Raw genomic sequence first — 53,194 nt, 5'->3', positions numbered from 1 at the left:
TTGCAGTACAGCGCATCGAACCACGTCGGGTGACGCTGCAACGCCTCCGCCAGCCCCAACCCCGCCGCCACATCCTGTTTCAACCGCGCCAGCAACACCGCCATGCCACTGTCCGCCGTGCTGCGCGCCATCACCTCGAACGCCTGCAGCAACGGCACCCCCGCCATCAGCAATGTCGCCAGCTGCCGACTGAACCCCGGCGCATCCGCCTTGCCCGCCCGCCGCGGCCAACGCCAGCGCAATCCGCCCACCAGCCGCACCCGCGTCGGGCGAATGCCCTGCTGGCGCAGCCACGCCTGCACGAACGCCGGACTGCGCCCGCTGTGCTGACCGTGTCGATGAACGCCGGAGGCATCGACGCCTTCCCAGGCATAGAGGTGAGTGGAAGGTTGCATGCGAAGTCCCTCGCCGTAGTGCGACAAGCCCCGTAACAGCTTGCCGGGCCCGTCCCCGGGCGCGTTTCCATGACGCTCACTAGAGTAGTTCAGCGAAGATGACGCCCTGCCGAGCAGGGGTGACAAAAGGTGTCGGTTCAGGCCTACTGCGCGCCTGCCGGGCAGGGCGCAGCCAACGCCGACCGCGCCTCCATGTATTGCGAAGGAAGACCGTTCATGAAAGGGCAACGAGGTATCACCCTGATCGAACTGATGATCGTCGTGGCGATCATCGGCATCCTGGCGACCATCGCCATCCCCATGTACACCAACCACCAGGCCCGCGCCAAGGCCGCGGCGGCGCTGCTGGAGATCTCCGCGCTGAAGACGCCGATGGACGTGCGGTTGAACGAAGGCAAGGACGTGCCCGACGTCGCCAGCCTGGGCGGCCAGCCGAGCACCGCGCATTGCGCGATCAGCGCCAGCGGCAGGGCGGCGGACGGCACCGCCAGCATTGCCTGCACCCTGGCCGAAGCGCCGGCCAATGTACTGGGCAAGACCCTCACCCTGGCGCGTACCCAGGCGGGCTGGACCTGTGTCACCACGGTGGAGGAAGACCTCGCGCCGAATGGCTGCACGGTGCAATGAAAGTGAGGTGAAACAGGGGTTTGCGTAACCGACACGGCAGTGGTACGTTGCGCAACACGCCGGTGTAGCTCAGTCGGTAGAGCAGCGCACTCGTAACGCGAAGGTCGCAGGTTCGATTCCTGTCTCCGGCACCATCCAGCTGTTCCGATACGTCTTTCCTTGTACGCGGCCCCCCCTGAAAGCCCGCCAAGTGCGGGCTTTCTTGTTTCTACCTGTCTCATTCTGTCTCTAGGCATATACCAATTTTAGGTATACGTTAGGGTATACGCTGGTTCGACGAGAAAACGTATACCTATGGCACGCATCGTTACCCCCCTCTCAGACCCCAAATGTGAGGCTGCCAAGCCGCGGGACAAGGATTACACGCTGTTCGACGGCCAGGGCCTGTTCCTGCTGGTCAAGAAGAACGGCAGCAAGATCTGGCGCATGAAGTTCAAGCGGCCGGATGGCAGGGAGGGGCTGGCCACCTTCGGCAACTATCCCGCGCTGACCCTCAAAGCCGCCCGTGAGCGCCGGGCCGAAGCGCTGGAGTTGTTGGCGCATGGTAAAGACCCGATTGAGAGCGCCAGGCAGGGGAAGGTCGAGGCGGCGAATGCCAGGGCCAATACCTTCGGGGTGTTGGCTAAGGACTGGCACGAGGCCTGTTCGAAGAAGTGGTCCCCAGGCCATGCCGCGACGGTGTGGCGGCGGATCGAAACCTACCTGCTCCCGGCCCTGGGCCAGCGCCCGGTGGCCGGCCTGAAGACCCGCGACCTGCTGGCGCCGCTCAAGGTAGTGGAGAAACGCGAAGTCCTGGATACTGCCGGCCGGCTACGGCAGTACATGACCGGCATCATGCGCATGGCTGTCCAGCAAGGACACATCGACACCAACCCAGCGGTGGACCTCCAGGGCGCAACCGCCACACGCAAGACTGTCCACCGGCCTGCGCTGGCGCTGGATCGGCTGCCTGAGCTGCTGCAAAGAATCGACAGCGACACCGGTCGACCGCTGACCAGGTTGGCAACACAGCTCACCCTGCTGGTTTTCATCCGGTCCAGCGAGCTGCGGTTTGCACGCTGGCCAGAGATCGACACCGACCGATCCATGTGGGAGATCCCGGGCGAGCGCCAGCAGATCGAAGGCGTGAAGAACTCGCACCGCGGCTCCAAGATGAGCACACCCCACCTGGTGCCTCTCAGTCGCCAGGCTCTGACCACGCTCGAGCAGGTGCGCCAGCTCACGGGGCGCTTCGACCTGGTGTTCGCGGGTGACAGCAACCACTGGAAGCCCATGAGTGAGAACACGGTGAACAAGGCGCTTCGGCGCATGGGCTACGACACCAAAACTGAGGTGTGCGGCCACGGGTTCAGGGCTATGGCTTGTTCCGCCCTCGTCGAGTCGGGACTGTGGAGCAAAGACGCGGTAGAGCGTCAGATGAGCCACCAAGAACGCAACAGCGTGCGAGCGGCGTACATCCACAAGGCCGAGTACATCGAGGAGCGCCGGCTGATGGTTCAGTGGTGGGCCGATTATCTGGACGCGAACCGCGATAAGCACGTTACTCCATACGACTATGCGCATAGCGCTGACCAGAATACCAAAGTAGTGCCGATCAAGTGGGTCTGATGCGGGCCTTCCATTGCATACATAGGCAGATATAGACTAAATGCTATTACTGTCCGGATAGCCAGTACTCTAGCTGGCAACAGTTTTCGGCTGGCCTAGCTCGACGGGGCGAAAACAGGTTCCCCACCTGCCTGGCTGGCCTATCTACTCAGTGGGGGCGCTTGGGGGAGGCGTGAGGATGGAAAAGGTTTATCGGCTGCTTGATTGGCTCACATTTGAAAACGCTTTGGATTGGCTGAGAACACTAACCGACACGCCATTAAGTGGCGGCGACCTGTGGCGATTAGTCTTGTCTGGGCAGTGTGACGTCTACATTCAAGCACTTGGGTTAAATGGCCACTACATGAATGATGATGGTCACGAAGTTGAAGTGATTGGCCGTGGGTTTCAGTTGGTTGTTGGTAGCGAAACCATAAGGAAAGGGAACAAGAAGAACGGCATCCCGGAGAAGCGTCGTCTTAGCCTTGAAGGCGCCCGCTATGAGCCAGACCCTCGTGATATTGAGATGGCGATTCAGGCAGGATACGACTATTGGGAGGCTGTCACGGAGAGTGATGAAGGCTATCCATTATATTTCAAGCCTGCTGATATTGAAGCCTTGGCTGCCAAGATAAATGGCACAGCAGAGTACGCCGCTGAAGTCGAAGCCTTGCGCGAAGAGCTAGAGCAAGAGCGGGCAATGCGTCAGGCTGCTGAGTCGGAGCTCCGAGAGCGACGAGCCAAGGATGGCCAAGCCGGACTAGATTTCATACGCCAAACACTCTCCCACACGCCGGCAGAGTTCGCTGTTATGAAGAAGCGGGCCGAGGATGCAGAGCGAATGGTTGTCGTACTTGATCACCAGTTGACCGAGCAAGATGAAGTGAAACGTCGCAATAATGCGGTGTTCAATGGGATGGCGCGGCAATTGGAAGAGCTTCACAAGCACCAACGAGTTGCGCCTGTATCTAGCCGGAATGTGGATGTATCAGGATTGAACTTCCCGTATTCTACTAAGCAACTGGAAGCCGCACGCAACGCAGCTAACAAGTACTGGGTGGACTATGACCCCGAGCGCCCACCGCTGCAAAAGCAGGTTGCCAGCTTCATCGCAGAGCAAGGCGTCCCTGCTCGCCAAGCCCAGGAGTTAGCTATTGCTATCAAGCCAGATGCTGCAGCAAAGGCATGACATGACCATCTGACATACCGGCATGTCGGTATGTCAGATCTTCCTGACACTCCTCTGCTGCCTCCAACCTGTCTCCCGTCATCTACGGAAACAATGGGAGATAGCCGTGGACAACATCCACCCAATCCAAGCCACCAGCGTCAGCCTTTCGCAGTTTGACCCGGCAGCCACCATCATCCGCATGCCTGAGTTGGAGAGGCTCACAGGCTACAAGCGTCCCACCATCTACAAGCGCCTCAAAGACGACCCAACCTTCCCCAAGCCGGTGCCGCTGAGCGATAGCACGTCGCGCGGCGCACCTGTCGGCTTCGTGCTGGCCGAGGTGCAGGCATGGGTGAGCCAGCGCATCGCAATGCGTGGGAAGACGGCCTAAATGGAGAACATAACAACCGAACAACGGACTTGCCTGAGTGAGTTCCGCATCACCGTCATTGCTGTATTCAAGCCTAGCGATGAACGACCGATACTTCTTGTTGCAAGCACTCGTGAGGAACGGTATGTTTGGCCCGTTGCTGCAAATTCAGCGGCCGGGTTTGGCGACCCGAGACACAATAGGCGCATAGGCGCCCCCATTACGATTTCAGGCGCTTTTTTTGTGCCCGCACGTTCGTATTATGGCGGTTGTGCGTGGGAGACCTTCGGGTCTGCCGGGTTCCTATTGTCCCGGTTCGCCAACCTGCGTACAGCTGCCACCCTAAATCGTTTGGCGACGATCTGTGGCAGCTCCTCAACAATAGGAGTTCTACCCATGCACGCCCTCAATCCGTCCAAAATCCGCGCATACGTCCACTGGCGCCTGGCACTGGCCGCCCTTCGCGCAAATTCCTCGCTGTCCGTACGACTTGCCCGCTACAACAACCATATGGCTATATCTCGTGCCCTGAGCTGTCCAATCCCCACTCGGCCTACACTGAAAATGCGAGCTCAGTGCCACGATGCAATTCTCACTGCTGCTTTCCGTATTAACTCAGAGCCCTCAGTAGATATTGCCAAACACACATTCATCGCACGCCGCTCGCAACAAAAACTGTTGGAGGTGTGAAATGAACGCAGCTACTCATGTTGCCCAATGTCAAGTGAAATATGGCCCTATTGTCCCTATGCCTCTTGCCTCGGTCAACAGGTACCTAGGGACTGATTGGATTAGATCAGGGGACGATAAAGCCAAATGCTTTTTCATTGCCGGTAATAATATTGATAGTAGTGAATTTCTTCCTCTTGGCCCTTGGCGGAGTGAGGGGGAAGCATTGAGCTTGACTAGTCGCCTGAGGGAGTTTTATCCATCCGTGCACTATGATGTGCAGATCAAGCTATTAAGCATTGGCGGCTTTGACGAATTAGATCGTAAGCGCCGAGTTGCTCTCGGAAAATTTCGTGTTCTAATCAATACGGCTTATGCCAAAAAAAATGGACTATTCCCTGTTATAGATGGATGGACGAACGCTTATTACGTTGTGTCCTCAGATCTACCAAGGGAGGATGGCTGCCACGAATCTGACAGGGCAACCCCAATTGGGGTGGTTGGGCCATTTGCGGACGCGGCTGAGGCCGAAAGAGCCATGGGATCTCTGTTTTTGGCTTTCCCTAATGAAAGATTTGAAATCTGTCACGTGCAATTTGCCAGCGGGATTTGCTTGCCAAAGCATTTGCCAGTAGAGCAAAAAATAGCCCGTGAAAAGATTTCCAGGCTTCCCCAAAAGTGGGAGCACGCGGGTGGCTTTGTGATCTATTACGTCCTAGATAGCAGCACCCAATGTATTATCCCGTTCGGCAAGATTGGGCCTTTCCCTACACCCTCTGAAGCGAAATCAGCAATGGAGAGGATCGAGAGTAAGTTTCCCGAAAAGACTGTCTTGATGCACCGATGTGCGTTTGCTGATGACCTTACCAGCGATGCCGAACTCGATGAAGAGCACGCCCGGGCATTTGTAAAGCTTGCTGCGCTAGGAGTCTGACCATGATGTTGAAAAACGCTGCAATCGCGGCGATGGGATCGGCTTGCCCGAAGAAAGTCCCCGCGCCACAAAAGTCGACATCGCCGAAACGTGGTGCGGGAGGTGCTGCATGAACCTGATCACGACTTTCAACACCATGGACACCATCGAACTGCTGGCGCTGGTCAATGAGGCCCGTGCCGAGTTCGGTGAAGGATCGGTCCGTCACAACGACTTCGTTGCGCGCTGCAAGGATGAGCTTGATGGGGAGTACTACGAAACTTTCGTAGTGCAAAATTTGAACAACACTCAGTCCGAAGGGCTTCGCCTCACGCCGGACCAATGCAAGCTGGTAGCGATGCGTGAGTCGAAGGGCGTGCGCCGTCGCGTGCTTGCCCGGCTGAATGAACTGGAAGGGCAGCAGACGCGCCCGATGACCCAAGCCGAGATCACCGCCGCCAACGCGAACCACCTGGTGGCGGTCGAGCGCCAACAGAGAAAGCAGCAGGAAGCGCTGGAGCGGATCGAGCGCCGCGTCGATGACCTCAGCCTGACCATGGTCTGGGACCACTGCCCGCAGAACTGCCTATCGCTGTCCGGCGTGAAGGCCGCGATGCTGACTCGCTACGGCCTGTCTGGGGCTGTTGTGGACTACGTGCTCAAGGAGTGGCCGCATCAGCCGAACCCCGCCGGCATGGTTCGCAACGGCCATGAGGACGCGAAGGGCAGCCAGTACCTGGTCTGGTCGAAGACGTTGGTCACCGCGGCATTCAAGCGCTTTGTCGATGAGTGCGAAATGATCAACGCCACCCAAGCCTCCCACCCCTACTTCAACGGCCGGTTCCGCCTGGCGGGGAAGGTGCACCCATGAAACGGAACCTGAGCAAGGCGCAGGTGATGCAACTGGTGGCCGACAGAGCGGCAGATTTCTATCGGGCGCAGTCGCTGGCGCGGCGCTTGAAGATGCGGCTTAACCGCGAGTACGGCGCGTTCTTCCAGGCCCGGGGTGAGCCCGACCCCAAGAGCCGTCGTATCGACCCCTCGAACCCGATGTACGACGCAGTGATTGCCTACACGGCGGACACCTACGAGCTTTACCAGAAGGCGCTGCGGGCCAAGCACAACGCCAAGCGAGCAATGGAATCAGTCATCAGGGCGATGATCGGCCCCGCCGTCGATCTCGAACCACCGCTTGCTCCTTCGCCATTGCCACCTATGCCGCTGAGGCGCACCACCGCCACCGGGGAGACCCTGCAATGACCATGATCCCGAACCCCGCCCAGGTACACCATCCACGCGCTGGCGCAACGATCATCAGCGGCCCATGGCCAAGCTATGCCGGTTTCCGCGATCTGCCAGAGCGCGACCACTGGGTGCTTTACGGCAGCGCGAAGGCCTATCGCGAGGCTCTGGAACTCCAGGGCCTGGTGATGAGCGAGAGCTACGACGAGTTCATCAAGCGGGTGACCGCCGAGCTGGAGATTTGAACCCATGAGCATCATTCGCGCGCCTCGGCCCGAGGCGAATTTCTACATGCTCAACAAGGCAATCAGCGACGACCCCCGGCTTAGCTGGGCTGCCCGTGGGCTGCTGATCTACCTGCTGGGCAAACCTGACCACTGGAAGGTATCTCCCGCGCACCTGCGAGGCGAGACAGCGGGCTCAGCGAAGCCAACCGGCCGCGACGGCATCTACGGCCTGCTGGACGAGTTGATCAGCGCCGGATACGTGCGCCGTGAGCAGCCACGAAGCGAGTCGGGCGTGCTCGGCGAAGTCACCTACCTGGTGTCTGAAACACCGCTTCCGGATTCACCGTATCCGGATGAGCCGCTTCCGGCTGGACCGCATCCGGCAAATCCGACACTAGTAAGTATTGAAGGTAAGCAAGTACTGAAAAAACCAGTAAGGACTGAAAAACCCTCGTGCAACTCGGGGGAGTCGGCTGTTGAGTTCGAACGGTTCTGGAAGCTGTATCCGCGAAAGGTCGGGAAGGACAAAGCCGAGAAGGCCTGGGCGAAGCTCAAGGTGGATACAGCCCTGTTCAGCCGCATGGGCATCGCCCTGGCTGCCTGGTGCAAGTCTCTCGACTGGACCAAGGATGGCGGTCAGTTCATTCCCCATGCTGCCACCTGGTTGAACGGAAAGCGCTGGAACGACGAGCCGCCTAAGGCCGCCGCCCGCCCAGGCTCATTCAACGACCTCCCGCAACACACCCCCGACATGTACCAGGAGAGCCACGATGGCCGTGCAAATTTCTGATCTGTTCTACCGCACCCCGGCCAAGCGCATTTTCGCAGGTGTGTGCCCAGTCCACGGCGAAGTTGATATGAGCGAAGTTGAGCAGCTCGACGGCTCGATGCTGTCGCGTGGCTGCAAGCGCTGCGCTTGGGAGGCCCTGCACATGGCCCCGCGCGACTCCGAGGCTTATGCCCTCGCCAATGCCCAGCGCAAAGCCGAGAACGCCATGGCCGCGATGATCGCCGCTGGAATCACCCCGCGCTTCGCCGATGCGACCTTCGACAGCTATGTCGCTGAGAGTGAGCAGCAGCGCAAGGCTCTGGCCAAGTGCCGCGCCTATGCCGAGCAGTTCCCGGAGCACTTCCGGGCCGGCCGCTCGCTGCTGTTGACCGGGAACGTCGGCTGCGGCAAGACGCACCTGGCCAGCGCCATCGTGCGCACGGTCGTCGCCGATCGTGCTACCGCCCTAATCGTCCCGGCTGCCGAGATCGTGGCCATCGCCAAGGCCTCGATGGTGCCGGGATCTGGATACACCGACCGGGACGTGGTCGTCCACCTGGGCGAACTCAATCTCCTGGTCATCGATGAAGTGGGGTGCCAGAAGGGCAGTGACTACGAAATGGGGTTGCTGCACAGCATCATCGATCGCCGGTACCAGGCCGTGTTGCCCACGGTGCTGATCAGTAACCTCGAGTTGTTCAGCAAGGACAGGACCCCGGGCGTTGACTCTTTCATCGGCGACCGCGCCCTCGACCGCCTGCGGCAGAACGGCGGCATGGCGGTCGGCTTCACCTGGTCCTCGATGAGGGCGGCGGCATGAGGGAGCTATTCAGCGACGAAGCCGAGCATGGTGTGCTCGGTGCGGTCCTGCAGGCCGGCCTGCAGCAGGACGCAGGCCTGGTCGAGGACATCCTCGGCCAGATGAGTTCCAGCGACTTCTACCGGGACGATAACGCCGCCTTGTTCGAGGTCATGCTCGAGTGCCGTGACCGCAATATGCCCATCGACCCTGTGACCGTTGGAACGATACAGCGCAACTTGCCCAGCTCCGGCTCGGTCATGGCCTATGCCGCCGAGCTGGCCAGTAACGTGCCCTCGGTGGCCAACTGGAAGGCCTACGCCAGGCACGTCAAGGAATGGGGTGTGATCCGCCACATCCTCGGCATTGCGGGCCAGGCCGAAGAGATGGTCCAGGCTGGCGCGCCGACTACCGAGGTTATCGCTGCCGCCCAGCAAGCCATGGCTGATTTGCGCGACCTCGACGGCGAGACCAAGGGCTTCAAGCGGCTTGACCAATGGATGGGCGATGCCGCTGAACTGGTGGACGAGAAGCACCGCGGTGTCGCGCCGAAGTGGCCGGCTTCCGGGCTCGACAAGCTGGACGAACTGGTCAAGGGCATCCGCCCGAAGAAGGTCACGGTGATCGCCGGCCTGCCCGGTAGTGGCAAGACCACTCTGGCGCTGCAGATCGCCCAGCACAACGCCGTCAAGGAGCGGAAGCCGTGGTTAGTGTTCTCCATCGAAATGCCGGGCGAGGAACTGGGGCTGCGCGCTATCGCGTCGCTGGGCGGGGTGGCGCTGCACAAGTTGGATAACCCGGGAAATGGGAATATGAGCGAGGACGATTGGGCGAGGATGGGCGCTGCTGTTGCCCAGGCCCTGGACGCCCCACTGTTCGTTTGCGATGACCCAGTGCAAACCCCGGCGAGCATCCGAGCCACAGCGCGGCAGTGCCAGCGCGAGCACGGCCTGGCCGGGATCGTGGTCGACTACCTGACGTTGGTGCGCGGCGACCGTGCAGGCCGCAGCCGTAGTGAAGAGGTGGGCAAGATCAGCAAAGCCCTACTGCAGCTGGCCAAGGAAATGGCCATCCCGGTCATCGAGCTGGCACAGCTGAACCGCGAATCAACCAAGCGGGTTGGGAAGAAGCCCCAGTCCAGTGACCTGCGCGACTCTGGCGAGATCGAGGCCGACGCCAGCTGCATCTTGATGGTGCACCGCGACATGGACAGCGAGGAAGGCCAGAACGGTTTGACCGAAATCCTCATGACCAAGTGCCGACACGCCCGCGTGGGCAGCTGCATCGTCCAGCAGGAGGGGCAGTACGGCCGGTTCGCCAACTTCGCTGGATCGCTGCCCAGCGACGACGAGATCGAGGCGGGGCGGTGCAGCTATGCCCAGCGCTACAAGGGGAGTTAGAGACAATGAACAACGTAACTGCGGCACTGCCGCGCAAGAGCCTGACCGCCGTAGAGCGCAAGTTCCTTTCAGTCGGTAACCGCATGCTGTTGGACCTGCCCAATGGTCGCCTGGCCTCGGCAGCCCTGATGGATATCGTGACTGATTGGCACGGCGCCCGAGCCAATAAGGGCTTCGAAGAGTTCGCGAAGGACTGGATCACCGAAGGCAACGCCAAGAACAAGCACGCCGACAAGCTCCTGCGTGAGCTGTTCGGCCTGGACACTGACCCAACGCCCCGGAGGGCTGCATGAAGAAACGGACCTACGTGGACAAGCCGCTGGGTGATACCGAATGGCTGCTCGAGCAATGGGGCAGTTGGCGAATGGATGGCATGGGCGTGCCGCGGTACGTGTCGCCGTCGATCACAGCCGCTGCTAGCGGCGGTGGATGCCGATACTCCATGACCGACGACGAAGCCCTGGCGATCGACTCGGCAGTGGCCAAGCTGACGAAGCGCAACCAGCAGATGGGCGACTTCATCTGGCTGTACTTCGGCTCGAAGTGGACCATGGTTCGACTTGGAGAGTCTGCCGGGATCTCTGAGCGCACGGCCAGGGAGATCGTCAAGGGTGGGGTCGGCTTCATCGACGGTTATCTGCATGGACTTAGCGAAGCGGCGTAAAAAGTTCTTTCATGCCGGATAAACACCTGTTTTCATAGCAGCGTGTCCAGCTTGCAACGTCACGCGACACAGAGAAACCCCGATTAGTGCGTCGGGGTTTTTTCTTAATGGGAGCGGGGATATTCTCGAGACTCAACCAACCCCATTTGGTGAACAATGAAAAGGAATCAAAGGGTTGCGAGACTGGTGCTTGCGGCGATTGAGCAGGGTGCAGGCTTGGACGGGATTGAACTTTTCTCGCTTTCGCACGCGCGCACCTTATCGGGCGTAAGCCTGGATGACTGGGATTACGCATTCAAGCTTTTGTTGAACGGTGGATATGTGACCCTGGAAGACCCGGTGGTGCATCTGACCTGGAAAGGTCATGATCTGCTGGATATGCTGGTTTTGAGCCAGGGCTGAACGTATCAGCGCCAACCTAAGCCTCGGCATCTGCCGGGGCTTTTGTTTATGTGCTGGAAAGGAATCGAGCATGGAAATTACCGCATCAGGTCTTGCCGCTGAGTTCAAGTGTCAGGTCGATAGCAAGCTGCCCGTTGAGCCAATCTCAACCGGAGGCTTCCACCACATCACGATCAAGGTCTCTGCGCCGCCTGGTGTGAGCACCGGTACTTACTTCGACGCCATTGAGATACTGCTGCAACATCTGGCAGATGAGCGCCCCGAGTGGAAGATAGAGCTCGAAGGGGACCCGAGTGATTTGGTGATCGAGTTCACCAGGTAGCGGAAAGACACAGAAAAAACCAGCCATTGTTATGGGACTTTGCAATTCTCGGTGCCCTCAATCATTCTTTCGGCTCCATGGAACGAGGCCTCATGAATGAACCGGGAAATTTCAGATGAAATTAACACTCTCTTTAATGTCGTCAGAAGACGGCTAGATACTGAAACACCTGACTCTGTCTCCCCAAGCCTGCCCCTGTACTCGAACAAGCTACAGGACGAAGAGATTGAAGCCATACGAAGCGGTTTGGAGGCCAAACTTGCCTCGGCTGTTAGCGGCTTTGTACCTCATGTGGCTCTCGGGCGGGCTCAGGACGAAAACGAAGCTGGTAGCCTGATTGTTAGCTTCACGGCTCAGGAAGCCGGCTAGACGCCGAACGCACTTACTAACTCTTTTCAAAGGCTCGCCATTCCGGCGGGCCTTTTTCGTTTCTGGAGCACACTGATGAGCGAAGAGTCGAAGCGCTTCAAGCAATACGTCATCGACGCCGTCGTTGGCGGTAACCTTGATCGTCTTGGTCCCAGCCTGGCCAGCCTCTCGAAGGTTGACCCGGGCGAATACCTGGCCCTGACCTGCCAGCTGATCGGCGCTGATGTGCCGAAGCAGGTGAGTTCACTGTGCTATGTCTCGCTGCCGGAGTTCTTCCACGCTGACGGCATTGTGTATGGCGTTGCGTTCGCTGATGCGCCAATGCCTGCGATGTTCACCCGTAATGCGCACCCGTCCGGCGCCGGCCTGGCTCTGTCTGACGTGCAGCGCGTTGTCGCCGAGACCCGCCGCGAATACGAGGCAGCCGTCCTGAAGAAAGTCGCGGAGTTGAAGGGGCGCCTGTTCGAACTCGACTTCTTACTCAGCGGCCATTCTGTCGTCGACCGATCCATCGCCAGCCTGGCCCGCACTGACTTGACCAAGGGCCACGCCCTGCTGGTCGCCGCGGTAACCACCAACAAGTAACCCTGCTCCCGCCCCGGGAGGAATCGAGTATGTCCAACATGCCAGACAAACCAGACACCTGGGCGATTGCTCTTGCGTGGTTGAGCCAGCATTCGCCCCTCCTGTACGCGGCTGGTCTTTCCTGCGCGATGGCAGTCCTCCGGATCACCTACGGCGGTGGCACGCGCCGCCAGATGCTGGTGGAAGGCGCCATCTGCGGCGGCCTGACGCTGACGATGATCAGCGGCTTTGAGTTCTTCGGCTTGCCACAAAGCATGGCCGCCTTCGTCGGTGGGTGGGTTGGCCTGCTTGGCGTGGACAAGGTCCGCTCTATTGCTGACCGCGTCACCGACTTCAAGCTGCCGACCCGCAAGACGGACTGATCCGCGCCACAAATTCTAGATGCGCTGTTTCGTGGCGCGAGGTATCGCAATGATCACCCTGACCGACAACAAAGGCTGGAAGCACTACCTGGCTCCTGCTGCCATTGCCCGCGTGCAAGAGGCCGGCACCAGTTCGCAGTGGCACGGCGTCTGCGCCATCGTTCACACGTTCGACGGCCAGGTGCTGGAGGTGCGTGAGCGTGCCGCCGATATCGCGCAGCAATGCAGCATGCGGCGGGTTGAGCAATGAAGTCCGAACTGACAGATCGGGAGGCCAAGGTTGCTCAGCTGCTCGCAGACGCTTGGGACGAGTACCTCAAGCTCCCGATCGAGCACCCGCTTGAGCAGCATGAGTTCTGCATGGCCATTCACCAGGTTCAGGACATGGTGCTGGCTCGGTGTGGCCGCCGCGCACTCAACCGACCCAGGAACCGGTAAAGATGGCCAGGCTTAAGACGCTCGGCTCTCGCATCAAGGAGAGCGCAGGCTCACGGGTCAAGGTGGTGACGCCCGGCAGCTGGCGTAGCGGCATGACCAGCTCCCAGCGCGGCTACGACTACCGGTGGCAGAAGGCGCGAGAGCAGTACCTACGTGACAACCCGCTGTGCGTCTACTGCGCCAAGCAAGGCCGAACCACTGCAGCGTTCATCGTTGACCACATCGTTCCGCATCGGGGCGACAAGGACCTGTTCTGGGACCAAGCCAACTGGCAGGCGCTGTGCAAGCCTTGCCACGACTCGGTGAAGCAGGCCGAGGAGGCTGCTGGTCTGGCGGGGTGACGTCGCCGGATCTACGAAACCGACCGGAAAGGGGTAGAGGCACGTCAATGGCGTGCAGCAAACCCCGGGGGTGGTCAAAATATAGCCATTCTCATGTAGCTAGACCGCCTCCGACCCCACGTACAGATTTTTTTCCCCCACAGGATTTTTGTTAAATGGCTTTAACATCCCGCAAGCGCGCATTCATCGCAGCGCTGAGGGAAGGTGCGTCCAATCGAGACGCAGCTGTGGCGGCTGGCTATTCCGAGAAGACAGCGTCTGCGGCGGGCTCTCGGCTGGTGAAGGACAAGGACGTGGCGGCCGAGCTGCTGAAGCTCCGCGCCCTGGGCCTGATGCCTCCAGGTGTTAAAGGCGATGTTAAAGCAGATGTTAAAACTACGCCTGCTTCGAAGCCCGCCAAAGAGGCAGCTCAAGACCCAGACCCTTCGCCCTCGACTGACGATCCAGCCGAGCCGGAGCCCGCCGGGTTCGACCTGATGCAGGCGCTTCTCCATCGCGACCCGAAGGACTTCCTACTGTCGGTGATGAACGACCTGGAGTCTGAGCCGAAGCTGCGCGTCGACGCAGCCAAGGCGCTGATGCCCTTCGTTCATCCTCGCAAAGGGGAGAGCGGCAAGAAGGACCAGGCTCAAGCCAAAGCTGAGCAGGCAGCCTCCGGCAAGTTCGGCGCCCGCCGCGGCCCACTGCGATCGGTGAAATAATGGAGTGGTCAACCGCATGCCCTGATTGGGAGCAGCGCATCGTTGCGCGCCAAAGCCTGATCCCGTTCGAGCCGCTGTTCCCGGCTGAAGCCGAGGAAGCGCTCGACGTGTTCGGCGCCCTGCGAATGGTCGACGCCACCGGTAGCCCGCTGATGTGTGAGACGGTCCGCGACTGGGTCAACCAGTTCGTCGCCGCCATCTTCGGCGCCTATGACCCGGACGAGGGCCGGCGTCTGGTCAGCGAATTCATGCTGCTGATCAGCAAGAAGAACGGCAAGTCGACCATCGCTGCGGGAATCATGCTCACCGCCCTGGTCCTCAACTGGCGACCATCCGGCGAGTTCATCATCCTGGCACCGACGAAGGAGATCGCCGACAACTCCTACATCCCGATCCGCGACATGGTGCGGGCGGACGAGGAGCTGGACGCCCTGCTCAAGGTTCAGGATCACTTGCGCACGGTCACCCACCGACAGACCAACGCCACGCTCAAGGTGGTGGCGGCCGACAGCGAGACGGTGTCGGGCAAGAAGGCGATCGGCGTTTTCGTTGACGAGCTGTGGGTGTTCGGCAAGCGCGCCAACGCCGAGGCGATGTTGCGGGAAGCCACTGGCGGCCTGGCCTCTCGTCCCGAGGGCTTCATCATCTGGGCAACTACCCAGTCCGATGCGCCCCCGGCCGGTGTCTTCCGGCAGAAACTGATGTACGCCCGCAAGGTCCGGGACGGCGAGATCATCGACAAGTCGTTCCTGCCGGTGCTGTACGAGTTCCCGAAAGCGATGCTCGATGCCGGCGCCCACCGGGACTTCGCCAACGCCTACATCACAAACCCTAACCTGGGGCTGTCGGTGGATGAGCCGTTCATCGAGCGGGGCTATGCCCAAGCCCAGATGGACGGCGAGGAGTCTTTCCGTGGCTTCCTGGCCAAGCACCTCAACGTCGAGATCGGCCTGGCCCTGCTGTCGGACCGCTGGGCCGGCGCTGACTACTGGGAGCGGCAGGCCTCCGACGACTGCCGAACCTTGAACGACCTGCTCGAGCGCTGCGAGGTGATCGACATCGGTATCGACGGCGGCGGCCTGGATGACTTGCTTGGCTTCGCCGCTGTCGGGCGCGAGCGCGATACCCGGCGCTGGCTGACCTGGACACATGCCTGGGCGCACCCGTCCGTGTTGGAGCGCCGCAAGGCCGAGGCGCCGCGCATCCGCGACTTTGCCAACGACGGTCACCTGACCCTGGTGGAGCGCATCGGTGATGACGTCGACCAGATCGCCGAGCTGGTTGCCCAGGTGGAGGAGGCCGGCCTGCTTGATCAGGTGGGCCTCGACCCGGTCGGCATCGGCGCCATCCTCGATGCCCTGGAGGCCCGCGGCATTCCTCGCGAGAAGATCGGCGGCGTGAAGCAGGGCTACACACTGGGCGGCGCGATCAAGACCGCCGAGCGGAAGCTGGCCGAAGGCGGCCTGTGGCATGGAGGTCAGCCCATGATGGCCTGGTGCTGTGGCAACGCCCGTGTCGAGCCTCGCGGCAACGCAATCCTCATCACCAAGCAGGCCAGCGGCTCGGCAAAGATCGACCCGCTGATGGCGCTATTCAACGCCGTGACGCTCCTGGCTCTCAACCCGGAAGCCCAGGGCGGAATGGCTGACTACCTGGATAACGGGTTCTTCGGACTTATAGGCTGACCATGGCATTCAAATGGTACAACCCCATGACCTGGGGCTTCTTCGGCTACACCGACCCGGCCACGGGCGACTATGTCGAGGCTGACCTTGAGGTCGGAGGCAAGCGCACCAAGGCCGGTGTGCGGGTCACCGTCAAGACGGCCTTATCGATCAGCATGGTCTGGTCCTGCGTCAAGATCCTTTCCGAGTCCCTGAGCGGTTTGCCTCTCAAGCTGTACGAGGACAAGCAGGGCCGGCGGGCGCTGGTCGCCGGCAAAGACCCGATGCTCAAGTTGCTGCGCAAGCCCAACCCGTACATGACCAAGCTGAACTTCCTGAAGTTCGTGGTCGTGAACATGGCCCTGCGGGGCAATGCGTTCGCCTTGATCGAGCGCAACGTGCATGGCACCCCGATCGGCCTGGTGCCGCTGGATGGCCGGTCCGTGAAGATCGACACCGAGGAGGAGCTGACCTATCTGGTCACTCCAAAGGAGGGGGAGCCGTTCCCGGTGTCGCCGGAGTACATGCTGCACTTCAAGTTGTTCAGCCTGGACGGCATCGTCGGCCTGTCCCCCATCGAGTACCAGGCCGAGACCATGGGGCTCGCCAAGGCTGGGCAGCAGTGGTCGGCGCGGTTCATGCGCAAGGGCGGCTTTACCGGTGGCTACGTCATCTACGAGCAGTTCCTGACCGAGGCCCAGCAGGCCCGGATCTTGGCGAAGTTCCCGGATGTGCGGAAGGGCGATGCCGACGACATCGGCAAGATGGCCATCCTCCAGGGCAACCCCAAGATCGTCCCGGCTGGCATCAGCCAGAAGGATGCCCAGTTCATCGAGTCGCAGCAATTCCAGGAGGAGGCCCTGGCCGGCATCTACGGTGTGCCGCTGTGGCTGGCCAACCGCGCTGGCAAGACCTCGATCATGGGTTCAAACCTAGAGCAGCAGCTCACCGGCTTCATCACCTTCGGCCTCAAGCCCTACATCGATTCCGTCGAGGACGAGCTCAACGACAAGCTGTTTGGCTCCGGCCAGCGCTTTGTTGAGTTCGTTGTCGAGGGCCTGCTGCGTGCTGACAGCGCCGGCCGGGCCTCGTACTTCCAGGCCGCCTTGGGCGGTTCTGGCGGCTCGGGGTGGCTGTCGATTGACGAGGTCCGCGAAAAGGAAAACTACCCGCCGCTGGGCGGCGACTACGCCCGGGTCACCCGGTGGGAGATACAGAAAAATGGCGAACCTTGAATGCCCGTTCGAGCTCAAGGCCGTGGACGAAGCCGGCAATTTCGAAGGCTACGCCGCAGTGTTCAACAACGTTGACCTGGGCGACGACGTGATCCTGCCCGGCGCGTTCACCCGCGTGAAGGCAACCCGTGGCGGCAAGCTGAAGCTGGCTTTGTATCACGACCTGACCCGTTTGGTTGGCGCCGCCGATTACCGGCAGGACGACCACGGCCTGTACTTGAAAGGCCAGGTCAACCTCAACGTCAGCTATGCCCGAGACGCTTATGAGCTGATGAAGGCGGACATCCTCGACAGCATGTCGATTGGCTTCAACACCATTCAGGCGGACCCCGGTGAGCGTGACGGCCGGCGCGTGCGCCTCATCAAGGAGGCCGAACTCTGGGAGGCCTCCTTCGTACCGTTCGGCATGAACCCCGAGGCCCAGGTCCTCAGCGTCAAGTCGGACATCAGACTTTTCGAGAAGGCCCTGCGCGAACGCATGGGCCTCTCGCAGAAGGAAGCGGCGGCAGTCGCTTCGCTCGGCTACACCGCGCTCCGCCGTGACGGCGGCAGCGAGGCCACGGCGATCGTGGATGAGCTGAAAGAACTTCCCAACTTGTTCACCCAATATTTCGGAGTATCGCCATGAGCGAAGTGAAAGAACTGAAGGATTCCATCGAGCTGCAGCTGAAGAGCGGCTTCAGCGAGCTGCAGAAGAAGTACGACGCAGCCATGGACGAAATGCAGAAGGGCAACCAGGTGACCGGTGACCTGCGTAAGCAGATCGAAGACACCAAGGGCGAGCTGCAAAAGGTCATCGACCAGGTCGTTGATCTGGAACAGAAAGGCGTGAAGCTGCGCGGCCAGCCAGGCGAGGGCAAGAGCTTCATCGACCTGATCAAGGGTGACGACGGCTACAAGTCCCTGCACCAGAAAGGCAGCACCGAACTGGAAGTGACCAAGTCCGACATGGCTAGCATGAAGGAAATGAAAGTCACCAGCGCTGGTATCGTCGTGCCCAACTACGACCCGGTTATCCAGCCAGGTATTCGCCAGGAGCTGCGCATCCGTGACCTGCTGACTGCTGTGCCGGTATCTGGCCAGAACTACACCTACTTCCGCGAAAACCTGCACACCCGCGGCGCAGCGCCAGTGGCTGAAGGCGGCCTCAAGCCCACCAGCAATGTGACCTTCACCACCGAGACCGATCGGGTGAAGAAAATCGCGGTATGGATGCCGGTGACTGACGAAGCGCTGGACGACGTCCCGCAACTGCTCGCCTACCTGCAGCAGCTTCTGCGTTACGACCTCAAGCTCGAGGAGGAAGCGCAAATCCTCAAGGGCGACGGCACCGGCGAGAACCTGAATGGTCTGATGACCCAGGCGACCAGCTACGACACCGGCCTGAGCAAAGCAGGCGACACCGCCATCGACCTGGTGCGCCGTTCGATCTACCAGGTGCGGAAGCAGTCGAAGATGTCCGCCGACGGTGTGGTGATGACCGAACTGGACTGGATGAACATCGAGCTGCAGAAGGACGGCGAGAACCGCTACCTGTTCGCCAACCTTCAGGGCCTGGTCACTCCGATCCTCTGGGGTCGGCCGGTGATCACCTCCGACAGCATGGACGAGGGCGATGGCACCAACGGTGGCGAGTTCCTGACCGCCAACTTCGCTCGTTCCACCACGCTGTTCGACCGCATGTCGTTCCTGTTCAAGATGGGCCTGATCAACGATCAGTTCATCAAGAACGAACGTGCGCTGCTGGTCGAGGAGCGCCTGGGCCTTGGCGTGCGCCGCAAGGAAGCCCTGGTGAAAGGTCGCTTCCCGACCGCCTAACCCCACCGAAGGCCGGCATATCGCCGGCCTCTTCTTTTCTGGAGGCAGCATGAAAATCAAGATTCTGTGGGGCTTTGTCGGCAATGGTGCGCTGCTCGGCGCTGAAACCAACAAGATCAAGGCGGGCGAGACCTTCGAGGAAGCCAGCGACGAATACGCGCACACCTTGATCGGCAAAGGCTTGGCGGAGGAGGTTGATGCCGACGGCAATGCCAAAGTCACCAAGCCGAAGCAGTCCAAGCCGGCAGCCCCGAAAGAGACCAAGTAGATGTTGGACTTGGCCAACGTCAAGCTGCACCTGCGGGTCGATGGTGACGAAGAAGACACCTTGATCAGCGGTTACATCGAGGCGGCCAAGGCCCACGTTGAGCAGCACTGTGACCGTAAGCTGGTCGAGGTCGACCCGGTCGAGCCCGACGAGATGGGCCTGACCCGCGATGTCGAGCAGGCGGTCCTGCTGCTGGTCGGGCACTGGTACGCCAACCGCGAGGCTGTGGCTGTGGGCACCATCGCCACTGCCATGCCCCTCGCAGTCGAAAGGCTGCTCTGGTACAGGAAGCGCTTCTGATGAAAGCCGGACCATTGCGGCACCGCTGCCGCCTGAGCAAGTACGAGCGGGTGCAGAACGACACGGGCGGTTACGACCAGGTTTGGGTGACGGTCGGCGAGGTCTGGGCGGAGATCACCCTGCCCACCGGTCGAGTCAAGCCAGTGGCCGAGCAACTGGAGGCGGTCGTCAGCGCGGAGATCCGCGTTCGCCCCCGGGCCGACATCGCCGCCGGCTGGCGGGTGACCGACAAACGCACCGGCGTGACCTACAAGGTCGAAGCGCCGCTACCCAATAACGAACGGGACCTGCTGCGCCTGCTGTGCTCCAGCGTCCCCAACCCATGAGGTGAACCATGAAGATTCGCGCACTGGGCAAGCTATCTGGCGCCACCGGTAATCGCGAGAAGGGCGAAGAGTTCGAGGTCGACAGCAAGCGCGGCGCCGACCTGGTTGCCCGAGGCTACGCCGAGGAGGTCGCCAAGGTCGCCGCAACACCCGGGAAGCCTGAGAAGGCCAAGGAGTAGACCGTGGCCAGGCGCTCGAGTATCCGGGGCGACATTCGGCTGCGCCGGACGCTCCGCAACATTCACAAGACCATGGACAACGAGCTGAAGCCGGCGATGGAGATTGCGGCCAACCGCATCCTTGAATCTCAGCGTCAGCTGATTCCGAAGGACACAGGCGCAGCTGCTGCAGCGCTGAAGGTCTACGTCTCGCCCAGCGGCCTGGACGCGCAGATCGGGATCCGTGGCAAGCGCGACAACCGGAGGTTCTTCTACCTGCGCTTCATCGAGTACGGCACGAAGGGCTACACCGGTGACAAGCGTGCGGGTAACCGGAATCGCCAAACGAAGAACAAGAGCGACGGGCAGAACTTTTTCGGCAAGCACCCGGACATACCGGCCCGCCCGGCGCATCCGTGGTTGCGGCCCGCCATGGACGTCAACAGGGAGTATGTGCTGGCAGATATCGAGGCAGCCGTGCAGCGAACCCTGCGCAAGGCGAGCCAGGGGGTAGGCAATGGCTGATCCATCCGTGGCGCTCCAGGCGGAGCTGTTCGCTCGGCTTCGGGCTGAGGTCAGCTGCCCAGTCCATGACGGCACCGACATCAACACCCCGAAACCCTATGTGTCGATCGATCGCGAGATCTCCACCAACATCCGGCCCATCGCCGGGCGCAAGCGCGAGGAGCGCCTGCTGTACCTGTCCGTCTGGTCCGACGCCGTCGGTCAGGCTGAGGTGAAGAAAATCAACGGCGAGGTGATCGCCGCCCTGGATGAACGCCGCTTGCCGCTGGCGGAGGGTCGCGCCGTGTCCGTTCGGGTGCTGCAGGCTGACGCCCAGCGCGACGTCGACGGCATCACCTATCAGGGCTCGATCACCGTCCGCGTGATCACTACCCACTGATCAACCCCACCGGCCGCGCCGCGGCTCAATCCAATGTGCCTTTGGAGGAACCCCCATGGCCGAAGACAACCTCAACACAGCCGCCGGCTGCCGCCTGGCCATTGGCGGCAAGACCGGTGCCGACACCGAAACCGAATACAAGGCCGACACCTACGTCGATGTGGGCGAGATCGAAGACCTGGGCGAGTTCGGCGACACCTTCAACCCGGTGAACTTCACCTCCCTGGCCGACGGCCGCGTGCGCAAGTACAAGGGTACCGCCGACGCCGGCAACATGACCCTGACCGTGGGCCTGGACAACGGCGACCTTGGCCAGAAGGCGGTCGCCGCCGCGCACAAGGACCGCACCAAGGGCAACTACAACATCAAGGTCACGCTCAACGACGGCGACCCCGGCGCGACCCCGGCGATTCTGCCGACCACGTTCTACTTCGCGGTCAAGGTCATGAACAACACCGTGGCTGCCGGCTCCGCCGACAACGTCGTGCGCCGCAACATCACGCTCGGTATCAACACCGAGATCCTCGAAATCGTGGCCGGCCCGGCTACCCCGTGATCGATGGGGCTTCGGCCCCGTCTCCCGCTGAGAGAACCTCATGAGCGAAGCCTTGTATGGCACCACGACCCTGGTGGTCGGTGCGCGAACCTACACCCTGCAGCCCACCCTGGAGGCGGCGCTGCGCATCGAGACCCGTTTCGGCGGCCTGCGCGGCGCCCTCGAAGCCATGCGTTTGATGAGCATCGGTTCCACCGCCGACATCATCATCGCCGGCGCCGGGCTCAAGCCTGACCAGCACACCGAAGTCGCGACCGGTGTATTTCAGACCGGCGTGGCGAAGGTATCCGCTGACCTGATCGAGTACCTGACCGTCCTGCTCAACCCTGTTCCGCCGAGCGTGGCCGCCCGGGGAAAGCCCGAGGCGGACAGCACAGCGCAGTGAAGAACGGCAGCTACGTCGACTACCTGTTCGGCGTGGCAACCGGCTGGCTTGGCTGGCCGCCTGAAACCGCGTGGCGCACGCCGGTACCGCAGATCATGCTCGCGCTTGATGCTCGCCTCGATTGGACAGGGCGCGGCCAGGCCCAGGGTAACCCCTCAGGTCAGCCCGCCGCGCCGCGCCGTTCCGTGAGCGTTGCCGACAAGCTGAAAGCCTTCTTCCGGGGGCGCCAGGAATAGTAGCTCGCCGCCTCCGGGCGGCTTTTTGTGCTTGGAGATATACATGGCCGATCAACAGGTCCAGGGGATGTTGGTTCAGATCGAGGCGACAACCGCCCAGCTGCGCCGCGAACTGGCCAGCGCCGACCAGGTGGTGGCCCGCAGCAGCCAGGCGATCGACCGCAACCTGGCCACTGTGGACTCGGCCTTCGACAAGGCGGGCGCGGCGGCTCAGGGTGCAGGTACGCTGATCCGCGGCGCTCTGGCTGCGGTTGCCGGCGCCGGCCTGATCGGCGGCATCATCAAGCAGGTCGATGCCTACGGTCAGATGGCCGACCGGATGAAAGCGGCTGCGGGAAGCGCCGCCGAGTATCAGGTGGTGCAGGAGCACCTGCTGCGAACTGCGCAGGAGACCTACCGGCCCCTGGCCGAAGCGCAGGAGCTCTACATCCGTACCGCTGACGTGATGAGCAGCTTGGGTTTCAACACTCAGCAAACGCTCGATATCACCGACAGCTTCAGCTTCCTACTGGTGACCAACGCCGCAGCGGCCGACAAGGCTGGCTCGGCGCTGGATGCCTACTCCAAGGCGCTCCAGACCGGCAAGATAGAGGCGGACGGGTGGGTTTCGATTCAGACTGCGATGCCAACCATCGTTGAAGCCATCGCGGCGGGTACCGGCAAAAGCGCCGATGCCATTCGCAAGCTCGGCGTTGAAGGCAAGCTGTCGCTGGACGACCTCAACAACGGCCTGCTGCGCACCGTCGAGGTCAACCGCAAAGCGGCGGCCGACATGTCGACCAGCGTTCAAGACGCCCTGGTCAACATCAGCAACGCCATCAGCACCTTCCTTGGCGGCATGGAGGAGCGCACCGGCATTGTGGGCGGTCTGTCGAAAGTCCTCCTCGCCCTGGCGGATAATGTCAACCTGGTCGCGGTCGCCATGGGGGGCGTCGGTGTTGCCGCGCTGACCAACTACGTCGCAAAAGCTGGCCTTGCACTGCAGGCCGCGCTGGCGGACCGCACTGCGCGTATCGCTCAGGCGCAAGCGGTGCTGCAGGCTGCCATTGCCGACCAGCGCAAAGCGCAGACTGCAACGATCTTGGCGGCCCGCGAGGCTGCAGCGGCGCGCAGCACCGCCGTTCAAACCGAGATGTCGATTCAACTGGCCCAGGCCAGAGCGCGGGAGGCGGCGGCCACTGCGGCCGTGGCAACAGCACAGACCGGTTTGCGCGCTGCGTCAGCTGGTGTGCTCGCGATGATGGGCGGCCCCATGGGGCTCGCGCTCTTGGCCGGCACTGCGGCGGCCAGCTTCCTGCTGCTGAGCGACAACGCCGACAAGGCCAGTGTCAGCATCGCGGACCTGCAGAAACCGGTTGCGCAGCTGCGGGAAGAGTTCGCCAAGCTCAGCCGGGACCAGCGCGAAGCCTCGCTGGTGAAGTGGCAGCAAGAGCATATCAACGCGACCGACCAGGTGAAGGACGCCTACGGCGACCTGGCCCAGTCGATCCGGCAGGCCGTCGTTACGGCACCGGCCCGTGATTCTGGCGGCCAGTACGGCCAGCAGTTGCGTGCCTATCAGGACGTGGTCGAGCGGCTGAAGGAAGCCAGGGCGGCGGGGTCCGACCTGTCGCCGGTGCTTCGCGAGGTCGGCGAGCGCCTGAACCTGCCGCCCAGCACCGTTCAGCAGTGGATCACCCAGGCCGGCGCGGTCAGCGATGCCGACCAGCGCTCGGCCCTGATCGCTGAAACCCTGCGGGTGCTGACCGGCGTCACGAACGAGAACACCGCGTCTACGCAAGCGAACAACGCGGCGAAGGCCGGGATGACCACGGCGGGCCAGACCTACCTCGAAACGCTGCAGAAGCAGCTGGCCGGCCTGCAGGACAATGGCGACGCTATCAAGATCGCCAACCGCCACATCGCAGAGAACGCCGACCTCACCGAGACCGATCGGCAGGCGATTCTGTCCGCCGCGAGCGCGATCGAGTCGCAGAAGAAAGCCAACAAGGATGCCACCAGCGGCAGCCAGGATCGCACCAAGGCGCTGAAGGACGAGATCAAGGCGCTGGACGCGATCATCGACCGAGCGCTGCCGGAGAAGAAGCGCCTCGAGGATCTGGCGGAGGGGGTGAAGGGGCTGCGCAAAGCCCAGGCCGCCGGCAAGATCACTGCTGCCGAAATGGAACTCGGCATCAAGAACCTCAACCAGGCCTACGCCGACCCGATCATCCAGAAGCGCGCCGAGGAGGAACGCAAGCTGGCCGAGCAGCGCCGCAACAGCGCCGAGGCTTACCGCAAGGCGATGGAGGTGGTGCTGCAGACCCGGCAAGACGCAATCAATGCGGACGTCGCGGGCGTGGGCATGGGCGACGATCAGCGCGAGCAGGCCGACCGCCTGAACGCCGTGCGGCAGAAGTACGCCGATGCCCGCCGCCAGCTGGAGGAACAGCAGGAAGACGTGTCGCGCCGACTGAGCCAATCGGCCTACGAGCAGCGCCTGGCCGACCTGGCTGACTACCAGGCCCGCGAGCTGCAGATGGAGGTCGATGGCCACGACGCCAAACTGCAGGCTCAGCGCGATTACCGCAACGGCGCGCGGCGCGCCTGGGCCAACATCCAGGCGGACGCAGCCGATATCGCGGGCGCGACTGATCGCACCTTGTCTGCCGGCTTCGACTCGGCCAGCCAGGCCCTGTCCAACTTCGCAATGACCGGCAAGATGCGGTTCAAGGACTTCGCTGCCAGCGTCATCAGCGACATGGCGAGGATCGCCAGCCAGCAAGCCGCGAGCTCTCTGCTCAGCGGCCTGGTCGGCATGGGGATATCCGCCGTGGGCAACTACTTCGGTGGTGGCGGCAATGGCCTGCCTGCGGGTTCAGCAGGCGCGGTATCGTCGAACCTGGGTGCGTCCCAGGCCGGCTACGGCAGCGCTTACTTTCCGCAGGCGCTGGGGGGCGCATGGCTGGGCGGGGTGCAGATGTTCGCCAAGGGCGGCGCTTTCACCAACAGCGTGCTCAGCCAGCCGACCGCGTTCGGCATGGCCAACGGCGGTCTGGGTGTCGCCGGCGAAGCAGGTCCCGAGGCGATCATGCCCCTGGCCCGTGGCGCTGACGGCTCGCTGGGCGTTCAGGTGGTGGGCGGCAACCAAGGTGGCGGCACCGTGGTACAGGTCAACGCACCGATGCAATTCACCATGCAGGACCGAAGCTCGGAGGGCATGCAGCTGGATACCAATGCACTCGGCCAGGCCATGCAGCAGCAGATGCAGAGTGTGGCCGAGCGCGTGGTTGCGGCTTCCTGGCGCCCCGGCGGCGTCAGTCATGCCAGCAGCCCAGGGAGGCGTTAATGGCGATCGAAACATTCACCTGGCCGCCCGATGACGAGGCGACCTCGGACAACACGCTCAAGGTCAGGAAGTCGCAGTTCGGGGACGGCTACGTTCAGACTGCCGGCGACGGGCTGAACGGGGAAAGCGACAGCTGGTCGCTGACCTTCGGCGGTGTCGCCGATGAAACGCAACCCATCCTGGCCTTCATTCGACGGCACAAGGGCTTCAAGTCGTTTCTGTGGACCACGCCGAATGGCGAGCTTGGGCTGTATCGCTGCGAGACGTTCGGCACCCAGCGCCGGCCTGGTGGAATCCTCGCAGTCACCGCAACTTTTGAGAGGGCCTATCACCCATGAGCCTGATATCGCAGATCCAGAAGCTGGAGGCCGGCTCCGAGATCATGCTGTTCGAGCTGGACGGCTCCGACTTCGGCGCCGACATGCTGCGCTTCCACGGGCATGCCATCCCGCACACGGCTGCGGAGCTGGCAGCGGCCGGCGCTGATGTCGACCAGCTGCCAGCAAAGTCCATCTGGTGGCAGGGCAACGAGTACGGCGCCTGGCCCATGCAACTGGAGGGCATCGAGGCGAACTCGGACGGAACCGAGGTGCGCCCGACGCTGAGCGTGGGCAACGTCAACGGCAGGATAACCGCGCTGTGCCTGGCCTTCGACAACCTGCTGGAGTTCAAACTCACGGTGCGCCACACCCTGGCGCAGTACCTGGATGCCGCGAATTTCCCGGACGGAAACCCCGAAGCCGACCCGACTGAGGAAAGCCTCGAAGTCTGGTACGTCGACCAGAAAATCGCCGAGAGCGGGTCGGTCGTGTCCTGGGAGTTGGCCAGTCCCGGAGATGTCGGTGGTGAGACCATTGGCCGGCAGATGACCCAGCTGTGCCATTGGGCCATGACCAACGGCTACCGCGGGCCAAACTGCGGGTACACCGGGCCTTACTTCGACTTCGACGGAAACCCCACGGATGATCCGGCCAATGACCAGTGCAACGGCTGCCTTGATACCGGCTGCGCTGTGCGCCACGGGCAGGGCAACCAGCTGCCATTCGGTGGCTATCCAGCCGTCTCCCTGATCGCCAGGAGCTGATCATGCTGAAACACATCCTCGCCGCCGTGCAGCAGCACGCCGCGGCGGAGTACCCGCGCGAGTGCTGCGGGCTGATCCTGGCTGTGGGCCGAAAGCAGGTCTACTTCCCGTGCGCCAACGTGGCCACTGAGCCGACCGAAGAGTTTCGCATCGCGCCGGAGCAGTACGCCGAAGCTGAAGACCAAGGCCAGGTTATCGGCATCGTGCATTCGCACCCGGACGCCACCAGCAGGCCGTCGCCGCGCGACCTGGCCATGTGCGAGGCCACGGGTCTGCCATGGCACATCCTGTCGTGGCCGGAAGGTGACCTGAGGACGATCACGCCCACCGGCGAGACACCGTTGCTTGGCCGGCCATTTGTTCACGGCGCGTGGGACTGCTGGCAGGTGTGTGCCGATTGGTACCAGCGCGAGTGGGGGCTGGACTTCCCGGCCTACACCCGCGAGGACGGGTGGTGGGAGCGGGCCGCCGGGCCGAGCCTGTACGAGCAGGCCTACGAGGCGGCCGGGTTCTACCAGGTCAGCCAGCCGCAGCGCGGCGACATGATCGTCATGGCAGTGGGGCGTACCGCACATCCGAACCATGCCGGCATCTACCTGGGGGCAGACCCGCAATTGCCGGGCGAGCAGGTACAGGTGTTTGGACAAGGGCCTTTTTTGTTGCACCACCTGTACGGTAGGCCATCAGAAATCATCGTTTTTGGCGGACCTTGGCATAATCGTTTGCGCCTCATTCTTAGGCAAAATGTGACAAAAACTAGTGTTGGATATATACCATAAGCATCGTATTAAGCAAGCGAAGCTAAAAAATCGGCTTGCTACTTTCGTAGCAAGCCGAGTGAGAACTATTTTTCTTCTTTTTTTGGTGGGGGAGGAGGGGTAGGTACTGCTATCGGTATTGCCCTGCGTGATCTTGTGTTGTCATTATAGTGTTCATTGGTGTAAATAAGGTCTCCAATTCTTACTTTATCTTGCAGCTTTTTCAAATCTTCGTCTTTCATTTTATTCCTCCAGGAATTCAATCCATTTCACATCTGTTGCATTTATCAGTATCGACTCTATTCCAGCATATGGGGTTGGGGTTTTGCCTGCCATCCAATGGGGGTTGTCAACGAGAAAAACCCCGGCTGTGCAGTCGTTTGGGAAGGATCTAATGTATCCAAGGAGTCTGCGGCCGTCGATGAATTCAAACACTACTACATGGTCCGGCCTTGAGCTAAAAATATGAGTTGTGTCATCAATCGATGCCTTTTTTGTAATTCCTATTTTACGGGCGATCTTATAAATTAGATCTCGATTGCAAAGGCATGCTAGGGAAAGTCCAATGGCTATCGGTAGAGCGATAGAGAAACCCAGTTCAGTACTTTTTGTCCAGACACCAACGCTATATAACTCACCAATTTCATAGAGCGTGCTCTCTAGCTGTTCGACTAGAAATTTAATAATTGGTGTGCAGATTAATGCTTGTAGTACTCGCTCAAACTGAGGAGGTTTTGGTACTGAAGCGAACCAATAAAATACAATAGTTGTTAAAAACCCAGGTAGAAACAGTTGCAGGGTGGGTAGCAATTCTTTTGTGACTTCTTCCATGATCCTCTAATCCGACTATTCGCCTAAGCATTGGCGGTTTGATTTCAAAATGCTACTGCCTTGCACTTAGGTATTCTACTGATCGTTTATCCACGCTGGATGCCCGGCCAGTCCTACTGGTACAGTCTACCCATTTTAAAGGAGGGACCACATGCGAATTCTGATCGGGGCGGTGGCGGTGATGTTGCTGGCGGGGTGTGCAAATGTGGCTGACATTCGGTCCAGTCCGCCTGTTTTGTCTCTCACATCGAAAAAGTCAGCGGAGCAAACAGCCGAATGCATTCGTGATGGCTGGCAATCGACATCGCTCATCGGCGGTAGTGTTGGCGGCGTGCTTCAGAAGTCCGGTGGTTCGTTCAGCGTCATCGCTCCCAACGCAGAGTCCCCCTGGCACGTTGCAGATGTAATACCTACAGGGGGCTCGAAGTCGAAAGTGGTGTACAGGTTTCATCGGAACTGGCAGGAACCCAGCGATAGGGTTCTCGATGTTGTGAAATCCTGTGCTGGCTGACAGAGCCTCTTTTCACAAAACCTCCTTCGGGAGGTTTTTTATACCCGGAGAAATTCATGGCTATGGCCGTTGTTCACTATGAGCCAATGACAAACATCAAGCTCTCTTGCTCTCTGGCACAAAAGTTTGGGCGGCTTCATCGGAGATCGCTGGACGGCGGAAGCGCCTTCGAAGTTTTTAGAGCGCTCAATGCAACCATTCCAGGATTTGAGGCGGAAATTAGGCGTCTCGCTCAGCTCGGTATGCGTTTCGCGATCTTCCGAAATGGCCGGAATGTTGGCCAGGATGAGTTCGAGCGCGGCGGGGTGAGAGAGCTCAGAATCGTTCCGGTTGTGGATGGCAGCAAGCGTGGCGGTACTCTCCAGACGGTGCTTGGCGCCGTCCTCATAGCTCTTGCCTACTTTAACCCATTCGGCTTCTTCTCAGGTCCAGCGGTCAGTGCCCTTTACGCAGCTGGAGCTGCAAACGTCGCCGGCGGTGTAATCCAGATGCTCAGCCCGCAGGCCAAAGGCCTGTCACAGAGCGCGGCCTCAGAGAACCTGCCGTCCTATGCATTCGGCAGCGCAAAGAACACAACCGCCAGCGGCAACCCTGTGCCGATCTGCATCGGTGAGCGTCGGTGGGGCGGGGCGATCATTTCTGCATCCGTATACGCAGAGGATAAGGCGTAAGAGCAAAAAACCTCACATACACAGGAAGGATTGGCCTTCCTGCGTCTGATGGGGGCTATATGAACACATGGATTCGTTTGGTCTTACGCCTTGCTCCGCTTATTTGTCGAGCTGTGTACTACTCAATCAAGCTGTATTTGAGCCTGCATGGCTCTTAAGCAAACCGCCCTAAGGCGGTTTTTTCTTGCCCGGAGGAAAGCATGGGCGCAGCACGTAAACCCGTTGTCAGTGGCGCCAAGGGCGGCGAGAAGAAGCCGAAGGCTCCGTACGAAGCCCCCGACAGCCTGCGATCCACCAACATCGCCAAGCTCCTGCTTGCCGTGGGCGAAGGCGAGTTCGACGGTACGCCGACGGCCCGTGACATCTACCTCGACAACACGCCGATCCAGGATGCCAGCGGCAACGTGAACTTCCCAGGCGTGAAGTGGGAGTGGCGTCGCGGCACCGTGGAGCAGGACTACATCCAGGGTATCCCGGCGGTCGAAAGCGAAACCTCGGTCAACGTCGAGCTACGAAGCGACCAGACCTGGACTCGCGCTTTGAGCAACACCAAGTTGTCAGCGGTGCGTCTGCGTTTCAGCTGGCCAAGCCTCTTGAGCCAGGACAAAACCACTGGCGACACCAACGGCTACACCATCGAGTATGCGATCGACATCGCAACCGACGGCGGCTCCTTCGTCGAAGCGCACCGGAACGCAGTTAGCGGCAAGACCAGTAGCGGCTATCAGCGGTCCGTGCGCGTCGATCTACCTGCAGCGAACTCGGGCTGGGTGATCCGCGCGCGGCGCATCACGCCGAACGCCAACGCCGGCAACATCGCTGACACGATGACGGTTGCTGCCTACACCGAAATCATCGACCAGAAGCTGCGCTATCCCAACACCGCGCTGCTCTACATCGAGTTCGACGCCGAGCAGTTCCAGAACATCCCGTCTGTAACCGTGAAGTGCAAGGCCCGCCGCTGGCCGGTACCGACAAACTACGACCCGATCACCCGCACATACAGCGGCACCTGGGACGGAACCTTCAAGCAGGCTTGGACAAACAACCCGGCCTTCGTCACCTACGGCCTGTGCGTCGAGGATCGCTTCGGGCTGGGCAAGCGGATCAAGTCCTGGATGGTCGACAAGTGGGAGATGTACCGCATCGCGCAGTACTGCGACCAGCTGGTTCCGGACGGGGTAGGTGGTCAGGAGCCGCGCTTCCTGTGCGACATGAACCTGCAGGGCAAGTCCGAGGCCTGGACGCTGCTGCGCGACCTGTCGGCGATCTACAGGGGCATGGTCTATTGGGCGCAGGGCGCGCTGTTCATGCAAGCCGATATGCCGCGCGCGCAGGACTTCGACTACGTGTTCACCCGCGCCAACGTGATCGACGGCGAGTTCACCTACGGCGGGGCCGAGCGCAGCACGCACTACAGCCGCGCCCTGGTCTGCTACGACAACCCAGGCAACAACTACGACACCGACGTGATCCCGGTCACCGACCTCGCGCTTCAGCGCCGGTACCAGGACCGGCCGATCGAGATATCGGCCATCGGCTGCACGCGCGCATCGGAGGCCCAGCGCCGCGGGAAATGGGCGCTGTTGAGCAACAACCAAGACCGCACCGTCACGTTCAAGACCGGCATGGAGGGCCGCATTCCGCTGCCTGGCCACGTCATTCCGGTGGCGGATGAGCTGCTTTCGGGGCGGCCCAACGGTGGCCGGATCGCTGCGGCGGCTGGCAAGGTCGTGACCCTGGACCGTGACACGCAGATCAAAGCCGGCGACCGCCTGATCATCAACTTGCCCAACGGCAGCGCCCAAGGCCGCACCGTTCAGTCGGTTGCCGGCCGCGCGGTGACGGTGACCACGGCCTACAGCGTTCAGCCGGAGCCTGAATTGCAGTGGGCGATCGACGCCGATGACCTGGCTGTTCAGCTGTTCCGCGTGCTCAAGACTTCCCGCACCGCCGAAGGCGAGTACGAGATCACCGCGCTGGAGTTCAACCCGAGCAAGTTCGCAGCGATCGACACCGGCGCGAAGCTGGAAGAACGCCCGATCAGTGTCATCCCGGTGACGACCGTTCCGCCGCCGGCGAGCGTGACCCTCACCTCGGACTACGCGATAAGCCAGGGTCTGGCCGTCAGCACGATGACCATTTCCTGGCCCGCCGTAGAGGGGGCCGTGGCCTACGACGTGGAATGGCGCAAGGACAGCGGCAACTGGATTCGCCTGCAGCGCACCGGCACCGCGTCGGTCGACGTTGTCGGCATCTACGCTGGTGCCTACCTGGCCCGCGTCCGCGCGGTCAGTGCATTCGACATCACCTCGACCTGGCGTACTTCGGTCCTCACTGAGCTCAAGGGCAAGGAAGGCGCGCCGCCGGCGGTGACGTTCCTGACGGCGACCAGCGAGCTATTCGCCATCCGGTTGAAATGGGGCCTGCCACCCGGAGCCGAGGACACCCAGCGCACGGAGATCTGGCACAACACGGTGAATAACCTGGCTACCGCCACCAAGCTTGCGGACCTGGCGTATCCACAAGCTGAGTACCTGATGTCCGGTCTCGCTGCTGGGGCCAGGTTCTTCTTCTGGGCACGCCTGGTGGACCGCACTGGAAACATTGGACCCTTCTTCCCGGTGCCGCCAACGGCCGTGCAGGGGATCGCCCAGACTGACCCCGGCCCGATCCTTGACATGATCTCCGGCGAGATCGACGAATCGATGCTCGGCGAGGACCTGAAGAACAAGATCGATGGCCTGCAGGACCAAATCAATGCGCTGGACTCCATCAAGGTCTACGACAAGAACACTGCCTACACGACCGGCCAAATGGTGGTGGTCAATGACCGAATCTACCAGGCCAAAGGACCTGTTCCGGCGGATCCTTCCGGCGCGAACTCGCCACCCAATACCGCGCTCTGGATTGATGTTGGGCAGTCTGTCGAGACGGCCAACGGCCTGGCTCAGCAGGTTTCGACGAATACCGCGAAAATTGGTGAGGTAGACGGGCAGGTCAAGGTAGTTGCGGAAAGTGTTCAGACCCTGCGGGCTTCGTACCGCGACGAGAACGCAGACGGCGATCTCGCCGGCGCGCTGAAGCTCTGGGACTCCACGGCAGCTATCGCGACGGAAACGAAGGTCAGTGCGAGCCGCGATGAAGTCATTGCTCGGAAGACCGAAACGCTCGAGGTGGACCTCGGAAGCACGAATGCTGCAGTGCAAACAGTAGCTCAGGCACAGGCCACGGCCGACGGTAAAGCGTCAGCAATGTGGTCGGTGAAGCTTCAGGTAAATGCCCAGGGGCAGTACGTAGCGGCTGGCATCGGCCTTGGAATCGAGAATGGCCCGGCGGGCCTGCAGAGTTCGTTCCTGGTCAGTACAGACAGGTTCGCCGTGGTCAACGGGATCAACGGGACGCTGTCATCACCGTTCGTCGTCCAGGGCGGTCAGGTGTTCATCAACCAAGCATTCATCAATACCGCATTCATCCAACAAATTGTCCTGGGAATGACGCTCCGATCCCAGGCAGTCGATTCACAAGGCAGACCGCTGATCGAGCTGAACCTCGTGAACGGAACATTCACGTTACGCGGCCAGGATGGCAGCGGCTCGACGCTGATCAACAACGGCGGCATCTACGTTTACGACGTGAACAACATCGAGCGTGCAGCTCTGGGGAGGATGACCTGATGGCAGTGCAGTACGGGCTCCGGACGCGCGATGCGTCCGGGGCTGTCACGCTCGACACCACGATCACGCCGATCCGCTCGATCAAGATGATGCAGGTCACAGGTAGCGGTGAGTTCGATCAGTACATTTCAATCCCTGAGATCCAGGCTCAATCGTTTGTCGTGGTTGACTCGTTGGTGAACTCATCGGAGTACACCTTCAGCCCTCAAGCCTGGTACACGACTGGTCAGTTGCACCTCCGACAGCCGTTCGACAGGACATGGCAGGTGATGATTCTGTCGCAGGGCGGCGAGCCGTTTGCCGCCCCAGGTAGCTACGGGATTCGAGCATTCAACAACGATGTGCGCACACAAATTGACGCCATCAACCGGGTGTTGACTGTGCGCTACAACGGCAACTTCAACATCGGCTTTCAGGGGCCTGGTAGCGGTACACAAATCCCGTGGGGAGGTGCAGATTTTGCGGCGCCGGTCACGACCTATGAGCGGCCACTGATCTTCCTGAACGCCGAAAACTACATGATGGTTGGCAACTTCTACGTGATCGGCAGCCCTGGCAACTGGACAGGGTTCCGCATCAGGGCTTGGAACAACAACCAGGCGCACGGTGATGTGGCGCTCTATCCAATGCAGATCAAGTGGTTTTGCGCGAGCTATATGACGCCGATCACGCCTGCAGGTGAGTACGGGGCATCTGTTCGAGACGCATCAGGTAACCGAACGTTCGTGACGACGGCCAATCTGTCGCTGCTCAACAGTCAGCCTGCCTCTAACCAGTTCATCCAGGCAGGCAGTCCGATTACTGGTGGCGGTGGCTATTACGCCCCAAGCCAGCAGATGCCCTGGACAGGGAGCTACCAGGATTACGTCCTTGCCAATGCGTTGTTCTCTGTCACGAACATCGGCGCAACGACGCAACCGGTCCGCGCCAACTTCGGTGGTTTTCTGCCGAGCAACCGCTCGATCCTGCAGATGTATTGCGACAACGGGTCAGGGATCAACCCGCTCACGGCTAATGGTCGAACGTTATTCGCCTCACGCCCAATGAAGCCTTTCTGAGGAACAAGCATGCCATGGTATAGATCCGGCCAGGTGGCCATCACTGCCGGCCAAACGACTGTGACCGGCACAAACACAAACTTCGCGCTCAACGCCCGAGTAGGTGATGCATTCCAAGGGCCGGATGGCCGCTGGTATGAAGTCGCGAACATCGCCAGCGCAACGGTCCTCAGCATCCTCCCGGCCTATCAAGGGGCGACTGTTACGACTGGGTCTTATGGCCTGGCGCCGATGCAGGGGTATGTCAAGGATGCCGCCGACAGTCTTCGCCAGCTGGTGAATCAGTGGGGGACAACACTTGCGAGCCTGGGATCAGTCTCGACTGAGAACGTTGTTCCGGTCGCAAAAGGCGGGACCGGCGGAACTACGCAAGTGGACGCGCGGGCCGGACTGGGGCTGACATTAACAACGAGCAGTACTGACTCTACGGCAGGTCGCGTTACGAAAGTTGGTGATTACGGCTGGGGAAGCGCACAAGTTGGACCCGACGAGCGCTCGGTCGACGTTAAGACATCGCGTGCGTTCCGCATGTTTCAGGACTCTACGGGTCCAACCACCGGGACGCTTGTTGCATTGAATTTGCAGCGAGACACTTATCGAGCTGCCCAGATTGCTCTTGCAGATGCAACGAACTCGCTCTACTGGATGACGCGAAATGCATCAGGAGTAGATCAGCTTTGGAGGCGCGGACTATCGAATGCGGATTTGTCGGGAACCGTTACCCAAGTGAGCGGGGCTCCTACGGGAGCGATTATCGAGCGCGGCACAAACGGCAATGGTAGCTATACGAAGTTCGCCGACGGCACGATGATTTGCTGGCGCAGAGATGAGCATCAAGCAAACATGAACGTTGCAGCCGGTCCACTTTTCACCGGGTCCTCGATCCCGACTCTGCCAATGCCTGCCGCTTTTGTAAGCACCCCATCTGTGACTGTATATGTCGAGGGCGGAGCGGTGCCGATCATGGTCGCCGGCCAGGCTCTATCAACCAACAGTCTATTTGCTCAGTGTGTACCGTTCACAGTGAACCAGCAGGGGCTTGTATCTATGCAGGTTATGCGAATCGCTACCGGGAGGTGGTTCTGATGATCATTAAGCTTTCACCGGTACGTTCGGACACTGAACTGTCGGTGTTTCGCCTGGGCGATATGCTGACGATCAATAGCGTGGCGCTGGACTTCGCCAGGCTGCCTGACGGCGCATCGCTCCCAGCAGACGCGGTGGGCAGTCCGTTCATGCACGACCTGATCGAGCGTCGCGATGGAAAGTTGATTGTTACGCTGCGACTGCCGCACGCTGCTGATGCTCCAGAGTCGGCCAGGTTCCCGGCTGATATCGTTGATCCTGCCGAAGGTGCTGTGCAGCTTCCCGGGCAGGAGGCGCAAGGCGCAGAGCCGGCAGCTACAGGCGTGATCGACTGGAGCCAGGTCATCACCGCCGAACAGAAGGCCGCGAACCTGATCGAGCAGCGGCGTGCCGAGGCAGCTGCCGAGATAGCGCGCCACCGTGCGCAGGCTGATCAGGCAATTGCCCCGCTGCAGGATGCCGTTGATCTGGATGAAGCCACTGAGGCCGAGGCGCTGCGGTTGAAAGACTGGAAGCGCTACCGCGTTGCGCTGAACCGCTTGCCGGACCAGCCCGGCTACCCCGCGGCGATCGACTGGCCCGCGCCGCCGGCCTGACCTGCACCGAAACCACCGACCGCCCATGAGGCGGTATTTTTTTGCCTGGAGAAAACCCAATGCGTACATCGCAACGCGGCTTGAGCCTCATCAAGTCGTTCGAGGGCCTGCGCTTGTAGGCTTATCAGGATGCCGTCGGCGTCTGGACTATTGGCTACGGAACCACTCGGGGCGTGAAGGCCGGAATGTCGATCAGCAATGAGCAAGCAGAGCGCATGCTGCTGAACGACGTTCAGCGCTTCGAGCCGGAGATCGAGCGCCTGGTCACGGCTCCGCTGAACCAGAACCAATGGGATGCACTGATCAGCTTCGCCTACAACCTCGGCGCGGCGAACCTCGAATCGTCCACGCTGCGCCGGCTGCTCAACGCTGGCGACTATGCCGGCGCCGCCGAGCAGTTCCCGCGCTGGAACAATGCGGGCGGGAAGGTGTTGCCTGGGCTGGTGCGCCGTCGTGCTGCTGAGCGCGATCTGTTCCTGGAGGCCGTGTGAGTTCCTGGGCGCTGCGCCTCGCCGGCGCCTGCCTGCTGGTGCTGCTCGGCATGGCCGTGGGCACTTGGGCCACCACCAACCACTTTCGCCCGGTTCTCGACGCGGTCCAGAGCCAGGCTGCCGTGTGCTCCGCCGCGCGCGAGAACCTCGCAGGGCTGGCAGCGGAGCAGGGCAAGGCCCTGGGCGACCTGACCCTGGCCGAGAACGAGCGCCAGGCCAGGGCGGAGCAGGCCAGCAGCAACGCGCAGGCTGCTGCGAAAGCCAGGTATGCATCGGCGAACCGCCTGCAGCAGGAGCGAACCGGCGGCGACCAGTGCGCCGCTACCACATCGATCATCGACAATGAGCTGGGCCTATGAGGATGCTGCTGTTCGTGCTGGCGCTGGCTTTGGCCGGTTGCAGTGGTCGTATTGAGCCGCAGGTGCAGTACGTGCGCGTCGAGGTTCCGGTGCAGGTGCCGTGCCGGGCGCCGGAGGTAGCGGTACCTGTCTGGGCGACCGATAGCCTACGCAAGTCAGACGATTTGGAGACAAAGGTGCGAGCGTTGCTTGCTGAGCGCTTGCAGCGGATCGGCTATGAGGGGCTGCTGGAGGCGGCGGTTTCGGCGTGCCAGTAGCGCAGTTAGGTGTCAGTCCGCTGGTCACAGCCACTCATCATAGGCTTCGGGCGGCCTACAATGAATGATCCATGTTATCTGGAGGAATCTCCGGTGAGGCAAGGTAGCGATGAAGTGATAGCCGCGGGTGAGCCGATCATCCGTGCCGCCCTCGAGGCATTACGCGCCTATCACGACGCAAAGGATGGTGGCGCTCCGGCTGAAGAGCTGGAGCGTCTCCGGCGAGCGGCGGATGCGGCCTGTGACTCTGTATCGATTTTTCGGCGTACCATGGACCACCGCTAGATATGGCATGAGGGATGCCCATGAAGAGAACCATCGAAGGAATGATTGAGGCGGGTGAACCACTCATCCGTGAAGCGCTGGAGGCTTTGCGTGCCTACCATAAGGCTCAGGCGGCAGGTTCTCCGGCAGAGGAGGTCGAGCGGTTACGCCTGATCGCCGAGTCATCGTATCAGGCCGTGACCGACTACCAGCTCTATGCCCTAGGGCACCAGCCCCTCACCCGTCACTGATGAGGCGCCTCGCTCCCAGTCGAAACTACCAATGTCGATCGACTCGACGAGCGCCAGCGTGTGGATAACAGCACGCCGTGTAGATATCGACACATTGGACTGGCTCTCGAGGCAGTACAAAGCCGGACAAGCACGTTCGCTGTCGTCCGCGAGAACCGAGCAGGCCTAGCAGCGGAGCGGGAGCACACCCATGGTGTCCTGACCCTGGCGGCGAAGGTGCGCCAGGACGGGTTGGGCCAGCAGGTCTGACGAGAACGCGCAGGAGCAGCGAAAATCTGCAGGTGGCGCAGACCCTGGAGGTGGCCGAACTGCTCGCCGTGAACTACCTGGGTGCTGGGCCGTTATCAGATAGTCAGGCGCCCAGCTCACCCACCTGGGCACAACCACATCGAGGGCCGCACCATGTCCGTTATCGACTGCGACTACCTACCCGGCCCGGAGCCGATCACCTTCCCGCCTGAGCTGGCGCTACTGATCGTCAGGAAGGCCGCCGCCATGGCCGAGATATTCGAGAGCAAGGCGCTTGAGCAGATGACCATGGACGCCAGCAGAGCGCTTCGTGATGGGATGGAGCTGCGCAGGATCATCAGGCAGATGGGGTTGTAGATACCGGAAAACCTTCCGGTATCCGTAAGAATTGTAAGATAAGGCTTACATGCCTTCGGGCATATGGCTTACATAGAAGGTTTTCGGGTATGCTACACTGTATAAATGTACAGGTATTGACTGATGTAGATTCTTGACATAGTGCTTGAAATCTTCATAATTCCGCACCATTTTGATAGGCAACAGACTATCAGCCAGCCAAAGGAGGAGTGGTCATGCTAAACAGCGAAGCCGTTGCCAACTACTTCATCCAGAAGTCGTTTGATTCGGGTGTTCCGCTGACACCGATGAAGCTGATCAAGCTCGTTTATATCGCCCATGGCTGGCACCGCGGGTATTTTTCACAGAACCTGATCAACGATGCGGTGCAAGCTTGGCGCTACGGCCCAGTGATCCCTGACCTCTATCAGAAGGTCAAGAAGTACGGTCGAAACAACATTTATGCACCGATTGAGTGCTATGGAGTGGCTGGCGATGCCCAGAACCCCGTCCCCAACCCTCAAACGTTGCCGCTTTTGGACCGGGTCTGGAATTCTTATGCCAACTACGATGGAATTGCCCTCTCGGCGATGACCCATCAGCAGGGTACCCCTTGGGACCGCACCTGGCAGGCCTCAGGCGGTGATCAGTATCACGGCGCCATCATTCCGAACGATTGGATTGAGGAGCACTACAAGCACAAGATTGCGGTAGCTTCTCAGCATGCAGCAGGATGATCCATTTGCCGCCATCGGATCGGCGGCACCCCTCGAAACTACCCCTCAAGATCTGAAGAAGGCGGAGAAAGAGAAGAGCGTCCTTGAAGACCCTAAAGAAAAGGTCCAAAAGGAGGTCCACTCCCTTGCCATTGTTGCTCTCAGATTCGGCGCAGTCCTTTTTGCTCTGTTGATAATGGTTAGGTTCTGGCATTTGGCCGGACCTAGCTCCATTTTCGGCGTCGATGTGCGCTGGCTGACAGATACCGAGCTCCAGTCGATGGATAAGATGCTTTTCAGTAGCGCCTTCGGTGGCCTAGTGCTGGGCTACTTGAAGGAAATCATGTCTCCCATCAAGAAAGACTGAGACTATCTAAGCCACTGCCTCTGTTTTAGTTTTTCCGCGCCTCAATGCGAGACACCGGGTACTTTTCGTTTTAGGTATATGTTTAGGTATACGCTAGTGGCTTTAGGCTATCTAGAAGCCTTATTTTACTGGGCCAAAAGTGCCTGATTCGACTCCTGTCTCCGCACCAGTTCAGGTTCCAGTGAAAGCTACCAAAATCTCTGGAACCCCCGTAAAACCCGCCTTCTGGCGGGTTTTTTCGTTATGGCTACTTCATTTGCAGCGTGCGAAGCTTGCCAGGGCTGAGATTGAAGAAAGTCGAGCAGCGAATAGACTACTTCTTCCTCTGAAACTTGAAAAAATAAATCCGTCCCCTTTTTCGCTCTTTTTCGCTCCCTTTTTCGCTCTTTTTCGCTCAAGACAGCCGTAAGCGTCCCGCAATCACACCTTGTCGCTTTGCGCTTGGCGCACCCTACGCACCGGTCAGTAGATGTTCAGCGAGCATCGATACAGCTTGATCCGGTGACGTCACAGCCGTGTCAATCGTAAACGGTGGTTCAGCCCACGCTTCATATTCGTGATCCAACACAGATTGCCAGGTTGGTGGAGTCAGCCCGGGAATGTCACCCAGTCTTGTTTCTACACGTCGCTGATGTTCACTTTTGTCCGAGCAAATCACTTCAATATTCATCAACCGAACACCAGCCCTTGAGGAGATTCCGCTCCAGGCCAGTCGGCTTTCGATCACTGGATTTACACAGTCAACGATGACGGTACGCCCTAGATCAAGATTACTCAGCGCAAGCTCATTAGCGACCATGTAACCGCTACGCCCTACGCCTTGGGCAAGTACACCGGAGTTTCGTATCGCTTGCTCAATAGTATCGATCCGCAGGTAGAAAGCGCCTATCGTATCGACCAGCCCTTTGGCGATAGTGGTTTTTCCTGTTCCTGGAAGACCGCTGAATACGATAAGCATTATCTGTCCTTCATTGTGAGTTAACTCAGTATTGGTCGTGGTCAGTTATGGGCAGTAGTTGCCCAATCTCACTCGCGTGCTGTGTCGGTACTCGACACAGGAGCCGTATGCGGTAGTTCCGCACCTACGGATCTGTGCGGGGCGCGGCAGATAGCTACCGTTCCTACCGCGCCCCCTTAAAGGGACTGACCCAAATGGACCCAAATGGGGACTGATTTATTTTTCAAGCCAGCTCGGCGGCAGAAGGATTGAATAAATAAATCTGTCCCCGTTTGCACTGAGATTTACTTTAAATTTGGTTAGTCCTCGAAAGCCGCCTTCCGCTATCTCAATGCCTCTGAGCAAACCTTTTGTGTTGTCGTTTGCAAACCAATTCCTAAGTCGTTTATCTAAGTTGCTCTCTCGATATTTCATGCAGCAATATCCCTTGCTGGCTTACTAAGCCATTAGTTTGTTGATTAAGAACTTTGATGAGACCAAGGAGTAGTCGTCCGTTGGCCCCGCCCAGTTAATTCTTTTCTTCAAGCTGGATGCGAACTTGTTTGGGTCTGACATAGTACTTTGCGCAAATCGAGGGCGCATGTCCCAAACTTTATGGGCACCATCAGACATTAGTACAATTTCTATTTCGGAGTTGTGAAGCTCCAGGTCAGAATGTGGTAACCATAGATCTTGATAGTGTAATTCCAGCTTTTTGGAGATGGCTGAAAATAGTGTGTTTTTTCCGCCTAACAGTTTAAGCTCATGCGCCCTATAGAGGCCTTCATCCATCAGTCTCTGATGTTGAGTGTGATCGACGGTAAGCTGCTTTAGTGACATCCCTATTCTAATATACGCCCTGCAGTCACCAATATGCCCTATCCGAATGCCATGAGGGTTTACGTAGCAAAAGGTTAGCGTGGTTGCAGCATCGGAAATATTTTGATCTTGAATAGACAAGTCCGATATGCGCCGCTTGATCTCGCTAAAAATGCTCTCAGATGAAATGCCCGTTATCCAGTCGTGAGACTGTATCTCTCGAATATAATTTATCGCAGTGCGAGAGGCTTGATCAGCACCAGTATAAGACCCGACACCGTCGGCAATCGCCATCAGATATCCACCACCTAATAGTTGCGGTGGAAGAATAGCGTCTTCATTAACTCGGCCAATTTCTTTTGCGTGTGAAAATGCACTGGAGTCTAGTAAGCTAATCATTTGGCAAGGTCCTTGGAAGCTATGATGAAGTCATCCCTCATTGCCTGTACAGTTGTATATCGGTCTAGCGGACGACGCTCCGTGCTTTTTCTAAGAACCCTTAGGATTCCGGTCTCCTCAGGAAACTCCATATCTTCCAATAGGACTCCCAGAGAATATATGTCGGATGCCACACTGTACTGTGCTGCGGCACTAACTTCAGGCGCCCAGTATTTCTGTGTGCCCATAACACTCGTGATTTTTGTAAGGACTTCAGACTCGGCGGCAGTGTCTTGGTTCTTTACTAGCCCAAAGTCAGAGACTTTATAAGTGTTGCCGAATCTTAATACGTTGTTAGGTTTTATGTCGCGATGCAAGTATTTGTGCTCATGAATATGTGCGACTCCCTGTAATACCATGTCAAAGGCCGAAATTTTTTCGGCGAAATTTAACCTGCCGCCCATCAAATCTTTGTGTAGGTCTCCGTCCGCCAAATCCATAATGAACCATGGTGATGGTGAATTTAAGTCACATAAATAAATATTTGCCACGTTTGTGTGTACGCAACTGGCTTGATATGTTACTTCGCGCGCAAAACGACGTTTGAACTCTTCTTGCTCCTCTTCGAATTCTCCTAAGAGACATTTTCTGGCATAGTAACCACAGAATACCCCGACAGAATTAAATAGCTCAATCCTCTCAACATAGCCGAACCCTCCCTGCCCAATACGCTCTACGATCTTATATTGATAGTTTCCGTGCAAACCGTCCATTAGTTCACCTAAACACTCGAGCAAAATAGCCAAGACCGCGCCTGGTGGCGACCAGACCACGCCATGCCGCGGACGACACGAGCGTTAATCTAACCCAGAATGTGGCTATGTGGCATCGCTCTTACAAGGCACGGGCTGTGGTGATGCTCAGCACTTATTGAGCCTTGCATCTAACCAAGTCATGGTCATTACCCTTCCGCTGCTGCGATTGCTCATCTCTTCCATTCAGCTTCATCTGTTTTGTGGCAGGGCCTCTCATGCTCGTCTGAGTGAGACCGATTTCCTCACAGGGCTAATCTGACTATTCCTGCTCTTCGGGCAGTTTCCTACTGCATCCATTGCCTTTTCTGCCCTTCCTAAGCTTGCATTAGCAGCCCCCAAGGCATAAATTCCCTCCGTCGCCGAAGCATCGGCGACGCGACCTTGGCCGGTCGGAATCGAAAGGCGCAACAGCGCCCAGTCTTCATCGCAGGCGCTTTTTTTGTGCCCGCGATGTCGCGTCATGGCGGTGGTGCGCGGGACACCTTCGGGTGTGCCGGGCCCCTTTCGTCCCGGTCGGCCAACCCGCGTACTGCTGCCACCTAAACTTGCTTGGCCGCGAGCGGTGGCAGTTCCACAACGAAAGGAACTCATGCATGACCACCAAGATACTGAGGATCCTCGCATCCGCTCTCCGCCGCTCAACCCCTGCGGCCACCCCATCTCCAACCTTCCACCCGATCGACAGTCAGTCCCTCGCCACCCGCACCCACCGGGAGGCACCCCATGTCTGACCATGAACGCCTATCCTCCATCCAAAGCTACGTCTGGACCCTCGAACTGCTCGGCGAGGCGCTGGTGCAGCATGACGAGGTGCTGGAGTGCGAGCACAACCCGCAGCTGAGCTTCCGCAACACGGCGGGTATTCACCAGGCGATCCGGATCATCAGCCGTTTGGCCAGTGAACAGTTCGGCAAGCTGGAGTCGATGAACGACGAGTCTGTTTCTGAAGCCTGATACTGCGCATCATCGGGGCCGCTTTGCGGCCCTATTGCGTGGAGTGCTCTGATTGGGCTTCACATGATCCGTCGAGGACGAGTGGAAAGAGGACGAATGCTCCTGCTCCCCGTGTCAACAGGCGCCAAGCTGCCGCCATTTGGTCATTCCAGGCCATCACCGCTACAACGCTCCGCAGCTTCAATCAACCAATCCCGTAACTGCCTCGCTGCCGCGCCCATTGAGAAAATAAATCTGTCCCCTTTTTGCTTTTTTGCTCTTTTTGCTTTTTGGTGTGCAAGCAAGGCCGCCTGGAAACAGCTAGAACTGTAGCGACAGGACGTAATGTCCGCGTTTCGTGGAGCTGGCCAATGCAAAAGTCTCACGTAGTCCGCCTGATCTTGCCCTTGGTGTTGATCTGCCCCGCAATCCCGGCCCTAGCCATCCCTACCACTGGTTTCGATTGGTCCACAGGACAAGGGCTACTAGATACCTGTTCAGGGATCAATATTCCGCAAGATAAAGCTACCGAGGATGATGTGGCGTTGATGCTGATGTGCATCGTGCAGTTCAAAACTTGGCGAGATTCGCTGACCTACATGGATGCCTACAAAATCCTACAATCCGACCTGAGTGGCCCTATCTGCATCCCTCAAATGGTCACGCACAAGGCGGTCATAGAAAAATTTCTCGCGTGGTCGAATGCGAACATGACCCGCGAGCTTCGGGAGCAACCGAGCACGCTGAGTGTTTTCAAATTCATGCTCACCACATACCCTTGCCCAACGGCCCCTGAAAAACAGCGGTCCTATGAGCGCGAAAGCTGACGACCAGGAACGGTTCAGGAGAAAAATCCTCCTGGCGAGCCAGGAGGATTTCTCGATCACGATCATTCCTCGTCGTCTTCAAGCCTCTGGTGCATGTAGGACTCCAGTATCCGGCCACATTCCGTGGAACCGTCCAGGTGACGTACAAACAAAAGCCCCCCGGCATGCTCGATGACGGAGGGCTGTCAGCCATCAACCAATTGGCTTATTTGTCGCTGGTCGGGGTTTGAAGCATCCAATGGGTTTAAAAAATTAATCCGTCCCTTTTTGTCTTTTTCTTTGATGAGGTGAACATGGAAGTTAGACAAATCACCCTAAATGACCTTAACGGATTTTATTCGCTTTTTTGTGAAGTGAATGCCGAAGGTCGTTACTCAGCTCGCTCAACCCCGCCCCCTCTAGAGGCAATAGAGCGAGCGTTAAACCAAGTGGTAAAGAAATCTTGGCCTGTATACGTGATCGAGCATGGTGGGAAAATAGTGGGCTCGGCAGAGGCTTACCCAGAAAGTTTCTGTCGACCTGGCGGTAGCGACAGCATCGGAGTTCTGGGGATGCAAGTGAAGCGAGAGTATCGCCGCAATGGCTATGGATCTGCTCTACTTTCCGCCGTGATTGAGCATTGCCGAAGGACTGGCTTCACCTCGGTGGATCTCAGTGTCTTTGAATCAAACAAACCCGCCAGATCACTTTACGAAAAGCTTGGTTTTACCCGCCTCGAAGACCTCCCGCCGTGCACGCTTACGTGTGGCAAGCTTGAACAGCCCATTAAGATGCGACTAGCGCTCTGATCGTCCTTTAGACCAAAATGGGGACTGATTTACTTTTCACTTTTCCCGTGATTGCCAGGACTGACAGCAATCCACCCATAGCGGACGCTGATTCAAAGTGCTGTTGCCTTACTCAATTTCTCGCAGTTGAAGCAAATCCTGTAGGCGTGGATAACCCCACTCCCACACGTCCCGCTCAATACACGCAGTTGAGAACCGTTAGCAACAAGTGATACCTTGCTGCCAATTCCCCGCCGCTGCGCAGGACGCTTGGCGAATGCCGCAAGATCGCGATCATCTGACATCGACATTCCTGGACAACCGTGAAGCGCTCAGAGCCTACCTGGTGCGTCACTTCGGAAGTACCACCATCGCTGACGACCTGACCCAGGAAACCTGGCTGCGTGTGGCCAGCCGCAAGGTAGGCGAGCGTATCGGCAACCCTCGGGCGTACATCTTCCGCATTGCCCGCAATCTCGGCATGGATATCCGCCGCCGTGAAGCCCTTGGCATCGAGGTGCAGGCCGACCCGGTGGTGGTCGAGATGATCCCGGACGGCAAATTCGACCCGGCGCGCAAGACCGAATTGAGCCGCGAGCTGCAGCAGGTGATGCAGGTGATCGCCGAGTTGCCGGTGCGTTGCCGTGAAGTCTTCATCCTGTGCCGTATCGATGGACTAGATCACCAACAGGTCGCCGAGCGCCTGGGCATTTCCAAAAGCACCGTGGTTTCCCAGATGGTCAAGGCTATGCAGCGCATCGAGAAGGCAATGTCATGAGAGGCTGGTTACACTGCGCGCGTTTTCATTGTCACCTGCCTGCACTTGCATGATGAACGAACACGACTCCCCCACCCCCTTGGACCAGGCGCTTGAATGGTGCGTGCGCCTGCAGGATGCGGGGGCGACACCGGCCGAGCATGAGGCATTCGCGCAGTGGCTAGCCGCCGACCCCAGCCACTCGGTTGCTTGGCAGCGCGCCAGGCAGGTGTGGAGTGTGGCCGGGATGGCGGGCCACGCCCAGATTGCCGCCAGCCGCGCCTTGCGTAAGCGTATTTCCAGGCGCACGTCCATAGGGTTGGCAAGCGCGGCGGCGGTGCTGATGGCCGCCACGGTGTTCGCCCTTTCGCCCGCGCGCTGGGCGGATTACCGCACCGATGTGGCCCAGGTGCGCAGTTGGACGCTGGAAGACGGCTCTACCGTGCAACTGGCTCCGCAAACCGCACTGAGCGTGAATTTCAGCTCAGGTGAGCGTCGCCTGCGCCTGTACCAGGGTGAAGCCTGGTTCAAGGTGGCGGCCAACCCGGCGCGGCCTTTCATCGTCGAAGCCGCAGGTGGCAATGTGCGCGCCTTGGGTACCGCGTTTGACGTACAGGTGCTGGAGGACGGCGCGAACGTGACCGTGACCGAGCACCGTGTGCGGGTCAGCCGTGCGGGGCAGCAGGCCGAGGCTGGAGAGGGTCAGGCTCTGTATTTCGACGCGCAGGGCATTGGCGCATTAAGGCATGTCGATCCCGGCCAGCAGTTGGCCTGGCGTGAACAACGCCTGGTGTTCCGCGATGAGCCACTGACGCAGGTGTTGCAGCGTCTGCAACCGTATTCCCGCGCGCACTTGCTGCTGACGGACAACAGTCTCGCCCAGTTGCGGGTCACGGCAGCGATGCAATCTCGAGAGGCCGATGCGGCGTTGCAGAGCTTGCAGGTCATCCTGCCGATTCGTGTCACCACGGTGGGCCCGTGGCTGACATTGGTGCGCCCAGTACAGCGCTGATTGAAAAAACTGAAAATCCGCGTCGTTGTGTTTGGCCGGTGGTCCGTCATTAGTCTTGATCGCAAACGCGAATGAGTTGCGAGTACTGCCATCAGGACGGACTGGAAATTCGAATGCCCACCCCTAGCACCCCCATCAAGCCATTGCTTCTGGTCAGCGCCTTGAGCTGTGCTTGCACGCTCGCCGCCTTGCCGCAAGCACACGCGGCCAGCGCCATGCAGGCGCAAACCCGTACCTACAGCATTGCCGCCCAGCCGCTGGAAAGCGCGATTGCGCAGTGGTCGGCCGGCAGCGGCATCCAGCTGTTCGCCGACGGCGCGTTGACCCGCGGCAAGACCAGCAACACCGTAAACGGCCAGTACACGGCCAGCGTTGCGCTGCAACAACTGCTGGCCGGCACTGGCCTGGGTTTCGTCATGGCCGATGGCAACCGCGCCTACCTGCAGCAACGCAGCGACAACGAAACGGCGGTGCAGTTGGGCGCGACCACCATTCAGGGGCAGGGCCTGGGCATGACCAGCGAGCACACCGGCTCATACACCACCGGGGCCATGCAGACGGCGACCAAGTTGCCGATCTCGCTGCGCGAAACCCCGCAATCGGTGACAGTGTTGACACGGCAGCGCATGGATGATCAGAACCTGCAGAAGCTTGAGGACATTGCCACCTACACGCCAGGCCTGACCCTGCGCAAGACAGGTGGCGAGCGTCCCGAGTTCTATTCGCGAGGTTCCGCCATCGACAACATAATGATCGATGGTCTGCCCGTGGCCTATGACAGCGATACCCTCGGTACCTCGACGCTGGCCATGTACGACCGTGTGGAAGTGGTACGGGGTGCCTCGGGCTTGATGGTGGGGGCTGGTAACCCCTCTGGCACCCTCAACTTGATACGCAAGCGCCCGACACTGACGCCGCAGTTGTCCCTTACCGGCAACGCGGGCCGTTGGGACGACTATCGGGGGGAGGTCGATATCAGCGACAAGTTGAACGACAGCGGTACCCTGCGTGGCCGTTTTGTCGGCGCCTATCAGGATCGCAACAGTTTCGTCGACGCCTATGGCAATACGCGGCAACTACTCTATGGCATCACCGAATATGATCTGGATCCGGCCACCACCCTCACCCTTGGCGCCTGGTACAACCGCGAAGACAACCCCGGTGCTGATTGGAACGGGCTGCCTACCCACCCCGACGGTAGCTTTTTCGACTTTTCACGTTCGACGCGCACGGCACCGAACTGGACCTACTGGAACAAGAAGAATCGCAGCGCATTCGCCGAGGTCGAGCACCGCTTCGACAATGACTGGAAGCTAAGGTTGAACGCTACCTGGCTGCGCGGTGACATGGACATGCTCGGCGGCAGCCTTTACACCGACGAGCACAATGCCTATCACCTGAACATCGGTCGCTACACCTACCAGCATACCCAGAAGAGCCTGGACACATACGCCTCTGGCCCTTTCAGCTTGTTTGGTGCTAGCCATGAACTGGTCGTCGGTGCCAGTTGGCGGCGCGACGAAACCAATGATGGCCCTGGCGGCCCGGGCATTGGGTCAGATGTCATCATTGACCCGCAGCACTTTGAGCCGAGTGCCTATCCCAAGCCTGCAATAGACAACAACTGGTCGCGTACGGGGCATGAGGAACAATCGAGTACCTATGCCATGGTGCGTTTCAATCTGCGTGACGATCTGCGGCTGATTCTCGGCTCGCGTCTGGATTGGTACGAATACGAGCAGCTTACCCACTCAGGTGCATACAGCTTTGGTGACGATTACAAGGCTACCCGGGAACTCACCCCCTACGCCGGGGTAATCTACGACTTGAACGACACTTACTCGGTGTACGCGAGCTGGACGCGGATCTTCAAACCACAGGCCGCACAAAACGCCAGCGGCAGCTTGCTGGATCCGATCACCGGCACCAACTATGAAGCCGGTATCAAAGGTGAGTACTTCGGTGGTGCGCTGAACGCCAGCGCGGCGGTATTCCAGCTTGTGCAGGAAAACCTCGCCAAATCATTGCCGTCTGCCCAATGTGCTCCTGGCGTCAGCGCCTGCTATGAGGCCAGTGGCGAAGTGCGAACCCGCGGTGTGGACATGGAGGTGGGCGGAGAGCTTGCGCCTGGTTGGCAGCTGTCTGCTGGCTACACGTACGCTGCAGCGGAGTACACCAAGTCCATCGGTTCGGCAGAGAAGGGGGAGCGTTTCGACAGCGAGACACCCTACAACCTGTTCAAGGTCTTCACCACCTACCGACTACCCGGTGAGCTTGAGCGCTGGACGGTGGGTGGTGGCTGGCGTACACAGAGCGGCTCGTATACGAGCTTTGGGGTAAAGCAGGGTGGCTATAGTGTAAGCGACTTGATGATCGCCTATCGGCCATCGGAAGAGTGGCAATTGCAGGCCAACCTGAACAATGCCTTCGACAAGCGCTATTACCAAAACATCAGCAACAGCTGGGGCGCCAACAGCTTCGGCGATCCGCGCAACCTGATGCTGACCGTGCGTTACACGCCTGTTTTTTGATGGAGGTAGGCCAACTCGCAAAGGTAGAAGCCAGTTAGCTGGCATGCGAAGTGCCTGCGTAAGCTAAAAACCTGAATTGACAAAAATGGGGCAGATTTATTTATTCAGTTCTTCTGCCGCTGGGCTGGCTTGAAAAATAAATCTGTCCCCATTTTGTCCCATTTTGTCTTTTTTTGTGCCCGCAGCCTCGTGCCATGGCGGCTGTGCGCGGGAGACCTTCGGGTCTGCCGGGTTCCAAGTTCCCGGTTCGCCAACCTGCGTACAGCTGCCACCCATTGTTTGGCGACAGTGCGTGGTGGTTCCAACCTAACTTGGAGTCTCATGCATGACCATCACACGTCTGTACAGGATCCTCGCATCCGCTCTCCGCCGCCCAACCCCTGCGGCCACCCCATCTCCAACCTTCCACTCGATCGACAGCCACTCCCTCGCCACCCACACCAACCGGGAGGTGCCCCATGTCCGACCATGAACGCCTGTCTTCCATCCAAAGCTACGTCTGGACCCTCGAACTGCTCGGCGAGGCGCTGGTGCAGCATGACGAGGTGCTTGAGTGCGAGCACAACCCGCAGCTGAGCTTTCGCAACACGGCGGGTATTCACCAGGCGATCCGGATCATCAGCCGGTTGGCCAGCGAGCAGTTTGGCAAGCTGGAGGCGATGAAGGAGGAGAGTGTTTCTGGGGATTGATGCTGGGGGATGTTGGGGCCGCTTTGCGGCCCTTTCGCGACACAAGGCCGCTCCTACAGGTACGGCGTTAGCTTTAGACTTTGCGCAGTCCTGATGGAGCGGCGGTGCGGTGGTGCGACTTGCCTGCGAAGGGCTGCAAAGCAGCCTCGGTAGTGGCGATGAAGCGCTTACGGACCGGCATTAGCCTGCAGGCCAGCACTTTCAAAGCACACCTGCGTCAGGCCCTACCAGAACCACCCACCCCGGGCGAGTTCCTGCTCGCAACTGCGATACTGCGCCCCGAACACCGAGGCGCGGGCCTGGACCTTCTGCGAAACGTTCTTCAGCCACGGCTTGGCGTCGTAGCTGCGGTTGCGGTAGCCGCCCCAGCCTTCGTGGTAATTCAGGTACTGGCCATAGGCGTCCCACTTGGACACGCCATTGACCCGCTGGCTTTTCTGCATGTACCAGCCCATGAAGTCGAGGGCGTCGGCGAAGTCGTCGCGGCTGGCGCCCCAGCCGCCGGCTTCGCGCTTGTAGTCGGCCCAGGTTTCGTCCTTGGCCTGGGCGTAGCCGTAGGCGGTGCTGACCCGGCCCCAGGGGATGAAGCCGAGAAAGTAATAGCGCGGCGGCAGGGCGTCGTGCTTGAACGAGGACTCCTGGTACATCATCGCCATCGGCACTTGTACCGGCGCGCCCCAGCGCGCCTGCATCTTCAACGCCGCCTCGTGCCATTTCGGTTTCTCGCGAAAGATCTCGCAGAGGTTGTCGGGATTGGCCGGGGGCTTGGTGGCACAACCGGCAAGCGCCAGGAGCAGGGCCGGCATCAAGAGCCGAAGCATGAAGGGGTTCCTTTTGCGGACGTCGGGATCGCAGGTCGCTGGCGCTTTATACATTCTTTGGCGATGCATATGAATCCGCGGCGGGTCGTGCGCGGGAGATCCCGCATCCGTAGGGCATAGGTATTTGCCTCAACCGGGCTCTGCTGAAAATAAATCCGTCCCCTTTTTTCCTTTTTTCCCCTTTTCCCCTTTTTTCCTTTTTTCTTAAGATGCCACGAACTCAGGCTTTGCTGCCGCGTTGCGGCAGATCGCGGGGCAAGCCCGCTCCCACAACGATGGACGACAGTACTTTTCGTACAATGCCTAACAATTAAGTGAGGGAGTATTAGTTGGATGAGGTAAGTCCACTATTTAATTAGTCATGCAAGGGTAATGACAAAAGCAGACTGCCAGATACGCAGTCTGGGGGAAGTGGATAATATTATAATATTCAGTGGCTTGCCGAAGCTTGTCGATTATTTCATTTCGCCTTCGCAATAAGGTGCATCGGATCAATAGCCATTTGTAGGGTTGTGATGTTTGACAGCCCATAAGGGCCAAACAAGACTGCTAGACGCGCGCTCACGGTAGGGTGGCGCAAACAGGAGAAATTCTTTTTGGAATTTCGAACTATACGACATAGGGAATAAGGAAATTAAAATGTCATCAACCGCGCTCAAGAACAAGGTGGAAAATAGAGATCAGCAGCCACCGAAGCCTTTCAGTATTTTCAATGACAACCGAATCGAGATCACGTTGGAGCTGCCTGCAGCCTTGCAGATCAACCAGAATCGCCAGGAGTCCTTTACCACGGCGCCGATACTGCATAACAGTACGGCCTTCGATATTGCCGGGGGGACGTTCTCGATCAACCTCAATGATGTGAAGGATGCGTCGAGCAACGTGATCGCCAACGTGCGCTGGTGGGACGCCAGTACTTACGACGGCCAGCAGGAAATGACCTTTGAAATCCCGACGGTCGCTGCCGGCCACCAGGCGGTGTGCAAACCGCAGTCTCCCGCCTACACCAGCGTTCGGTGGAACGCCACGGTATCGAGCGGGCGCGCGACGGAAGTGTTCACCAATAGCGTCAAGGTGATTAACCTTACTTACTCGCCAGCGGACTCGAAGATTCCCGCGTCGGGTCCTATCGTTCAGGTCGGCTGATTGATCGCGCACCACGGCGCCCTGATGCCAGGATGCCGTGGTGGGCTTGGTGTTGTTGCCCGCTACTCGTTGTACTCCGGCGTTGCTTCTGGCTGCACGGAACGGGCGCTTGGAGTGCCGATATCGAACCACACCGGCCACGAACTGCGATGCCGGTTCTCCACCTGCACGCAGGGAATCAACCGCTCGCGCAGCACATCGGTCCTGTCCACGCTCACCGCCAACCGATACTTGGCACTGTGCACGCACTCCCGATCGCCAAACTCGCAACGGTCCAGGCGGGTCCCGCCGCAGGGGCCGTTCGCCAAGCCTTTGGGGCAGGTCTCGGGGCAGATGTAGAGCGTGTCTTCCAGCCGGCAGCTGCCGCAGGTATCGCAGCCGACCATCGGGCGCTTGATACGCCGCTCCACCCGATGCAGCCACTGCGCCGCGGTGGGGTTGGCCCACAGCGGCCGGGTCACGGCCCAGCCGAAGGCCTTGCTCAAGGCCGTGGTGCGGCTGAACAGCTGATGGTGCATCGCCGAAAGCAGGTGATAGCGGGCTTTTTGCTTGTTGGATGCAGTGATTTGCCGTTGCCCGAGCCGCCAGGCGTGCCCGGGTGGGTGGAAGGTGACCGGGGTCAGACCCGGTTCCCGCCAGGCCGCCTCCCAGGCCGGGGCCCAGTCCTCCAGTGAGGTGAACTGCGGTTGCAGCGCTTCAATGGCCTGTTCCAATGCTTCGAACTGCGCCACTTCGTGAATGCCGGACAGGTGCACGCCGGCATAGCCCATCAATTTCAGGCCGATCACCTGCAAGGCCAGGCGCTGGTTGGCGCGTTCCTTGGCGTAGGCCTTGGATACCGCCGCCTCGGCCGCCAGCAGTGTGCGCATCGACGGCGTGACGGTCACCCCGGCGACGTGATCGAGCATGCCGGCGCGGCCTTCGGTCAGCGCCATGATGCACGCCATCAGCGGCTTGGGGCGGGGCTGGCGCTGCATCCAGTCGAAGGCTTCCTGGTGTTTGTCGATATCGAAACCGAGCTGCAGGATGAACAGGTCGGCGCCGGCAGCGAGTTTCTTTTCGGCCTTGCAGTACTGCGCGCCGCCCTCGGCTTCCTGGTACTTGAACGGGTTGAGCGCGGCGGCCAGCAGCCAGTGGGGGCGGGCCTGGCGCACGAGCTGCAGGGCGGCGACCGACTCCAGGTAGCGCACCGGGCGTTCGCCGGGGTTGTGGCCGGGCAGGCGGTCGCCGGTGAGCAGCAGCAACTGGTCAAGGCCGGCGCCGTCCATGCGCTGCAGTTGGGCGAGCAGGTCGCGGCGTTCGCGGTCCTTGCCGGAGAAGTGCAGCAGGGCGGGGACGGGGCGTCGCAGGCTGGTGAAGGCGTCCAGCGGTGACATGTCCAGGGCGCTGCCGACGCGGTCGCCGATGGCCACGGTCAATGGCCAGCCACACAGCTGGGTGCGGGCCATGAGGGTTTCGAGGGTGGCGAAACGCTCGGCGCCGGGCTTGGGGACGAATTCCAGGATGCAGGCGAAGGCGTGGGCGTCCAGGGTCGTTTTCAGCAGGCTCATGGGGTGCGGGCTACCGGGTTGGGGCAGGGTGGCAGTGTGGCGCAGGTTGGCGGTAGAGGCATGTCTGATTGCGCGGGGGAATGTGTTGATCGAGACATTCACGGCGACCCGGATCCCTG

At 59.8% G+C, this 53,194-nt stretch carries 67 protein-coding genes and 1 tRNA gene (1 of these 68 cut by a window edge); 60 read left to right on the top strand and 8 right to left on the bottom strand.

Translation table 11 applies throughout. The features are described from left to right. Nucleotides 1–395, bottom strand: partial view of a type II secretion system F family protein gene (locus tag N5D48_RS05320; RefSeq protein ID WP_279881896.1) — the 5' portion only. The gene continues 817 nt to the left of window position 1, outside the view; the window shows 395 of its 1,212 coding nt (coding positions 1–395); the start codon lies at nt 393–395; its stop codon lies off the left edge, out of view. A gap of 216 nt (nt 396–611) precedes the next feature. Between N5D48_RS05320 and N5D48_RS05315 the strand changes: the two genes are divergently transcribed. The 39 genes from N5D48_RS05315 (at nt 612) to N5D48_RS05125 (ending at nt 27,394) form a co-directional block, all read left to right on the top strand. Then, nucleotides 612–1,022 carry a pilin gene (locus tag N5D48_RS05315; protein WP_279881893.1) on the top strand — a complete coding sequence of 137 codons (411 nt, stop codon included), beginning with the start codon at nt 612–614 and terminating at the stop codon, nt 1,020–1,022. A gap of 58 nt (nt 1,023–1,080) precedes the next feature. Continuing rightward, nucleotides 1,081–1,156: transfer RNA gene (locus tag N5D48_RS05310), tRNA-Thr, on the top strand. Nucleotides 1,157–1,316: 160 nt separating this feature from the next. Next, entirely contained in the window at nt 1,317–2,630 is a 1,314-nt protein-coding gene (locus N5D48_RS05305) for an integrase arm-type DNA-binding domain-containing protein (protein ID WP_279881890.1), read from the top strand. Nucleotides 2,631–2,808: 178 nt separating this feature from the next. Continuing rightward, the gene (locus N5D48_RS05300) at nt 2,809–3,798 is read left to right on the top strand and encodes a hypothetical protein (RefSeq protein ID WP_279881885.1); all 990 of its coding nucleotides are present in this window, start codon (nt 2,809–2,811) and stop codon (nt 3,796–3,798) included. A gap of 181 nt (nt 3,799–3,979) precedes the next feature. Further along, on the top strand, nt 3,980–4,171 hold the full coding sequence (locus N5D48_RS05295) for an AlpA family phage regulatory protein (RefSeq protein ID WP_279881984.1): 192 nt from the start codon (nt 3,980–3,982) through the stop codon (nt 4,169–4,171). A 670-nt stretch (nt 4,172–4,841) separates the two neighbouring features. Continuing rightward, on the top strand, nt 4,842–5,753 hold the full coding sequence (locus N5D48_RS05290) for a hypothetical protein (RefSeq protein ID WP_279881882.1): 912 nt from the start codon (nt 4,842–4,844) through the stop codon (nt 5,751–5,753). Between the two features lie 109 nt (nt 5,754–5,862). Continuing rightward, on the top strand, nt 5,863–6,603 hold the full coding sequence (locus N5D48_RS05285; protein WP_279881879.1) for a phage antirepressor: 741 nt from the start codon (nt 5,863–5,865) through the stop codon (nt 6,601–6,603). Then, on the top strand, nt 6,600–6,992 hold the full coding sequence (locus tag N5D48_RS05280) for a hypothetical protein (protein WP_279881876.1): 393 nt from the start codon (nt 6,600–6,602) through the stop codon (nt 6,990–6,992). Before N5D48_RS05285 ends, N5D48_RS05280 begins: the two co-directional genes overlap by 4 nt. Continuing rightward, nucleotides 6,989–7,219, top strand: coding sequence for a hypothetical protein (locus N5D48_RS05275; RefSeq protein ID WP_279881873.1), 231 nt, complete (start codon nt 6,989–6,991; stop codon nt 7,217–7,219). The genes N5D48_RS05280 and N5D48_RS05275 overlap by 4 nt, the downstream gene beginning before the upstream one ends. 4 nt (nt 7,220–7,223) lie before the next feature. Beyond that, a complete protein-coding gene (locus tag N5D48_RS05270) occupies nt 7,224–7,991 on the top strand; it encodes a hypothetical protein (protein WP_279881870.1) in 768 nt (255 codons plus the stop codon). Next, nucleotides 7,972–8,790, top strand: a complete 819-nt coding sequence (locus tag N5D48_RS05265; protein WP_279881867.1) for an ATP-binding protein — start codon at nt 7,972–7,974, stop codon at nt 8,788–8,790. Before N5D48_RS05270 ends, N5D48_RS05265 begins: the two co-directional genes overlap by 20 nt. Next, nucleotides 8,787–10,169 (top strand): DnaB-like helicase C-terminal domain-containing protein, encoded by a 1,383-nt coding sequence (locus tag N5D48_RS05260; RefSeq protein ID WP_279881864.1) that lies wholly within the window; start codon nt 8,787–8,789, stop codon nt 10,167–10,169. Before N5D48_RS05265 ends, N5D48_RS05260 begins: the two co-directional genes overlap by 4 nt. A 5-nt stretch (nt 10,170–10,174) precedes the next feature. Then, a complete protein-coding gene (locus N5D48_RS05255) occupies nt 10,175–10,462 on the top strand; it encodes a hypothetical protein (RefSeq protein ID WP_279881861.1) in 288 nt (95 codons plus the stop codon). Then, entirely contained in the window at nt 10,459–10,833 is a 375-nt protein-coding gene (locus tag N5D48_RS05250; protein ID WP_279881859.1) for an antiterminator Q family protein, read from the top strand. Before N5D48_RS05255 ends, N5D48_RS05250 begins: the two co-directional genes overlap by 4 nt. A 156-nt stretch (nt 10,834–10,989) precedes the next feature. Then, nucleotides 10,990–11,235, top strand: a complete 246-nt coding sequence (locus N5D48_RS05245) for a hypothetical protein (RefSeq protein WP_279881857.1) — start codon at nt 10,990–10,992, stop codon at nt 11,233–11,235. 70 nt (nt 11,236–11,305) lie between these two features. Then, nucleotides 11,306–11,557, top strand: a complete 252-nt coding sequence (locus N5D48_RS05240) for a hypothetical protein (RefSeq protein ID WP_279881855.1) — start codon at nt 11,306–11,308, stop codon at nt 11,555–11,557. Nucleotides 11,558–11,653: 96 nt separating this feature from the next. Beyond that, nucleotides 11,654–11,926 carry a hypothetical protein gene (locus N5D48_RS05235; protein ID WP_279881853.1) on the top strand — a complete coding sequence of 91 codons (273 nt, stop codon included), beginning with the start codon at nt 11,654–11,656 and terminating at the stop codon, nt 11,924–11,926. 75 nt (nt 11,927–12,001) lie between these two features. After that, on the top strand, nt 12,002–12,511 hold the full coding sequence (locus tag N5D48_RS05230) for a hypothetical protein (RefSeq protein WP_279881851.1): 510 nt from the start codon (nt 12,002–12,004) through the stop codon (nt 12,509–12,511). A 29-nt stretch (nt 12,512–12,540) separates the two neighbouring features. Then, a complete protein-coding gene (locus tag N5D48_RS05225; protein WP_279881849.1) occupies nt 12,541–12,873 on the top strand; it encodes a phage holin, lambda family in 333 nt (110 codons plus the stop codon). A 49-nt stretch (nt 12,874–12,922) separates the two neighbouring features. Next, nucleotides 12,923–13,123, top strand: coding sequence for a hypothetical protein (locus N5D48_RS05220; RefSeq protein ID WP_279881847.1), 201 nt, complete (start codon nt 12,923–12,925; stop codon nt 13,121–13,123). A gap of 190 nt (nt 13,124–13,313) precedes the next feature. After that, nucleotides 13,314–13,652: an HNH endonuclease signature motif containing protein gene (locus N5D48_RS05215; RefSeq protein WP_279881844.1), complete on the top strand. Its 339-nt coding sequence runs from the start codon at nt 13,314–13,316 to the stop codon at nt 13,650–13,652. Between the two features lie 155 nt (nt 13,653–13,807). After that, the gene (locus N5D48_RS05210; RefSeq protein ID WP_279881842.1) at nt 13,808–14,353 is read left to right on the top strand and encodes a terminase small subunit; all 546 of its coding nucleotides are present in this window, start codon (nt 13,808–13,810) and stop codon (nt 14,351–14,353) included. Further along, nucleotides 14,353–16,038, top strand: coding sequence for a terminase large subunit (locus tag N5D48_RS05205; RefSeq protein ID WP_279881840.1), 1,686 nt, complete (start codon nt 14,353–14,355; stop codon nt 16,036–16,038). Before N5D48_RS05210 ends, N5D48_RS05205 begins: the two co-directional genes overlap by 1 nt. Before the next feature lie 2 nt (nt 16,039–16,040). Next, nucleotides 16,041–17,252 carry a phage portal protein gene (locus N5D48_RS05200; RefSeq protein WP_279881838.1) on the top strand — a complete coding sequence of 404 codons (1,212 nt, stop codon included), beginning with the start codon at nt 16,041–16,043 and terminating at the stop codon, nt 17,250–17,252. Beyond that, nucleotides 17,239–17,880, top strand: a complete 642-nt coding sequence (locus N5D48_RS05195; protein WP_279881836.1) for an HK97 family phage prohead protease — start codon at nt 17,239–17,241, stop codon at nt 17,878–17,880. Before N5D48_RS05200 ends, N5D48_RS05195 begins: the two co-directional genes overlap by 14 nt. Continuing rightward, entirely contained in the window at nt 17,877–19,070 is a 1,194-nt protein-coding gene (locus N5D48_RS05190) for a phage major capsid protein (protein WP_279881834.1), read from the top strand. Before N5D48_RS05195 ends, N5D48_RS05190 begins: the two co-directional genes overlap by 4 nt. Nucleotides 19,071–19,119: 49 nt before the next feature. Continuing rightward, complete coding sequence (locus N5D48_RS05185; protein WP_279881832.1) at nt 19,120–19,338, top strand: hypothetical protein; 219 nt, start codon at nt 19,120–19,122, stop codon at nt 19,336–19,338. Further along, nucleotides 19,339–19,638 carry a head-tail connector protein gene (locus N5D48_RS05180; RefSeq protein ID WP_197866145.1) on the top strand — a complete coding sequence of 100 codons (300 nt, stop codon included), beginning with the start codon at nt 19,339–19,341 and terminating at the stop codon, nt 19,636–19,638. Continuing rightward, on the top strand, nt 19,638–19,964 hold the full coding sequence (locus N5D48_RS05175) for a phage head closure protein (RefSeq protein WP_279881831.1): 327 nt from the start codon (nt 19,638–19,640) through the stop codon (nt 19,962–19,964). The genes N5D48_RS05180 and N5D48_RS05175 overlap by 1 nt, the downstream gene beginning before the upstream one ends. 8 nt (nt 19,965–19,972) lie before the next feature. Then, entirely contained in the window at nt 19,973–20,143 is a 171-nt protein-coding gene (locus N5D48_RS05170) for a hypothetical protein (protein ID WP_279881830.1), read from the top strand. Between the two features lie 3 nt (nt 20,144–20,146). Further along, nucleotides 20,147–20,647: an HK97-gp10 family putative phage morphogenesis protein gene (locus N5D48_RS05165; protein WP_279881829.1), complete on the top strand. Its 501-nt coding sequence runs from the start codon at nt 20,147–20,149 to the stop codon at nt 20,645–20,647. Further along, nucleotides 20,640–21,026 (top strand): DUF3168 domain-containing protein, encoded by a 387-nt coding sequence (locus tag N5D48_RS05160; protein ID WP_279881828.1) that lies wholly within the window; start codon nt 20,640–20,642, stop codon nt 21,024–21,026. Before N5D48_RS05165 ends, N5D48_RS05160 begins: the two co-directional genes overlap by 8 nt. A 55-nt stretch (nt 21,027–21,081) precedes the next feature. Next, nucleotides 21,082–21,582, top strand: coding sequence for a hypothetical protein (locus tag N5D48_RS05155; protein WP_197866140.1), 501 nt, complete (start codon nt 21,082–21,084; stop codon nt 21,580–21,582). Between the two features lie 40 nt (nt 21,583–21,622). Continuing rightward, a complete protein-coding gene (locus N5D48_RS05150; protein WP_279881827.1) occupies nt 21,623–21,967 on the top strand; it encodes a hypothetical protein in 345 nt (114 codons plus the stop codon). Then, nucleotides 21,964–22,203, top strand: coding sequence for a hypothetical protein (locus N5D48_RS05145; RefSeq protein ID WP_279881826.1), 240 nt, complete (start codon nt 21,964–21,966; stop codon nt 22,201–22,203). The genes N5D48_RS05150 and N5D48_RS05145 overlap by 4 nt, the downstream gene beginning before the upstream one ends. A gap of 43 nt (nt 22,204–22,246) precedes the next feature. Further along, nucleotides 22,247–25,531: a phage tail tape measure protein gene (locus N5D48_RS05140; RefSeq protein WP_279881825.1), complete on the top strand. Its 3,285-nt coding sequence runs from the start codon at nt 22,247–22,249 to the stop codon at nt 25,529–25,531. Further along, the gene (locus N5D48_RS05135; protein WP_279881824.1) at nt 25,531–25,869 is read left to right on the top strand and encodes a phage tail protein; all 339 of its coding nucleotides are present in this window, start codon (nt 25,531–25,533) and stop codon (nt 25,867–25,869) included. The genes N5D48_RS05140 and N5D48_RS05135 overlap by 1 nt, the downstream gene beginning before the upstream one ends. Further along, nucleotides 25,866–26,615 carry a phage minor tail protein L gene (locus N5D48_RS05130; RefSeq protein WP_279881823.1) on the top strand — a complete coding sequence of 250 codons (750 nt, stop codon included), beginning with the start codon at nt 25,866–25,868 and terminating at the stop codon, nt 26,613–26,615. The genes N5D48_RS05135 and N5D48_RS05130 overlap by 4 nt, the downstream gene beginning before the upstream one ends. A gap of 2 nt (nt 26,616–26,617) precedes the next feature. Continuing rightward, nucleotides 26,618–27,394 (top strand): C40 family peptidase, encoded by a 777-nt coding sequence (locus N5D48_RS05125; RefSeq protein WP_279881822.1) that lies wholly within the window; start codon nt 26,618–26,620, stop codon nt 27,392–27,394. A 65-nt stretch (nt 27,395–27,459) separates the two neighbouring features. Here N5D48_RS05125 and N5D48_RS05120 read toward each other — a convergent pair whose 3' ends face one another. Further along, nucleotides 27,460–27,615, bottom strand: a complete 156-nt coding sequence (locus N5D48_RS05120; protein WP_279881821.1) for a hypothetical protein — start codon at nt 27,613–27,615, stop codon at nt 27,460–27,462. 1 nt (nt 27,616) lies between these two features. After that, nucleotides 27,617–28,204, bottom strand: a complete 588-nt coding sequence (locus N5D48_RS05115; protein WP_279881818.1) for a hypothetical protein — start codon at nt 28,202–28,204, stop codon at nt 27,617–27,619. Nucleotides 28,205–28,355: 151 nt separating this feature from the next. Between N5D48_RS05115 and N5D48_RS05110 the strand changes: the two genes are divergently transcribed. The 13 genes from N5D48_RS05110 to N5D48_RS05050 all read left to right on the top strand — a co-directional run bounded on the left by N5D48_RS05110 (nt 28,356) and on the right by N5D48_RS05050 (nt 39,093). Next, entirely contained in the window at nt 28,356–28,715 is a 360-nt protein-coding gene (locus N5D48_RS05110; RefSeq protein WP_279881816.1) for a hypothetical protein, read from the top strand. 62 nt (nt 28,716–28,777) lie between these two features. Further along, entirely contained in the window at nt 28,778–29,386 is a 609-nt protein-coding gene (locus tag N5D48_RS05105) for a tail assembly protein (RefSeq protein WP_279881981.1), read from the top strand. Between the two features lie 200 nt (nt 29,387–29,586). Further along, on the top strand, nt 29,587–33,063 hold the full coding sequence (locus N5D48_RS05100; RefSeq protein ID WP_279881813.1) for a phage tail protein: 3,477 nt from the start codon (nt 29,587–29,589) through the stop codon (nt 33,061–33,063). Then, the gene (locus N5D48_RS05095; protein ID WP_279881810.1) at nt 33,063–34,121 is read left to right on the top strand and encodes a hypothetical protein; all 1,059 of its coding nucleotides are present in this window, start codon (nt 33,063–33,065) and stop codon (nt 34,119–34,121) included. Before N5D48_RS05100 ends, N5D48_RS05095 begins: the two co-directional genes overlap by 1 nt. A 33-nt stretch (nt 34,122–34,154) precedes the next feature. Further along, nucleotides 34,155–35,207, top strand: coding sequence for a hypothetical protein (locus N5D48_RS05090; RefSeq protein WP_279881807.1), 1,053 nt, complete (start codon nt 34,155–34,157; stop codon nt 35,205–35,207). Beyond that, the gene (locus N5D48_RS05085; protein ID WP_279881805.1) at nt 35,207–35,803 is read left to right on the top strand and encodes a tail fiber assembly protein; all 597 of its coding nucleotides are present in this window, start codon (nt 35,207–35,209) and stop codon (nt 35,801–35,803) included. Before N5D48_RS05090 ends, N5D48_RS05085 begins: the two co-directional genes overlap by 1 nt. 149 nt (nt 35,804–35,952) lie before the next feature. Beyond that, nucleotides 35,953–36,294, top strand: coding sequence for a lysozyme (locus tag N5D48_RS05080; protein ID WP_279881978.1), 342 nt, complete (start codon nt 35,953–35,955; stop codon nt 36,292–36,294). Continuing rightward, entirely contained in the window at nt 36,291–36,653 is a 363-nt protein-coding gene (locus N5D48_RS05075) for a hypothetical protein (protein WP_279881803.1), read from the top strand. Before N5D48_RS05080 ends, N5D48_RS05075 begins: the two co-directional genes overlap by 4 nt. Further along, complete coding sequence (locus N5D48_RS05070; RefSeq protein ID WP_279881801.1) at nt 36,650–36,910, top strand: hypothetical protein; 261 nt, start codon at nt 36,650–36,652, stop codon at nt 36,908–36,910. The genes N5D48_RS05075 and N5D48_RS05070 overlap by 4 nt, the downstream gene beginning before the upstream one ends. 305 nt (nt 36,911–37,215) lie before the next feature. Further along, nucleotides 37,216–37,425 (top strand): hypothetical protein, encoded by a 210-nt coding sequence (locus tag N5D48_RS05065; protein ID WP_279881799.1) that lies wholly within the window; start codon nt 37,216–37,218, stop codon nt 37,423–37,425. A 402-nt stretch (nt 37,426–37,827) separates the two neighbouring features. After that, entirely contained in the window at nt 37,828–38,031 is a 204-nt protein-coding gene (locus tag N5D48_RS05060) for a hypothetical protein (RefSeq protein ID WP_279881797.1), read from the top strand. Between the two features lie 215 nt (nt 38,032–38,246). Then, entirely contained in the window at nt 38,247–38,747 is a 501-nt protein-coding gene (locus N5D48_RS05055; protein WP_279881795.1) for a type II toxin-antitoxin system antitoxin SocA domain-containing protein, read from the top strand. Further along, nucleotides 38,734–39,093, top strand: coding sequence for a hypothetical protein (locus tag N5D48_RS05050; protein ID WP_279881793.1), 360 nt, complete (start codon nt 38,734–38,736; stop codon nt 39,091–39,093). The genes N5D48_RS05055 and N5D48_RS05050 overlap by 14 nt, the downstream gene beginning before the upstream one ends. 451 nt (nt 39,094–39,544) lie before the next feature. On the opposite strand, the gene N5D48_RS05045 is transcribed toward N5D48_RS05050, so the two are convergent. The 3 genes from N5D48_RS05045 to N5D48_RS05035 form a co-directional block, all read right to left on the bottom strand. Then, nucleotides 39,545–40,051, bottom strand: coding sequence for an AAA family ATPase (locus N5D48_RS05045; RefSeq protein WP_279881791.1), 507 nt, complete (start codon nt 40,049–40,051; stop codon nt 39,545–39,547). A 438-nt stretch (nt 40,052–40,489) separates the two neighbouring features. Further along, nucleotides 40,490–41,248 (bottom strand): protein phosphatase 2C domain-containing protein, encoded by a 759-nt coding sequence (locus N5D48_RS05040; RefSeq protein WP_279881789.1) that lies wholly within the window; start codon nt 41,246–41,248, stop codon nt 40,490–40,492. Then, nucleotides 41,245–42,033 (bottom strand): serine/threonine-protein kinase, encoded by a 789-nt coding sequence (locus tag N5D48_RS05035; RefSeq protein ID WP_279881786.1) that lies wholly within the window; start codon nt 42,031–42,033, stop codon nt 41,245–41,247. Before N5D48_RS05035 ends, N5D48_RS05040 begins: the two co-directional genes overlap by 4 nt. A gap of 732 nt (nt 42,034–42,765) precedes the next feature. Between N5D48_RS05035 and N5D48_RS05030 the strand changes: the two genes are divergently transcribed. The 7 genes from N5D48_RS05030 (at nt 42,766) to N5D48_RS05000 (ending at nt 49,558) form a co-directional block, all read left to right on the top strand. Next, nucleotides 42,766–42,996 carry a hypothetical protein gene (locus N5D48_RS05030; RefSeq protein WP_279881783.1) on the top strand — a complete coding sequence of 77 codons (231 nt, stop codon included), beginning with the start codon at nt 42,766–42,768 and terminating at the stop codon, nt 42,994–42,996. Between the two features lie 350 nt (nt 42,997–43,346). Beyond that, nucleotides 43,347–43,802, top strand: coding sequence for a hypothetical protein (locus tag N5D48_RS05025; protein WP_279881781.1), 456 nt, complete (start codon nt 43,347–43,349; stop codon nt 43,800–43,802). Nucleotides 43,803–44,095: 293 nt separating this feature from the next. Beyond that, nucleotides 44,096–44,590: a GNAT family N-acetyltransferase gene (locus N5D48_RS05020; RefSeq protein ID WP_279881779.1), complete on the top strand. Its 495-nt coding sequence runs from the start codon at nt 44,096–44,098 to the stop codon at nt 44,588–44,590. 256 nt (nt 44,591–44,846) lie between these two features. After that, nucleotides 44,847–45,347 (top strand): RNA polymerase sigma factor, encoded by a 501-nt coding sequence (locus N5D48_RS05015; protein ID WP_279881777.1) that lies wholly within the window; start codon nt 44,847–44,849, stop codon nt 45,345–45,347. 52 nt (nt 45,348–45,399) lie between these two features. Next, nucleotides 45,400–46,338, top strand: a complete 939-nt coding sequence (locus N5D48_RS05010) for a FecR family protein (RefSeq protein ID WP_279881775.1) — start codon at nt 45,400–45,402, stop codon at nt 46,336–46,338. Nucleotides 46,339–46,451: 113 nt separating this feature from the next. Then, nucleotides 46,452–48,869 (top strand): TonB-dependent siderophore receptor, encoded by a 2,418-nt coding sequence (locus tag N5D48_RS05005; protein WP_279881773.1) that lies wholly within the window; start codon nt 46,452–46,454, stop codon nt 48,867–48,869. A gap of 458 nt (nt 48,870–49,327) precedes the next feature. Continuing rightward, nucleotides 49,328–49,558, top strand: a complete 231-nt coding sequence (locus N5D48_RS05000) for a hypothetical protein (RefSeq protein ID WP_279881771.1) — start codon at nt 49,328–49,330, stop codon at nt 49,556–49,558. A 224-nt stretch (nt 49,559–49,782) separates the two neighbouring features. Here the strand turns inward: N5D48_RS05000 and N5D48_RS04995 are convergent, their stop codons facing one another. Then, nucleotides 49,783–50,379: a hypothetical protein gene (locus N5D48_RS04995; RefSeq protein ID WP_279881770.1), complete on the bottom strand. Its 597-nt coding sequence runs from the start codon at nt 50,377–50,379 to the stop codon at nt 49,783–49,785. A 639-nt stretch (nt 50,380–51,018) separates the two neighbouring features. On the opposite strand from N5D48_RS04995, the gene N5D48_RS04990 reads away from it, so the two are divergent. Next, nucleotides 51,019–51,525, top strand: a complete 507-nt coding sequence (locus N5D48_RS04990) for a hypothetical protein (protein WP_279881768.1) — start codon at nt 51,019–51,021, stop codon at nt 51,523–51,525. A 62-nt stretch (nt 51,526–51,587) separates the two neighbouring features. On the opposite strand, the gene N5D48_RS04985 is transcribed toward N5D48_RS04990, so the two are convergent. Beyond that, entirely contained in the window at nt 51,588–53,075 is a 1,488-nt protein-coding gene (locus N5D48_RS04985) for a methylenetetrahydrofolate reductase C-terminal domain-containing protein (protein WP_279881976.1), read from the bottom strand. Nucleotides 53,076–53,194 lie beyond the last annotated feature (119 nt).

This window comes from Pseudomonas sp. GD03858, from assembly GCF_029840925.1.
Classification (GTDB): domain Bacteria; phylum Pseudomonadota; class Gammaproteobacteria; order Pseudomonadales; family Pseudomonadaceae; genus Aquipseudomonas.
This window is presented reverse-complemented; position numbering and strand designations above follow the sequence as displayed.

What these genes read in the sequence shown, in the direction of transcription:
- N5D48_RS05315 (WP_279881893.1), top strand. Translation starts at nt 612, where the DNA reads ATGAAAGGGCAACGAGGTATCACCCTGATCGAACTGATGATCGTCGTG.
- N5D48_RS05305 (WP_279881890.1), top strand. Translation starts at nt 1,317, where the DNA reads ATGGCACGCATCGTTACCCCCCTCTCAGACCCCAAATGTGAGGCTGCC.
- N5D48_RS05300 (WP_279881885.1), top strand. Translation starts at nt 2,809, where the DNA reads ATGGAAAAGGTTTATCGGCTGCTTGATTGGCTCACATTTGAAAACGCT.
- N5D48_RS05295 (WP_279881984.1), top strand. Translation starts at nt 3,980, where the DNA reads ATGCCTGAGTTGGAGAGGCTCACAGGCTACAAGCGTCCCACCATCTAC.
- N5D48_RS05290 (WP_279881882.1), top strand. Translation starts at nt 4,842, where the DNA reads ATGAACGCAGCTACTCATGTTGCCCAATGTCAAGTGAAATATGGCCCT.
- N5D48_RS05285 (WP_279881879.1), top strand. Translation starts at nt 5,863, where the DNA reads ATGAACCTGATCACGACTTTCAACACCATGGACACCATCGAACTGCTG.
- N5D48_RS05280 (WP_279881876.1), top strand. Translation starts at nt 6,600, where the DNA reads ATGAAACGGAACCTGAGCAAGGCGCAGGTGATGCAACTGGTGGCCGAC.
- N5D48_RS05275 (WP_279881873.1), top strand. Translation starts at nt 6,989, where the DNA reads ATGACCATGATCCCGAACCCCGCCCAGGTACACCATCCACGCGCTGGC.
- N5D48_RS05270 (WP_279881870.1), top strand. Translation starts at nt 7,224, where the DNA reads ATGAGCATCATTCGCGCGCCTCGGCCCGAGGCGAATTTCTACATGCTC.
- N5D48_RS05265 (WP_279881867.1), top strand. Translation starts at nt 7,972, where the DNA reads ATGGCCGTGCAAATTTCTGATCTGTTCTACCGCACCCCGGCCAAGCGC.
- N5D48_RS05260 (WP_279881864.1), top strand. Translation starts at nt 8,787, where the DNA reads ATGAGGGAGCTATTCAGCGACGAAGCCGAGCATGGTGTGCTCGGTGCG.
- N5D48_RS05255 (WP_279881861.1), top strand. Translation starts at nt 10,175, where the DNA reads ATGAACAACGTAACTGCGGCACTGCCGCGCAAGAGCCTGACCGCCGTA.
- N5D48_RS05250 (WP_279881859.1), top strand. Translation starts at nt 10,459, where the DNA reads ATGAAGAAACGGACCTACGTGGACAAGCCGCTGGGTGATACCGAATGG.
- N5D48_RS05245 (WP_279881857.1), top strand. Translation starts at nt 10,990, where the DNA reads ATGAAAAGGAATCAAAGGGTTGCGAGACTGGTGCTTGCGGCGATTGAG.
- N5D48_RS05240 (WP_279881855.1), top strand. Translation starts at nt 11,306, where the DNA reads ATGGAAATTACCGCATCAGGTCTTGCCGCTGAGTTCAAGTGTCAGGTC.
- N5D48_RS05235 (WP_279881853.1), top strand. Translation starts at nt 11,654, where the DNA reads ATGAACCGGGAAATTTCAGATGAAATTAACACTCTCTTTAATGTCGTC.
- N5D48_RS05230 (WP_279881851.1), top strand. Translation starts at nt 12,002, where the DNA reads ATGAGCGAAGAGTCGAAGCGCTTCAAGCAATACGTCATCGACGCCGTC.
- N5D48_RS05225 (WP_279881849.1), top strand. Translation starts at nt 12,541, where the DNA reads ATGTCCAACATGCCAGACAAACCAGACACCTGGGCGATTGCTCTTGCG.
- N5D48_RS05220 (WP_279881847.1), top strand. Translation starts at nt 12,923, where the DNA reads ATGATCACCCTGACCGACAACAAAGGCTGGAAGCACTACCTGGCTCCT.
- N5D48_RS05215 (WP_279881844.1), top strand. Translation starts at nt 13,314, where the DNA reads ATGGCCAGGCTTAAGACGCTCGGCTCTCGCATCAAGGAGAGCGCAGGC.
- N5D48_RS05210 (WP_279881842.1), top strand. Translation starts at nt 13,808, where the DNA reads ATGGCTTTAACATCCCGCAAGCGCGCATTCATCGCAGCGCTGAGGGAA.
- N5D48_RS05205 (WP_279881840.1), top strand. Translation starts at nt 14,353, where the DNA reads ATGGAGTGGTCAACCGCATGCCCTGATTGGGAGCAGCGCATCGTTGCG.
- N5D48_RS05200 (WP_279881838.1), top strand. Translation starts at nt 16,041, where the DNA reads ATGGCATTCAAATGGTACAACCCCATGACCTGGGGCTTCTTCGGCTAC.
- N5D48_RS05195 (WP_279881836.1), top strand. Translation starts at nt 17,239, where the DNA reads ATGGCGAACCTTGAATGCCCGTTCGAGCTCAAGGCCGTGGACGAAGCC.
- N5D48_RS05190 (WP_279881834.1), top strand. Translation starts at nt 17,877, where the DNA reads ATGAGCGAAGTGAAAGAACTGAAGGATTCCATCGAGCTGCAGCTGAAG.
- N5D48_RS05185 (WP_279881832.1), top strand. Translation starts at nt 19,120, where the DNA reads ATGAAAATCAAGATTCTGTGGGGCTTTGTCGGCAATGGTGCGCTGCTC.
- N5D48_RS05180 (WP_197866145.1), top strand. Translation starts at nt 19,339, where the DNA reads ATGTTGGACTTGGCCAACGTCAAGCTGCACCTGCGGGTCGATGGTGAC.
- N5D48_RS05175 (WP_279881831.1), top strand. Translation starts at nt 19,638, where the DNA reads ATGAAAGCCGGACCATTGCGGCACCGCTGCCGCCTGAGCAAGTACGAG.
- N5D48_RS05170 (WP_279881830.1), top strand. Translation starts at nt 19,973, where the DNA reads ATGAAGATTCGCGCACTGGGCAAGCTATCTGGCGCCACCGGTAATCGC.
- N5D48_RS05160 (WP_279881828.1), top strand. Translation starts at nt 20,640, where the DNA reads ATGGCTGATCCATCCGTGGCGCTCCAGGCGGAGCTGTTCGCTCGGCTT.
- N5D48_RS05155 (WP_197866140.1), top strand. Translation starts at nt 21,082, where the DNA reads ATGGCCGAAGACAACCTCAACACAGCCGCCGGCTGCCGCCTGGCCATT.
- N5D48_RS05150 (WP_279881827.1), top strand. Translation starts at nt 21,623, where the DNA reads ATGAGCGAAGCCTTGTATGGCACCACGACCCTGGTGGTCGGTGCGCGA.
- N5D48_RS05140 (WP_279881825.1), top strand. Translation starts at nt 22,247, where the DNA reads ATGGCCGATCAACAGGTCCAGGGGATGTTGGTTCAGATCGAGGCGACA.
- N5D48_RS05135 (WP_279881824.1), top strand. Translation starts at nt 25,531, where the DNA reads ATGGCGATCGAAACATTCACCTGGCCGCCCGATGACGAGGCGACCTCG.
- N5D48_RS05130 (WP_279881823.1), top strand. Translation starts at nt 25,866, where the DNA reads ATGAGCCTGATATCGCAGATCCAGAAGCTGGAGGCCGGCTCCGAGATC.
- N5D48_RS05125 (WP_279881822.1), top strand. Translation starts at nt 26,618, where the DNA reads ATGCTGAAACACATCCTCGCCGCCGTGCAGCAGCACGCCGCGGCGGAG.
- N5D48_RS05120 (WP_279881821.1), bottom strand. Translation starts at nt 27,615, where the DNA reads ATGAAAGACGAAGATTTGAAAAAGCTGCAAGATAAAGTAAGAATTGGA.
- N5D48_RS05115 (WP_279881818.1), bottom strand. Translation starts at nt 28,204, where the DNA reads ATGGAAGAAGTCACAAAAGAATTGCTACCCACCCTGCAACTGTTTCTA.
- N5D48_RS05110 (WP_279881816.1), top strand. Translation starts at nt 28,356, where the DNA reads ATGCGAATTCTGATCGGGGCGGTGGCGGTGATGTTGCTGGCGGGGTGT.
- N5D48_RS05105 (WP_279881981.1), top strand. Translation starts at nt 28,778, where the DNA reads ATGGCCGTTGTTCACTATGAGCCAATGACAAACATCAAGCTCTCTTGC.
- N5D48_RS05100 (WP_279881813.1), top strand. Translation starts at nt 29,587, where the DNA reads ATGGGCGCAGCACGTAAACCCGTTGTCAGTGGCGCCAAGGGCGGCGAG.
- N5D48_RS05095 (WP_279881810.1), top strand. Translation starts at nt 33,063, where the DNA reads ATGGCAGTGCAGTACGGGCTCCGGACGCGCGATGCGTCCGGGGCTGTC.
- N5D48_RS05085 (WP_279881805.1), top strand. Translation starts at nt 35,207, where the DNA reads ATGATCATTAAGCTTTCACCGGTACGTTCGGACACTGAACTGTCGGTG.
- N5D48_RS05070 (WP_279881801.1), top strand. Translation starts at nt 36,650, where the DNA reads ATGAGGATGCTGCTGTTCGTGCTGGCGCTGGCTTTGGCCGGTTGCAGT.
- N5D48_RS05065 (WP_279881799.1), top strand. Translation starts at nt 37,216, where the DNA reads ATGAAGAGAACCATCGAAGGAATGATTGAGGCGGGTGAACCACTCATC.
- N5D48_RS05060 (WP_279881797.1), top strand. Translation starts at nt 37,828, where the DNA reads ATGTCCGTTATCGACTGCGACTACCTACCCGGCCCGGAGCCGATCACC.
- N5D48_RS05055 (WP_279881795.1), top strand. Translation starts at nt 38,247, where the DNA reads ATGCTAAACAGCGAAGCCGTTGCCAACTACTTCATCCAGAAGTCGTTT.
- N5D48_RS05050 (WP_279881793.1), top strand. Translation starts at nt 38,734, where the DNA reads ATGCAGCAGGATGATCCATTTGCCGCCATCGGATCGGCGGCACCCCTC.
- N5D48_RS05045 (WP_279881791.1), bottom strand. Translation starts at nt 40,051, where the DNA reads ATGCTTATCGTATTCAGCGGTCTTCCAGGAACAGGAAAAACCACTATC.
- N5D48_RS05040 (WP_279881789.1), bottom strand. Translation starts at nt 41,248, where the DNA reads ATGATTAGCTTACTAGACTCCAGTGCATTTTCACACGCAAAAGAAATT.
- N5D48_RS05030 (WP_279881783.1), top strand. Translation starts at nt 42,766, where the DNA reads ATGTCTGACCATGAACGCCTATCCTCCATCCAAAGCTACGTCTGGACC.
- N5D48_RS05025 (WP_279881781.1), top strand. Translation starts at nt 43,347, where the DNA reads ATGCAAAAGTCTCACGTAGTCCGCCTGATCTTGCCCTTGGTGTTGATC.
- N5D48_RS05020 (WP_279881779.1), top strand. Translation starts at nt 44,096, where the DNA reads ATGGAAGTTAGACAAATCACCCTAAATGACCTTAACGGATTTTATTCG.
- N5D48_RS05015 (WP_279881777.1), top strand. Translation starts at nt 44,847, where the DNA reads ATGCCGCAAGATCGCGATCATCTGACATCGACATTCCTGGACAACCGT.
- N5D48_RS05010 (WP_279881775.1), top strand. Translation starts at nt 45,400, where the DNA reads ATGAACGAACACGACTCCCCCACCCCCTTGGACCAGGCGCTTGAATGG.
- N5D48_RS05005 (WP_279881773.1), top strand. Translation starts at nt 46,452, where the DNA reads ATGCCCACCCCTAGCACCCCCATCAAGCCATTGCTTCTGGTCAGCGCC.
- N5D48_RS05000 (WP_279881771.1), top strand. Translation starts at nt 49,328, where the DNA reads ATGTCCGACCATGAACGCCTGTCTTCCATCCAAAGCTACGTCTGGACC.
- N5D48_RS04995 (WP_279881770.1), bottom strand. Translation starts at nt 50,379, where the DNA reads ATGCTTCGGCTCTTGATGCCGGCCCTGCTCCTGGCGCTTGCCGGTTGT.
- N5D48_RS04990 (WP_279881768.1), top strand. Translation starts at nt 51,019, where the DNA reads ATGTCATCAACCGCGCTCAAGAACAAGGTGGAAAATAGAGATCAGCAG.
- N5D48_RS04985 (WP_279881976.1), bottom strand. Translation starts at nt 53,075, where the DNA reads ATGAGCCTGCTGAAAACGACCCTGGACGCCCACGCCTTCGCCTGCATC.